Annotated in this window: 52 protein-coding genes, 1 other RNA gene and 1 pseudogene (2 of these 54 cut by a window edge); 39 read left to right on the top strand and 15 right to left on the bottom strand. The window is 40.8% G+C overall.

Annotated elements, in window-relative coordinates; genetic code table 11:
* The 4 genes from HLH18_RS03355 to HLH18_RS03340 form a co-directional block, all read right to left on the bottom strand.
* Positions 1 to 492 carry the beginning of a hypothetical protein gene (locus HLH18_RS03355; RefSeq protein ID WP_171545780.1) on the bottom strand. The gene continues 1557 nt to the left of window position 1, outside the view, so the window shows 492 of its 2049 coding nt (coding positions 1-492); its start codon is at positions 490 to 492; its stop codon lies off the left edge, out of view.
* The gene (locus HLH18_RS03350; protein WP_171545779.1) at positions 492 to 1892 is read right to left on the bottom strand and encodes a tyrosine-type recombinase/integrase; all 1401 of its coding nucleotides are present in this window, start codon (positions 1890 to 1892) and stop codon (positions 492 to 494) included. Before HLH18_RS03350 ends, HLH18_RS03355 begins: the two co-directional genes overlap by 1 nt.
* Before the next feature lie 2 nt (positions 1893 to 1894).
* A complete protein-coding gene (locus HLH18_RS03345; RefSeq protein ID WP_171545778.1) occupies positions 1895 to 3133 on the bottom strand; it encodes a tyrosine-type recombinase/integrase in 1239 nt (412 codons plus the stop codon).
* A 133-nt stretch (positions 3134 to 3266) separates the two neighbouring features.
* Complete coding sequence (locus tag HLH18_RS03340) at positions 3267 to 6101, bottom strand: ribonucleoside-diphosphate reductase subunit alpha (RefSeq protein WP_171545777.1); 2835 nt, start codon at positions 6099 to 6101, stop codon at positions 3267 to 3269.
* Between the two features lie 588 nt (positions 6102 to 6689).
* On the opposite strand from HLH18_RS03340, the gene bfmR reads away from it, so the two are divergent.
* Both bfmR and bfmS read left to right on the top strand, forming a co-directional pair.
* The gene (gene bfmR / locus HLH18_RS03335) at positions 6690 to 7406 is read left to right on the top strand and encodes a response regulator transcription factor BfmR (protein WP_067726452.1); all 717 of its coding nucleotides are present in this window, start codon (positions 6690 to 6692) and stop codon (positions 7404 to 7406) included.
* 31 nt (positions 7407 to 7437) lie between these two features.
* Complete coding sequence (gene bfmS / locus HLH18_RS03330) at positions 7438 to 9096, top strand: sensor histidine kinase BfmS (RefSeq protein ID WP_214647250.1); 1659 nt, start codon at positions 7438 to 7440, stop codon at positions 9094 to 9096.
* Positions 9097 to 9139: 43 nt separating this feature from the next.
* On the opposite strand, the gene HLH18_RS03325 is transcribed toward bfmS, so the two are convergent.
* Positions 9140 to 9496: a hypothetical protein gene (locus HLH18_RS03325; RefSeq protein ID WP_171545776.1), complete on the bottom strand. Its 357-nt coding sequence runs from the start codon at positions 9494 to 9496 to the stop codon at positions 9140 to 9142.
* A 626-nt stretch (positions 9497 to 10122) separates the two neighbouring features.
* Between HLH18_RS03325 and ndhC the strand changes: the two genes are divergently transcribed.
* The 17 genes from ndhC (at position 10123) to HLH18_RS03240 (ending at position 27880) form a co-directional block, all read left to right on the top strand.
* Positions 10123 to 10671 carry an NADH-quinone oxidoreductase subunit A gene (gene ndhC, locus HLH18_RS03320; RefSeq protein ID WP_214647249.1) on the top strand — a complete coding sequence of 183 codons (549 nt, stop codon included), beginning with the start codon at positions 10123 to 10125 and terminating at the stop codon, positions 10669 to 10671.
* A 6-nt stretch (positions 10672 to 10677) separates the two neighbouring features.
* Positions 10678 to 11355 (top strand): NuoB/complex I 20 kDa subunit family protein, encoded by a 678-nt coding sequence (locus HLH18_RS03315; protein ID WP_086199188.1) that lies wholly within the window; start codon positions 10678 to 10680, stop codon positions 11353 to 11355.
* 88 nt (positions 11356 to 11443) lie between these two features.
* Positions 11444 to 13231: an NADH-quinone oxidoreductase subunit C/D gene (nuoC, locus tag HLH18_RS03310; RefSeq protein WP_131289390.1), complete on the top strand. Its 1788-nt coding sequence runs from the start codon at positions 11444 to 11446 to the stop codon at positions 13229 to 13231.
* A gap of 14 nt (positions 13232 to 13245) precedes the next feature.
* Positions 13246 to 13755, top strand: a complete 510-nt coding sequence (gene nuoE / locus HLH18_RS03305) for an NADH-quinone oxidoreductase subunit NuoE (RefSeq protein ID WP_131289388.1) — start codon at positions 13246 to 13248, stop codon at positions 13753 to 13755.
* A complete protein-coding gene (gene nuoF, locus HLH18_RS03300; protein ID WP_171545774.1) occupies positions 13752 to 15080 on the top strand; it encodes an NADH-quinone oxidoreductase subunit NuoF in 1329 nt (442 codons plus the stop codon). Before nuoE ends, nuoF begins: the two co-directional genes overlap by 4 nt.
* Before the next feature lie 11 nt (positions 15081 to 15091).
* The gene (gene nuoG, locus HLH18_RS03295; RefSeq protein ID WP_171545773.1) at positions 15092 to 17776 is read left to right on the top strand and encodes an NADH-quinone oxidoreductase subunit NuoG; all 2685 of its coding nucleotides are present in this window, start codon (positions 15092 to 15094) and stop codon (positions 17774 to 17776) included.
* A gap of 3 nt (positions 17777 to 17779) precedes the next feature.
* A complete protein-coding gene (gene nuoH, locus HLH18_RS03290) occupies positions 17780 to 18796 on the top strand; it encodes an NADH-quinone oxidoreductase subunit NuoH (protein WP_067726434.1) in 1017 nt (338 codons plus the stop codon).
* Between the two features lie 18 nt (positions 18797 to 18814).
* Positions 18815 to 19357 carry an NADH-quinone oxidoreductase subunit NuoI gene (nuoI, locus tag HLH18_RS03285; protein ID WP_171545772.1) on the top strand — a complete coding sequence of 181 codons (543 nt, stop codon included), beginning with the start codon at positions 18815 to 18817 and terminating at the stop codon, positions 19355 to 19357.
* Positions 19357 to 19875 (top strand): NADH-quinone oxidoreductase subunit J, encoded by a 519-nt coding sequence (gene nuoJ / locus HLH18_RS03280; RefSeq protein ID WP_171255231.1) that lies wholly within the window; start codon positions 19357 to 19359, stop codon positions 19873 to 19875. The genes nuoI and nuoJ overlap by 1 nt, the downstream gene beginning before the upstream one ends.
* Positions 19875 to 20183 carry an NADH-quinone oxidoreductase subunit NuoK gene (gene nuoK, locus HLH18_RS03275; RefSeq protein ID WP_067726428.1) on the top strand — a complete coding sequence of 103 codons (309 nt, stop codon included), beginning with the start codon at positions 19875 to 19877 and terminating at the stop codon, positions 20181 to 20183. Before nuoJ ends, nuoK begins: the two co-directional genes overlap by 1 nt.
* Entirely contained in the window at positions 20180 to 22075 is a 1896-nt protein-coding gene (nuoL, locus tag HLH18_RS03270) for an NADH-quinone oxidoreductase subunit L (protein WP_171545771.1), read from the top strand. Before nuoK ends, nuoL begins: the two co-directional genes overlap by 4 nt.
* Before the next feature lie 7 nt (positions 22076 to 22082).
* On the top strand, positions 22083 to 23687 hold the full coding sequence (nuoM, locus tag HLH18_RS03265) for an NADH-quinone oxidoreductase subunit M (protein ID WP_171545803.1): 1605 nt from the start codon (positions 22083 to 22085) through the stop codon (positions 23685 to 23687).
* A gap of 3 nt (positions 23688 to 23690) precedes the next feature.
* Positions 23691 to 25184, top strand: a complete 1494-nt coding sequence (gene nuoN, locus HLH18_RS03260; protein ID WP_131289373.1) for an NADH-quinone oxidoreductase subunit NuoN — start codon at positions 23691 to 23693, stop codon at positions 25182 to 25184.
* Between the two features lie 122 nt (positions 25185 to 25306).
* Positions 25307 to 25942, top strand: coding sequence for a uracil phosphoribosyltransferase (upp, locus tag HLH18_RS03255; protein WP_131289371.1), 636 nt, complete (start codon positions 25307 to 25309; stop codon positions 25940 to 25942).
* An 88-nt stretch (positions 25943 to 26030) separates the two neighbouring features.
* Complete coding sequence (locus HLH18_RS03250) at positions 26031 to 26324, top strand: cold shock domain-containing protein (RefSeq protein ID WP_131289369.1); 294 nt, start codon at positions 26031 to 26033, stop codon at positions 26322 to 26324.
* Positions 26325 to 26462: 138 nt separating this feature from the next.
* Positions 26463 to 27200: a cold shock domain-containing protein gene (locus HLH18_RS03245; protein WP_171545770.1), complete on the top strand. Its 738-nt coding sequence runs from the start codon at positions 26463 to 26465 to the stop codon at positions 27198 to 27200.
* A 71-nt stretch (positions 27201 to 27271) separates the two neighbouring features.
* Positions 27272 to 27880 (top strand): cold shock domain-containing protein, encoded by a 609-nt coding sequence (locus HLH18_RS03240; protein ID WP_171545769.1) that lies wholly within the window; start codon positions 27272 to 27274, stop codon positions 27878 to 27880.
* Between the two features lie 52 nt (positions 27881 to 27932).
* On the opposite strand, the gene gigC is transcribed toward HLH18_RS03240, so the two are convergent.
* Positions 27933 to 28817, bottom strand: coding sequence for a LysR family transcriptional regulator GigC (gene gigC, locus HLH18_RS03235; protein WP_131289365.1), 885 nt, complete (start codon positions 28815 to 28817; stop codon positions 27933 to 27935).
* An 85-nt stretch (positions 28818 to 28902) separates the two neighbouring features.
* On the opposite strand from gigC, the gene HLH18_RS03230 reads away from it, so the two are divergent.
* The gene (locus HLH18_RS03230) at positions 28903 to 29664 is read left to right on the top strand and encodes a ferredoxin--NADP reductase (RefSeq protein ID WP_171545768.1); all 762 of its coding nucleotides are present in this window, start codon (positions 28903 to 28905) and stop codon (positions 29662 to 29664) included.
* A gap of 245 nt (positions 29665 to 29909) precedes the next feature.
* Here the strand turns inward: HLH18_RS03230 and HLH18_RS03225 are convergent, their stop codons facing one another.
* Positions 29910 to 30332 carry a hypothetical protein gene (locus HLH18_RS03225; protein ID WP_171528517.1) on the bottom strand — a complete coding sequence of 141 codons (423 nt, stop codon included), beginning with the start codon at positions 30330 to 30332 and terminating at the stop codon, positions 29910 to 29912.
* Positions 30333 to 30548: 216 nt separating this feature from the next.
* On the opposite strand from HLH18_RS03225, the pseudogene eat reads away from it, so the two are divergent.
* From eat to HLH18_RS03190, 7 genes and pseudogenes are all read left to right on the top strand, one after another.
* A pseudogene (gene eat, locus HLH18_RS03220) lies at positions 30549 to 31986 on the top strand (ethanolamine permease).
* Positions 31987 to 32013: 27 nt separating this feature from the next.
* Positions 32014 to 33399, top strand: a complete 1386-nt coding sequence (locus HLH18_RS03215) for an ethanolamine ammonia-lyase subunit EutB (protein WP_171545767.1) — start codon at positions 32014 to 32016, stop codon at positions 33397 to 33399.
* A gap of 15 nt (positions 33400 to 33414) precedes the next feature.
* Positions 33415 to 34233 (top strand): ethanolamine ammonia-lyase subunit EutC, encoded by an 819-nt coding sequence (gene eutC / locus HLH18_RS03210; RefSeq protein WP_171545766.1) that lies wholly within the window; start codon positions 33415 to 33417, stop codon positions 34231 to 34233.
* A 122-nt stretch (positions 34234 to 34355) separates the two neighbouring features.
* Positions 34356 to 34634 (top strand): hypothetical protein, encoded by a 279-nt coding sequence (locus tag HLH18_RS03205; protein WP_131292058.1) that lies wholly within the window; start codon positions 34356 to 34358, stop codon positions 34632 to 34634.
* A 256-nt stretch (positions 34635 to 34890) separates the two neighbouring features.
* Positions 34891 to 36591 carry a mechanosensitive ion channel gene (locus HLH18_RS03200; protein ID WP_171545765.1) on the top strand — a complete coding sequence of 567 codons (1701 nt, stop codon included), beginning with the start codon at positions 34891 to 34893 and terminating at the stop codon, positions 36589 to 36591.
* A 73-nt stretch (positions 36592 to 36664) separates the two neighbouring features.
* Positions 36665 to 36850 (top strand): hypothetical protein, encoded by a 186-nt coding sequence (locus HLH18_RS03195; protein WP_171542470.1) that lies wholly within the window; start codon positions 36665 to 36667, stop codon positions 36848 to 36850.
* 131 nt (positions 36851 to 36981) lie between these two features.
* The gene (locus tag HLH18_RS03190; protein ID WP_171545764.1) at positions 36982 to 37137 is read left to right on the top strand and encodes a hypothetical protein; all 156 of its coding nucleotides are present in this window, start codon (positions 36982 to 36984) and stop codon (positions 37135 to 37137) included.
* Between the two features lie 10 nt (positions 37138 to 37147).
* Here the strand turns inward: HLH18_RS03190 and HLH18_RS03185 are convergent, their stop codons facing one another.
* On the bottom strand, positions 37148 to 38347 hold the full coding sequence (locus HLH18_RS03185) for a BaiN/RdsA family NAD(P)/FAD-dependent oxidoreductase (protein WP_171545763.1): 1200 nt from the start codon (positions 38345 to 38347) through the stop codon (positions 37148 to 37150).
* Between the two features lie 67 nt (positions 38348 to 38414).
* Positions 38415 to 39284: a 1-aminocyclopropane-1-carboxylate deaminase/D-cysteine desulfhydrase gene (locus HLH18_RS03180; RefSeq protein ID WP_171545762.1), complete on the bottom strand. Its 870-nt coding sequence runs from the start codon at positions 39282 to 39284 to the stop codon at positions 38415 to 38417.
* 317 nt (positions 39285 to 39601) lie between these two features.
* Between HLH18_RS03180 and HLH18_RS03175 the strand changes: the two genes are divergently transcribed.
* From HLH18_RS03175 to HLH18_RS03160, 4 genes are all read left to right on the top strand, one after another.
* Positions 39602 to 39793: an NF038215 family lipoprotein gene (locus HLH18_RS03175; RefSeq protein ID WP_171545761.1), complete on the top strand. Its 192-nt coding sequence runs from the start codon at positions 39602 to 39604 to the stop codon at positions 39791 to 39793.
* 365 nt (positions 39794 to 40158) lie between these two features.
* Positions 40159 to 40782, top strand: a complete 624-nt coding sequence (locus tag HLH18_RS03170; protein ID WP_171545760.1) for a LysE family translocator — start codon at positions 40159 to 40161, stop codon at positions 40780 to 40782.
* 392 nt (positions 40783 to 41174) lie between these two features.
* Entirely contained in the window at positions 41175 to 41618 is a 444-nt protein-coding gene (locus HLH18_RS03165) for an ABZJ_00895 family protein (RefSeq protein ID WP_171545759.1), read from the top strand.
* 72 nt (positions 41619 to 41690) lie between these two features.
* Positions 41691 to 42599 carry a TIGR01777 family oxidoreductase gene (locus tag HLH18_RS03160; RefSeq protein WP_171545758.1) on the top strand — a complete coding sequence of 303 codons (909 nt, stop codon included), beginning with the start codon at positions 41691 to 41693 and terminating at the stop codon, positions 42597 to 42599.
* Here the strand turns inward: HLH18_RS03160 and thiO are convergent.
* The gene (gene thiO / locus HLH18_RS03155; protein WP_171545757.1) at positions 42585 to 43706 is read right to left on the bottom strand and encodes a glycine oxidase ThiO; all 1122 of its coding nucleotides are present in this window, start codon (positions 43704 to 43706) and stop codon (positions 42585 to 42587) included. The two genes, HLH18_RS03160 and thiO, sit on opposite strands and share 15 nt — an antisense overlap.
* Before the next feature lie 18 nt (positions 43707 to 43724).
* Entirely contained in the window at positions 43725 to 44738 is a 1014-nt protein-coding gene (hemB, locus tag HLH18_RS03150) for a porphobilinogen synthase (RefSeq protein WP_086194320.1), read from the bottom strand.
* A gap of 106 nt (positions 44739 to 44844) precedes the next feature.
* On the opposite strand from hemB, the gene HLH18_RS03145 reads away from it, so the two are divergent.
* From HLH18_RS03145 to HLH18_RS03135, 3 genes are all read left to right on the top strand, one after another.
* Positions 44845 to 45342 (top strand): thioesterase family protein, encoded by a 498-nt coding sequence (locus tag HLH18_RS03145; RefSeq protein ID WP_171545756.1) that lies wholly within the window; start codon positions 44845 to 44847, stop codon positions 45340 to 45342.
* 287 nt (positions 45343 to 45629) lie between these two features.
* Positions 45630 to 46781, top strand: a complete 1152-nt coding sequence (locus HLH18_RS03140) for an HlyD family secretion protein (RefSeq protein WP_171545755.1) — start codon at positions 45630 to 45632, stop codon at positions 46779 to 46781.
* Between the two features lie 6 nt (positions 46782 to 46787).
* Positions 46788 to 48320, top strand: coding sequence for a DHA2 family efflux MFS transporter permease subunit (locus tag HLH18_RS03135; protein WP_171545754.1), 1533 nt, complete (start codon positions 46788 to 46790; stop codon positions 48318 to 48320).
* A 72-nt stretch (positions 48321 to 48392) separates the two neighbouring features.
* On the opposite strand, the gene glpK is transcribed toward HLH18_RS03135, so the two are convergent.
* On the bottom strand, positions 48393 to 49877 hold the full coding sequence (glpK, locus tag HLH18_RS03130; RefSeq protein ID WP_171545753.1) for a glycerol kinase GlpK: 1485 nt from the start codon (positions 49875 to 49877) through the stop codon (positions 48393 to 48395).
* A gap of 131 nt (positions 49878 to 50008) precedes the next feature.
* On the opposite strand from glpK, the gene ssrA reads away from it, so the two are divergent.
* Positions 50009 to 50367: a transfer-messenger RNA gene (gene ssrA, locus HLH18_RS03125) on the top strand.
* A 183-nt stretch (positions 50368 to 50550) separates the two neighbouring features.
* Positions 50551 to 51687, top strand: coding sequence for a tyrosine-type recombinase/integrase (locus HLH18_RS03120; protein ID WP_171545752.1), 1137 nt, complete (start codon positions 50551 to 50553; stop codon positions 51685 to 51687).
* 48 nt (positions 51688 to 51735) lie between these two features.
* Here HLH18_RS03120 and HLH18_RS03115 read toward each other — a convergent pair whose 3' ends face one another.
* A complete protein-coding gene (locus tag HLH18_RS03115) occupies positions 51736 to 52797 on the bottom strand; it encodes a hypothetical protein (RefSeq protein ID WP_171545751.1) in 1062 nt (353 codons plus the stop codon).
* Between the two features lie 975 nt (positions 52798 to 53772).
* Between HLH18_RS03115 and HLH18_RS03110 the strand changes: the two genes are divergently transcribed.
* Positions 53773 to 54102 (top strand): restriction endonuclease, encoded by a 330-nt coding sequence (locus HLH18_RS03110; protein ID WP_214647247.1) that lies wholly within the window; start codon positions 53773 to 53775, stop codon positions 54100 to 54102.
* Between the two features lie 124 nt (positions 54103 to 54226).
* Here HLH18_RS03110 and HLH18_RS03105 read toward each other — a convergent pair whose 3' ends face one another.
* A complete protein-coding gene (locus HLH18_RS03105; RefSeq protein WP_171545750.1) occupies positions 54227 to 55126 on the bottom strand; it encodes a competence protein CoiA family protein in 900 nt (299 codons plus the stop codon).
* A gap of 105 nt (positions 55127 to 55231) precedes the next feature.
* Between HLH18_RS03105 and HLH18_RS03100 the strand changes: the two genes are divergently transcribed.
* On the top strand, positions 55232 to 56212 hold the full coding sequence (locus HLH18_RS03100; protein ID WP_171545749.1) for a hypothetical protein: 981 nt from the start codon (positions 55232 to 55234) through the stop codon (positions 56210 to 56212).
* 271 nt (positions 56213 to 56483) lie between these two features.
* On the opposite strand, the gene pcaU is transcribed toward HLH18_RS03100, so the two are convergent.
* A complete protein-coding gene (pcaU, locus tag HLH18_RS03095; protein ID WP_171545748.1) occupies positions 56484 to 57308 on the bottom strand; it encodes an IclR family transcriptional regulator PcaU in 825 nt (274 codons plus the stop codon).
* Positions 57309 to 57606: 298 nt separating this feature from the next.
* Between pcaU and HLH18_RS03090 the strand changes: the two genes are divergently transcribed.
* Positions 57607 to 57671, top strand: the 5' portion of a protein-coding gene (locus HLH18_RS03090) for a 3-oxoacid CoA-transferase subunit A (RefSeq protein WP_171545747.1). It continues 622 nt past the right edge of the window; 65 of the gene's 687 nt are visible here — the first part of the coding sequence; its start codon is at positions 57607 to 57609; the stop codon falls past the right edge of the window.

The raw sequence follows: 57671 nt of genomic DNA, 5'->3' as shown, positions 1-57671 counted from the left end.
TATAATAATATTGTTGATGATAGACTCTAAATTTTTTGCAATATTCCATGGATCTTTGTATTTAGAATGTAGATAGGATTCGGCTAGGTTTAAAATATCGATATTTATTTCACTAACACATATTGGTGTCTTTTGGTCTATTAGGGCAAATTCTAAGGCCTGCATAGTATAAATAATCCGTTTGTATTCGGATAATTTTTTTTCGCGCATAATTTCGCAGAATACTGCTTTAGTAAAATCTAGCAGTGGTTCTGATATAGGAATACTAATTTTAGTTTTAGATGTAGAATTTTCAGTTACAGAGCGAAAATAAACTTTCTTTGATTTGGTATTACTAATTTTGCTTTTTAGAAAATTTGTGATATCCCAAATATTATCATCCCAGTTATTATTGGGGAATATAAAGTTGGTTTTATTAAATGAAATGAAGGCCTCTAAATTTTTTTGAGCTTCTAAGTTCTGAGCTAGGCTGAAATCAATAATAGTTGTCATTAGTTTTTCTCTGAATCTATAAGAGTAATAATATCTTTAACGGCTTTGATGGCCTGTAAATTGATTTCTTTAATTCTCAAAGTTTGTTCTTTTGCTTGGTCATCAATCAGGTAATCTAAAAGTTTGTCCCAAGGTGCATCTATTAATGGCTCAAAATAGGGGCATGTTAAACAAGCGATAGGAGCATTTTGATAGCATTTGGCTTGTGTACCACATGAACCAATTGTTTTACCGGCTAATCGGAAAAAATCAGCAATAGCTGAGTCCTGAAATTTTGCATCATTTAGAGATGGGATTAATTTGCCTTTAAATGCGTTTGCAAAAAAACTCATTTCTTCATTTAGGGCATCTTGTATTGGTTTTTGTAGTTCAGGCATTGAGGCGCGATAGTAGCGAATACAGCTTAAAGATCGATGGGTGAGTAATCTTGCTACCTCTTGATCTGAAGCGCCACTTGCTAAAGCTCTTGTTGCAAGCGTGTATCTGAATCTATAAGCATTTACGGGGATTTTTCCTTCTAACCTTGAAGAATAAGTGTTTAGATCTTCAAAAATCTGTTGTGCCTTTCCACTAATTTTAAGTGGATTTAATTCAAAGAATTTTGATGATCCATCAGTGCTAGAGTATTCCTCTACATATTTGATTATGCAGTCTGCTAAAATTGTTGGTGCTTTTCTTAAAAAATAACCTTGCTCGATTATTCCTTCTCCTTTAGCCAAAGGCATTTTAATCATTACGTCTTTATCAATAATTTGTATATTTTCATATCGCAAGCGTGATAATTGGACAGGTCGTGCTCCAGTTGCGATTAAAAACCAAGCAAGTGTATAGTCAAATAAGCTTATAGAGTTGTTACTGAAAGCAAGATTTAAATTTGAATGAATACTTTCTAGCTCTTGTAAAGTAAAAGCTCCTTTTTCTGGGTCATTTGCTATTAGCTTAAAATAAGCAGGGTTGCGCTCTTCCCACTTTTCTACATTTTGTAAAAAATCAATCAACTCTTTTGAAACCAAATCCTTGAAATATATGCTTAGCTTTCTTAATAATGGAGTTAGAAATGGCTGATAGCTAGTATTCACATTGTTTAAAGAGTCTAAGCTTTCAATTCCCAAAATTGTTTCTAAAGAAACCTTAGATTCAAACCATTTTTTTAAAGCTCTTGTAGTTGTAGCAGTATATGTAATGGAATGAACTGAAAGCATATCTATAACTAAATTAGATAATGCTGTATGTAATGGATTGTTATTATTGAAAATGTTTAAATGAAGTATAAATGAAAGATCATCATGATTATCAATTTTAAAATTTTGATAAAGAGGAATAGTTACTCGTCTTCCATCTAGCAAAACTACAGTTCGTTCTGTAATTGGATTTTCTTTTTCAATGAGATTGTTTTGCATATTTAAGACTCTGATTTTTGATTAATACTATTTGCTAATAATTCACCAAGTTCATCTGCTTTTTCTCTTATAGATCGACGTGCATATCGATTACTCATTTCTGATATTGAACTCCAACCCATTAATCTATTGCGAATTTGCTTCTCTATTTCTTTATCTGGTCTCCGATCTTCAGGAAGACTATCTAACATTTCACTAAACACATCATTCCAGGTTCTTCTTATTGTATGGGGGGTGAAGTGTATAGCGATCTTGGCATGCTGCTTTAATGTTCTGAACATTAGATTGATTGCATCATTTGATAAATGTTGACCTGTCTCGGTTGTAAATAGATAGCCATGTTTTCTATTTTTGAAAGGGATCTTATTTAAATATTTTGTAAGATAGTTGTGAAAATATTCACAGGCTTTTGAAGAGCACTTGACTTCGCGTTCAATGGTTTTCGATACTCGAATAGTGATGGTGTGGCTACTGTATTTAACATCGTCTGTTTTTAGATATCTCAATTCACTTCTTCGCATTCCTGTACTTAAGAGAATTTCATAAATCAACTGATTTCTATGTTTGAGAAATTCATTTCGAAATGGATTATCTGGATGTTCGGGCTTTATCAGCTCCAGAAGTATATCTCGTTCATTAACAGGGAGTCCTTCTAGGGCATCTTGATCGCCTTTATTAGAGACTTTTGGTGCGAGTGAATGGAAATAATTTAAACGTTGCTCAATGTCATTATATTTATCTTTATTCAGCCGATGTTTTGATCTTTGAAGTAGAAACTTTAGATAATTAAAGATTGTCTTTATACGAAATGAACCTTCTTCTGCTGAAGTTGAAGTTTTTGGCTCTTGTTTTGATTGAGGCATGTAGATGAGATTTTCAATTTTTTTTACAATATTCCTTGAATTTATTGATCGCTGTTCATTTTTCCGGGCAATCATTTGATCTTGATATTTTCGATTTAATCTAAGAAAAAAAGCTAAATCTTGAAGTTGTTCTATAGTTAAAAAATCTGAAGACAGAATGCTATCTTCTAAAACTATATTATTTAATGATGACCATAAATGAGCAACACCAATACATCTTAGTACTTTATCGGTTGTGCTAGCTGCACGACCTAAAGTCCTAAACTTAATCATGGCATAAATATTTGGGTAGAACAGAGGAATTCTATCTTCATCAATGAGTACTACCATTGGTTGTTTATCACTTGCAATAAACTCTTTAATGCTTCTTTTTATCATATTGTATACGTTTTCTAATCCTCATATCCCATAACTTTATTAAATATAAAAATATACCCTTTGTAAAGAGCTTAAGCTTAAGATTTACAAAGGGTATTATGAAATTATGTATACTTTTTAAAGTATATCAGCCCTATTGACAAGCCTCACAATCAGGATTGTCAATTGAACATGCCAATGGCACTGGAGCTGCTTGAGCAAAATCATCTTCAGCTACTGCTTCAGGTTTTTTCACTTCTTCAACTACAGGTGCGCTAGTTACAACAGCAGCGCCCATGTTTGATTTTACTGCGTTCAATGCACCCGTGTTAATGGTCGATTTCTCAGCAGAAGTCGCACCCAATGCACGAAGGTAATAAGTGGTTTTAAGACCACGTAACCAAGCCATTTTGTAAGTCATGTCCAGTTTCTTACCGTTTGCACCAGAGATGTAAAGGTTAAGAGACTGTGCTTGATCGATCCATTTTTGACGGCGTGATGCAGCATCTACAATCCAGCGTGGTTCAACTTCAAACGCAGTCGCGAAGATGGCTTTAAGCTCTTCAGGAATACGTGAAATCTTCTGAACAGAACCTTCAAAATGTTTAAGGTCGTTCACCATTACTGAATCCCAAAGACCGCGATCCTTTAACGCACGTACTAGGTACGGGTTGATCACTGTGAATTCGCCAGAAAGATTCGATTTCACATAAAGGTTTTGGAAAGTCGGCTCGATTGACTGAGAAACACCACAAATGTTCGAGATGGTTGCAGTCGGAGCAATCGCCATCACGTTCGAGTTACGCATACCGTCTTTTTGAACTTTGCTACGTAAAGTATCCCAATCCAGACGAGTAGTACGATCCACTTCGAACATGCGTTCTGGACGTGATTTCGCAACGATATCTAAAGAGTCGATTGGCAAGATCCCTTGATCCCACAATGAACCTTTAAATGTTTCATACGTACCACGTTCAACAGCCAAATCACTTGAAGTTGAAATCGCGTAGTAGCTGATCACTTCCATAGATTCATCGGCAAAATCAACCGCCGCTTCAGAACCATACGCCAAGTTCATTTCATATAAAGCATCCTGGAAGCCCATGATGCCCATACCCACTGGACGGTGCTTCATGTTTGAAGTACGTGCTTGCGGTACAGCGTAGTAGTTGATGTCAATCACGTTATCAAGCATACGAACAGCAGTTTTTACTGTACGCGCCAATTTTTCGCGATCTAAAACACCGCCTTGAACGTGTTGTACCATGTTGATTGAACCCAGGTTACATACCGCGATTTCATCTTCATTGGTGTTCAAAGTAATTTCTGTACACAAGTTAGATGAATGCACTACGCCCACGTGTTGTTGTGGTGAACGCAAGTTACATACGTCTTTGAATGTGATCCAAGGGTGACCAGTTTCAAACAACATAGACAGCATTTTGCGCCACAAATCTTTTGCACGAATGACTTTGTGCAACATGTTTGTTTCTTTGGCAATGCTTTCGTAGTAAGCATAACGTTCAGCGAATTCTGCACCCATTAAATCATGAAGGTCAGGCGTTTCAGAAGGTGTGAACAGTGTCCAGTCAGCATCTTCAAATACACGTTGCATGAACAAGTCTGGAACCCAGTTTGCAGTATTCATGTCGTGGGTACGGCGACGGTCATCACCGGTATTTTTACGAAGCTCTAGGAATTCTTCGATGTCCAGGTGCCAGGTTTCAAGGTATGCACACACTGCACCTTTACGCTTACCGCCTTGGTTTACCGCGACTGCAGTATCGTTGGCAACTTTAAGGAACGGTACAACACCTTGTGATTTACCATTGGTTCCTTTGATGTATGAGTTCAAGGCACGAACTGGAGTCCAGTCATTGCCTAAACCGCCTGCCCATTTAGACAACATTGCGTTATCACGCATTGCGCCATAAATGTTGTACAGGTCATCACCAATAGTGGTTAAGTAACAGCTAGATAACTGTGGACGTAGCGTACCCGAGTTAAATAGGGTAGGTGTTGAAGCCATGTAATCGAAGCTAGACAACAAGTTGTAGAACTCGATGGCACGATCTTCACGGTTTTCTTCATTTAACGACAGACCCATTGATACGCGCATGAAGAACAATTGCGGTAATTCAAAACGGATGCCATTTGAATGGATGAAGTAACGGTCAAATAAAGTTTGCAGACCTAAGTAGGTGAACTGGTTTGAGCGTTCTGGTTGAATCGCAGCTGCCAATTTCGCAAGGTCGAAGTTAAGCAGTTCTGGAGAGAGAAGATCAAGCTCGATTCCTTTCTTTAAGAAAGTTTCTAAAGCATCACCTTCATTGGTGTCTGTAGACAGACCCAGGAACTCCAAACCTGTAGCAACCAAGTTGTCACGAAGTAAACGTGCAGTCACATAAGTATAGTTCGGTTCTTGTTCGATACGGGTACGGGTCGCCATCATCATTGTTGTTGAGATGTCAGACTCTTTTACGCCGTTATATAAGTTCTTGATGGTTTCATCGACGATCGCTTGAACATCAATACCTTCCAGACCTTCAGCTGCTTTTTCTACATGTGCTTTTAGCGCGCCCAAGTCAAGCGGTTGAAGCTGACCATTTGCAGCCGTGATTTGCAAGGTAGGATGATGATGTGCGCCAGTTTGTTTACGTGCATCAGAGCGTTGTTCGCGGTAGATGACATACGCACGCGCAACTTTCTGTTCACCGGTACGCATAAGCGCAAGTTCAACTTGGTCTTGAATTTCTTCAATGTGAATCGTGCCACCTGACGGTAAACGACGGTTAAAAGTATTCATCACCATTTCAGTAAGTTGTTCTATACGGTCATGAATACGGCTTGAATCAGCGCTTTGTTGACCTTCTACGGCCAGGAAAGCTTTACCTATCGCGACAGAAATTTTCTCTGCATCAAAAGTAGCAACATCACCGGTGCGTTTAATCACCTGAAGTTGACCAGGAATTGAAGTGATTACGCTCATGTGGGCATAGCTCCATTGTCATCTATTGTTATGTGTGTGGACCATTTGAACTGGACGAAATCTCATCTCAGTGTTTGAGGATTAAACACAAGAACTAGTGGTTTAAAATCGAATTGAACACAAGATACGGGAAAAATGAGCTTAGATCAATATTGACATTTTAGTAAAAATTTTTCTATTTCTCCGCAATATCTCATTGCAAAAAAATCTCTATTTTTATGTTTCTTGTATAAGCCTGATTAGACAGGGGTCTAGCATAACAAAGCTCGGATTAAGTACTTATAGATAACATTGTGGATAAGTTAAAAGAGTGCGATTAATTACTCATATTCTGAACAAAATGGCAAAATGTATATAAAATCATCATTTTGTAACAAGATATATCGGCAAAATGGCGGAAATGGGTGTTAAATTTGAAAATATCAATTAATTCAACACTTAATAAAAATATAACAAAAAACTACTTTGATGTATCAGTTTGGTGAATGCTATCTTGTTTACAATGTAAACGTGTGTATATTGCTGAATATATTAAAGCGTATCCGTCGGATTTTTAAGGATACCTTAATCCATATAAAGGGGCATTTTATGAGCCAAGAAGAAAAGTTACCTAAAATTTTAATTGTTGAAGACGATGAACGTCTTGCACGTTTGACTCAAGAATACCTGATTCGTAATGGATTAGAAGTTGGGGTAGAACCTGACGGTAATCGCGCAATCCGTCGTATCATTGCTGAACAACCAGATCTAGTGGTACTGGATGTGATGTTGCCAGGTGCGGATGGTTTAACCATTTGTCGTGAAGTTCGTCCACATTATCATCAACCGATTTTGATGTTGACTGCACGTACCGAAGATATGGACCAGGTTTTAGGTCTGGAAATGGGTGCAGATGACTATGTGGCTAAACCTGTTCAGCCACGTGTTCTTTTAGCGCGTATCCGTGCTTTACTGCGCCGTACCGACAAGGCACCTGAAGATGAAGTTGCACAACGCATCGAATTTGATGACCTTGTGATCGATAATGGTGGCCGTTCGGTGACTTTGAATGGTGAGTTGGTTGACTTCACCAGTGCTGAATATGACCTGTTGTGGTTATTGGCTTCAAACGCGGGTCGCATTCTATCTCGTGAAGATATTTTTGAGCGTCTACGCGGTATTGAATACGATGGTCAAGACCGTTCAATCGACGTGCGTATTTCACGTATTCGTCCAAAAATTGGTGATGATCCAGAAAATCCAAAACGTATTAAAACAGTACGTAGTAAAGGTTATTTATTCGTTAAAGAAACCAACGGTCTTTAATATTTGTACCTAATTTTTATAGGACATCCTCTTGTTTAAACACAGTATATTCTTGCGTATTTATGCGGGGTTAGTAATTTTAGTCGCCTTGGTAGCAGTATTTGGCTACCTGTTGGTACAGATTATTAATTACCAGCGTGCGCAAGAATATCGTGAATCTTTAACCGATGGTGTGTCTTATATTATTAGTGAGGGCATCGCACGGCAGCCGAATGAGCAACAGAAAAAAGACTGGATTTCTGATGCTTCGGATTTGCTGGAACTGCCCATTTATTATGTAGATGCCAATAAAGTTGATTTATCGCGTACCGAGCAAAGACGAATTAACGAGCGTAAAGCTGCGGTTCGTTATGATGCACAAAACTCGATTGCTTACGTGATTATTGGCCTGAAAGATGATCCCAAACATTTACTTTATATAAAAGTAGATAAAATTGGCGAACGCCAAATGAAAGCGTTGCCGATTTTTATTCTGGATTATCTAGTGTATTATCCGGGACAAGAAAAAGAATATCTTGCAAAAATTCAATCGAATTTTGCTTATCCTATTCAAATTGAAAAAATTCAAAACCTTCCACTCGATTCGGAACAGATTGGTCGACTTCGATTAGATCACAGCATTATTTTATACCGTGACAGTGCATCGGTTCGTGGAACCACTATTTCTATTGTTTCCCCTATGCCAAGTTCACCTTCAGAGGTGTTGGTGCTCGGTCCTGTGCCGCTATTTAACTGGATGCCTTTCCAGTTGGCTGCAGGCATTACCTTACTCAGCTTATTTGTGTTGAGTCTAGGGGTGTATGGCTTGCTTGTACCGATGCAACGTCGTTTGCGTGAAGTGAATTATGCACTGCATCGTATGAAGTCAGGAGATATGACTTTGCGTTTGCCTGTCGATGGAACTGATGAAATGGCAAGTCTGGCGACCAATTACAACAGTATGTCGGATCACATTCAGCGCTTGATTGAAGCACAACGCGAATTGATGCGTGCGGTTTCGCATGAATTACGCACGCCTGTGGCGCGTATCCGTTTTGGGATGGAAATGCTCGCAGAAGAAGATGACTATGAGTATCGCTTGCAACAGGTTGAGCAGATTGATAAGGATATTGAAGCGCTGAACACCTTGATTGATGAAATCATGACCTATGCAAAACTCGAGCAGGGTACACCTTCTTTAGACTTTGAAAAAATTGTCTTGTTTGACGTGTTAGATCAAGTTGTTGTTGAAACTGAGGCACTAAAAACACAAAAAGAAATCGAGCTTCAAGCACCGCCTCTTACCATTGTGGTGGATGCTGAACGTCGTTATTTACACCGTGTAGTACAGAATTTAGTGGGTAATGCGGTTCGGTATTGTGATCATAAAGTGATTGTAAGCGGAGGGATCAATGACGAAGGTCTGGCTTATGTGCAGGTTGAAGATGATGGTGCAGGTGTACCCGAAGAAGAGCGGAAGCGCATCTTTGAAGCTTTTGCACGTTTAGATGACAGTCGTACCCGTGCTTCTGGTGGCTATGGTTTAGGTTTGTCTATTGTGAGTCGTATTGCATACTGGTTTGGCGGTAATATTCATGTCGATAAAAGCCCAATTTTGGGTGGAGCGCGTTTTATCATGACATGGCCTGTACAAAGATTTAATAAATCTGGCAAAAAAACCGGTCTGACGAAAGACAGTATAGAGTTTTAAGCAATGTAATAAAAAAGCACCGGATTCGGTGCTTTTTTATGGTTTATTCGTGAAGAGTGGCATCGGGTTCAATAATGGATTTGCCTTGTCTCAGGCTTTTTAGAGCCTCAGTATTGAAATCTAGCAGCAAAGAATTATTTTTAGGATCGATGGCGTAATGACTAATCAGCTTTTGATCGCCGTTCAGTGTTTCAACTTTATATTGATCTGCGATATTTAAAATAGCATCCAGATTTGTGGTTGCAGAAGCAAAGTCTTGGCGAAAAAGTTCATAAATATCACGAAGGTCGAAAATGGCATCCTGGGCATCCGGATGTTTTTCAATATACCCTTGCACATGATGTACTAAGAGCTGTGCAAAGAAAAAATACTCAGATTCGTGTTTGTATGCTAAGCCCATGTGTTTGCTCCTTATTCTTTGTTCTATGAATACAGATAGGAATAGCATAAATAGGGGGGGAGATCATCATGAGATGCATTAGAGTTGCAAAAAAACACACAAAATATGTACTACGAAGTCGGGTTTATTGCTTTATATAGGTGGTAGTGCTTTAAAAAAATTACACACTAAAAAGAGTTCTCATATTTATCATCGCATTGCTAAAAGTGTTGATCTTTATGGGAGAGATAAAACAACAATGATTTAAATTTGAGAATGGGAGCCAGAAAGATATTGGGCCAAAGTTTGATCGTTTTGCGCTGATTGAAGATGTGCTTGAATAAACAGATGACACTATAATTTGGATTTTTCTAGGAAATATAAACCTGGATTTCATAAATTTGAAAAAAATAATCATTTTTCTTTTTTTGATTTAATAAAGCGATTGCTAGATAAACAATAGGGCTTAAGCTTTGAAAAAAAGGCAAAATGATTAAAAAATCATCCTAAAGACTAAGGCTTATAAGCTAGCAAGTGAAATCATAAATCAGGTACAATTGGCGGGATTAATTTTGTGTTTGGTGTATTTGAAGGCCAATACATACATTCTTTGTTAATAAATTAGGCCTGCCAGGAGTTATCCCCGCATGAGTGCCATTACTCCATACGATTGGGCAATTATTGCCTTCGTGATCGGCGTTACATTTCTTTGCGTCTTTATGCTCACAGTTCCTTTACTCCTTGGGGGTAAGTCATGGGGCCGTGCGAAGCAAGAGCAATTTGAGTCAGGTGTGGTAGGTGCTGGTGGAGCACGCATCCGCTTGTCTGCTAAGTTCTACTTGGTGGCGATTTTCTTTGTAGTATTTGACTTAGAAGCACTTTATCTCTACGCATGGGCTACATCAGTTCGTGAGGTAGGTTGGTTCGGGTTTACAACTGTTGTTATTTTTGTGGTCGATTTATTGATTGCTTTGGTTTATGCCATTTCTGTAGGTGCATTAAACTGGGCGCCAACGGACCGCCGCAAATCAGCAGCTATGCAACCGAAAATGGGTTCAGCAAATATGAACCTTGCAGACATTACTCGCTTTAACTCCATCGAAGAGTTGGTCATGGACCCTACAGGTCAAATTCCAGCTCAATCTTCTGGTCGTGTGAAAGCAAAAACACCGGCTACATCATCTATTAAGGAGTAACTCGGGATGAAATATACATTAACCCGTGCGAATCCGGATGCTGATCAATATCCACTTCAGGAGCGTCAGATCGTTACGGATCCGCTTGAAGAAGAAGTGAATAAGAATGTATTCATGACTCGTTTAGAGGACGTGATGCATACAGCTGTAAACTGGGGCCGTAAAAACTCTGTATGGCCTTTTAACTTTGGTACATCATGCTGTTACGTAGAATATGCAACCACCTTAACCGGTGTGCATGATATGTCACGTTTCGGTGCCGAAGTTATTCGTGCTTCACCGCGTCAGGCGGATTTAATGATTGTTGCAGGGACTTGCTTCGTGAAGATGGCCCCTGTAATTCAGCGTTTATACGAGCAAATGTTAGAGCCTAAATGGGTGATTTCAATGGGTGCTTGTGCAAACTCTGGCGGCATGTATGACATTTATTCAGTTGTACAAGGTGTGGATAAAATCATTCCTGTCGATGTGTACATCCCAGGTTGCCCACCACGCCCTGAAGCATTGTTGCAAGCATTAATGTTGTTACAAGACCAAATTCAATTAGAGCGCCGTCCACTTTCAGCGGTAATTGGTGATGATCTTCAGCCAGTATATAAGCCAAAGATGCAGCCAGAACGTGACCGTAAGAATGCTGAACGTATTGCAGTGAAAAACTTACGCTCTATGGATGAAATTAAATAATTTTAACGATGAAATATTGATGCACCCGGTCTGGGTGTAATTGTCGTTAAAGTTGACTTGAATTTGTATTAAATAGGAAGCCAAGCCAATGGCTGAAACTGACATTGCTATGCCAGAATCAACTCCAGTTGATTCACGCCCAGCATTTGCAATTGTAGAAGAGCTCAAAACCAAGTTTGGTGAGAACTTCTACGTGCAAGCGACCTTTGAAGATTTTCCAACGGTCTGGGTTGAGCGCGCACGTGTACAAGACGTTTTAATGTTCTTGCGTACAGTGTCACGTCCATACGTGATGTTGTTCGACTTGTCGGCGGTAGATGAGCGTTTACGTACGCACCGCGACGGTTTACCTGCGTCTGACTTCACCGTGTTCTATCATTTGTTATCGCTAGAGCGTAACAGTGATATTCGTATTAAAGTTGCGTTGAATGAGAATGATGTAAATCTTCCAACAGCAACCAACATTTGGCCAAATGCCAACTGGTACGAACGTGAAGCATACGATATGTTCGGCATTAACTTCGAAGGGCATCCAATGCTCCGTCGTATTTTGTTGCCAACCTATTGGGAAGGTCACCCACTTCGTAAAGAATATTCTGCACGTGCGACTGAATATACCCCGTATATGCAGAACCAGGCGAAACAGGATTTCGAGCAAGAACACTTACGCTTTGTTCCTGAAGACTGGGGTCTAAAACGCGGTAATGCCGACGAAGACTTCATGTTCCTGAACTTGGGTCCGAACCATCCATCTGCTCACGGTGCATTCCGTGTCATCTTGCAGTTAGATGGCGAAGAAGTGAAAGACTGTGTGCCTGACATCGGTTATCACCACCGTGGTGTGGAAAAGATGGCTGAACGTCAAACCTGGCATTCATTCATTCCTTATACCGACCGTGTTGACTACCTGGGTGGTTGTGCGCAAAACATGCCTTATGTGTTAGGTGTGGAACAAATGGCAGGAATCACTGTTCCTGACCGTGCACAATGTATCCGTGTCATGATGTCTGAATTATTCCGTATCAATAACCACTTGTTGTATATCGGTACTGCGATTCAGGATGCCGGTGGTATGACGCCTGTATTCTACATGTTCGCCGATCGTCAAAAAATCTATGACGCAATTGAAGCGATCACGGGTTACCGTATGCATCCGGCATGGTTCCGTATCGGTGGTACAGCGCACGACCTTCCAAACAACTGGCAAAAACTTATTCGTGAAATTCTCGAATGGATGCCAAGCCGTTTGAAAGAGTACTACACTGCTGCGCTGAAAAACTCTGTATTTATTGGTCGTACCCGTAATGTTGCGCAATACGATGCAAAATCTGCATTGGCTTGGGGTGTAACAGGTACCGGTCTTCGTGCTACGGGTATTGATTTCGACGTTCGTAAATACCGTCCTTATAGCGGTTATGAAAACTACGACTTCGACGTGCCTTTAGAGTATGAAGGCGATGCTTATGCGCGTGTTCTTGTTCACTTCCGTGAAATTGAAGAATCGCTCAAAATCATCCAGCAATGTTTAGATAACATGCCTTCTGGTCCATATAAAGCGGATCATCCATTGGCTGTTCCACCACCAAAAGACAAGACATTACAAGATATTGAAACTTTGATTACGCATTTCTTAAGCGTGTCATGGGGTCCTGTAATGCCTGCAGGTGAAGCATCTGTGATGGCAGAAGTGGTGAAAGGTGCATCTAACTACTACTTGACTTCAGACAAGTCGACCATGAGTTACCGTACCCGTATTCGTACACCAACTTTCACCCATTTACAGCAAATGCCTTCTGTGATTAATGGCAGTCTTGTATCTGACTTAATCATTTATTTAGCGACAATTGACGTCGTAATGGCTGACGTGGATCGCTAAGGGGTAAACGCATTATGATGATTTTGACTGATAAAAAGCCACGTGTGAATGTTGAAGGGATTTTAACTTCGGAAGAAATCCACGATATTGAACATCACATTGAACATTATCCGTACCCGCGTGCGGCATGTTTGGATGCATTGAAATGCGTTCAACGCCGTAATGGTTGGGTGGATGATGCGCAAATGAATGCGATTGCACAAATGCTCTCTATGAGCGTTGCGGATTTAGAAGGCGTTGCGACGTTCTATAACCGTATCTATCGCCAACCTGTTGGTCGTCACGTAATTTTGTTATGTGACTCGATTGCTTGCTTCCTGATGGGTGCAGAAACTTTGGCTGAAGCGTTCCAGCGTGAACTCGGTATTCAGTTTGGTCAAACCACCGCTGATGGTCGTTTTACTTTGCTGCCGATTTGCTGCCTAGGTAACTGTGACAAAGGTCCAACCTTAATGATTGATGAAGACACTCACGGATTGGTTGAAGTGACTTCGGTTAAACAGTTATTGGAGAAGTATCTATGAATACTGAACCAAAACCAATTTACGGTGACGGTAACCCGGAAACTCATCCACTCACTTGGCGTTTAAGCAAACAAGCCAATGTTCGTAATGCTGATGATTACGAAGCGCTTGAAGGCTATGCAGGCTTTAAAAAAGCCATTGCCATGAAACCGGCTGAAGTGCTTGATGTTGTTAAAGCTGCAACTGTAAAAGGTCGTGGTGGTGCAGGTTTCCCGGCAGGGATTAAATGGTCATTGATGGCGCCAAATGATGGCGGTCCACGTTACCTGATCTGTAATGCCGATGAAATGGAACCGGGTACCTTTAAAGACCGTTTGTTGATGGAAGATCTTCCACACCAATTGATTGAAGGGATGTTGATTGCTGCTTATACATTAGAAGCAACTCAAGGTTATATCTTCATTCGTGGTGAATACATCGAAGCTGCGAAGTATTTAAACGAAGCACTTGAGCAGGTTCGTGCCAAAGGTTACCTGGGTGATAACATCCTTGGAACAGGCTGGAACTTTGATTTACACGTGCATACCGGTGCGGGTCGTTATATCTGCGGTGAAGAAACTGCATTGATTAACTCGCTTGAAGGTCGCCGTGCTAATCCGCGTACCAAACCGCCATTCCCGCAAGTTGCTGGTGCTTGGGGGCGTCCTACGATTGTTAACAACGTAGAGACCTACAACAACCTACCTGCAATCATGCTGCGTGGTCCTGAATGGTACGTAGGTTTGTCGCAAGGTAAATCAAAAGATCCAGGTACAAAAATTTACGGTGCGTCAGGTAAGGTGAAATTCCCGGGTCTTTGGGAACTTCCATTTGGTACGACTGCGCGTGAAGTGATTGAAGATCATGCCGGTGGTATGCGTGATGGTCTTAAATTAAAAGCATGGTTACCAGGCGGTGCTTCGACTGACTTCTTGGCAGCAGAACATATCGACTTGCCAATGGATGCAGAAAGCATCATGAAAGCAGGTTCACGTTTAGGTACCTGTTTGCTGATGGTGGTTGATGAAACCCAATGTATGGTTTCAGCAACACGTAACCTTGAAGAATTCTTTGCGCGTGAATCATGTGGCTTCTGTACGCCTTGCCGTGATGGTTTACCTTGGGCGGTTAAAGCGCTTAAAGCATTGGAAAATGGTACAGGGAAGAAAGAAGATATCGACCACTTACAAGAACTTACTCGTAAGCTTTGGATTGGTAAGACTTTCTGTGCTCATGCTCCAGGTGCAATGGAACCACTTATGGGTGCACTCAAACATTTCCGTGGCGAATTTGAAGCGAAGGTAGTCAATGCCGCCGCTCAAACTAGCAACGTAGAACAAGCTTAAGGAATTCGACTATGGCTACAATTCATGTCGATGGCAAATCGTATGAAGTCAATGGCTCAGAGAACTTGCTGCAAGCATGTTTGTCTTTGGGTATTGATATCCCGTACTTTTGTTGGCATCCATCCTTAGGTTCTGTCGGTTCTTGCCGTCAATGTGCCGTGACTCAGTACGCGAATCCAGAAGATACGCGTGGCCGTTTGGTCATGTCATGTATGACGCCTGCATCTGACAATACCTACATCTCGATTGAAGACAAAGAAGCCAAAGATTTCCGTGCTTCGATTGTTGAATTCTTGATGACCAACCACCCACACGACTGTCCAGTCTGTGAAGAAGGTGGTCACTGTCATTTACAAGATATGACTGTGATGACACAGCACGATCGTCGTCGTTACCGTTTCACCAAACGTACGCACTACAACCAGGAGCTAGGCTCATTCATTTCTCACGAAATGAACCGTTGTATCGCGTGCTACCGTTGTGTGCGTTACTACAAAGACTACGCAGGTGGTACCGACTTCGGCGTGTATGCAAACGCATCACGTGTTTACTTCGGTCGTCCTGAATCAGGCACTTTAGAGTCTGAATTCTCGGGTAACTTGACTGAAGTCTGTCCAACAGGTGTATTTACCGATAAAACGCACTCAGAACGCTATAACCGTAAATGGGACATGCAGTATGCGCCAAGCGTATGCCAAGGCTGTTCTTCAGGTTGTAACATCTCTCCGGGTGAGCGTTATGGTGAACTTCGCCGTGTAGAAAACCGCTTTAACGGTGACGTTAACCAATACTTCCTTTGCGATAAAGGTCGTTTCGGTACGGGTTATGTAAACCGTGAAGATCGCCCACGTCAACCGCAATTCCGTTCAGGTGAAAACGTGACTACAGTTTCTGTAGATCAGGCGCTTGATACCGTGATTGAAAGTATCCAAGGCAAAAAAGTCTTAGGTATTGGTTCTCCACGTGCATCTCTTGAATCGAACTTCGCGCTTCGCGAGTTAGTCGGTCAAGACAACTTCTCTACAGGTCTGGCTCAAAAAGAGCAAAATCTGGTTGAACTTGCTGCTTCTATCATGCAAACCGAGGGTGTTTATAACCCGACGATGCGTGAAATCGAAAGCTATGATGCTGTGTTGATTCTCGGTGAAGACTTAACTCAAACTGCACCACGTATGGCGTTGTCTGTTCGCCAGGCTGCGAAAAATAAAGCCAAAGAAATGGCTGCAGAACGTCGTACTCAAGAGTGGTTGGCTGAACCGGTACAACGTATTGGTCAAGATGCGAAATCTCCGATTTACATCCTTGCTGCGACACAAACGCGTTTATCTGACGTTGCGACAGGTGAAGTGGTTGCTTCTCCAAACGATATCGCGCGTTTAGGCTTTGCGGTTGCTGCGGCAGTGGCAGGTGAAAATATCACTGGTTTGGATGACGATGCGAAAGCATTTGCTCAAACTATTGCTGACACCTTAAAAGCGGCGAAAAAACCATTGATCATCTCTGGTACAAGCTTGCAAGATCCTGCAATCATGGAAGCGGCTGCACAAGTTGCGCAAAACCTTGGTTCAAATGCGGGTCTTACATTGACTGTTCCTGAAGTGAACTCAATGGGCTTGGCAATCTTCGGTGGTTTAAGCTTGGAACAAGCATTCGCTCAAGATTACGATGCCATCATCGTGGTGGAAAATGACCTTTACCGTCGTTTACCTGCAGCGCAAGTTGATGCTGCACTGGCTAAAGCAAATGACGTGATCGTGCTTGATCATGCAGAAACTGCAACTGTTGCGAAAGCATCGATTGTACTTTCAGCGGCAAGCTTCGCGGAAGGTGATGGTACTGTGGTATCTCAGGAAGGCCGTGCACAACGTTTCTACCAAGTGTATGACCCAAGCTACTACAAACCAGAACTTGCGATCAAAGAATCATGGCGTTGGTTACATGCCCTTGAAACTGGCTTACAAGGTAAGGCAATTTCATGGACATTGCTGGATGACGTGATTGAATCGGTTGCGAAAAATGTTCCTGCACTTGAAGCGATTCAAGATGTAGCACCAGATGCCGGCTTCCGTGTGCATGGCTTGAAAATTGCGCGTGAACCACGTCGTTATTCAGGTCGTACTTCAATGCGTGCGCCTTTATCTGTGCATGAACCAAAACAACCGATCGATATCGATTCTGCATTAACTTTCTCTATGGAAGGTTATGTGGGTAATGAAACACCATCGTCACTGGTACCGTTTGCATGGTCTGCAGGCTGGAACTCTCCACAAGCTTGGAACAAATACCAAGACAACGTGGGTGGTCACTTGAAAGGTGGTGATTCAGGCATTCGTTTATTTGATCGTCTGAAAAAACGTCCTGCACGTACATTCGTTGCACCAACGCCAGTCGTTGCGCATCCAGAAAGCTTCCGTTTAGTGCCGATGCACCACATTTTCGGTTCTGGTGAATTCACTGTAAAAACACCTGCCATGGAATCGCGTATTCCTGAAGCAGTATTTGCAGTGGGTGAACAAGATGCAGCACGCTTAAATGTTCAAGACGGTCAAAAAATTACTGTGAAATCAGGTGAGGCAAGCATTAGCCTTCCAGTTCAAGTGATTGAATATTTACCTACAGGTTATATTGGTTATCCAATTGGTCTTGCACCAACTGTTTCACTTGCAGAGCCTGTATCAGTCGCGGTAGGAGTGTAATTCATGGAACAAGAATTAATACGTCAAACACCGCTTTGGGCTGAGAACTGGCCAATCGCTTACTCTGTGGTTCAAGCGATTGTGATCTTGCTTGTGGTGGTGCTTGTCGCTGCGTTGATGTCATTCATCGAACGTCGTTTACTTGCATTATGGCAAGACCGTTACGGTCCAAACCGTGTTGGTCCTGGGGGGATGTTCCAAATCGTTGCCGACATGCTGAAAATCATGTTTAAGGAAGATTGGACACCAAAGTTTGCTGACAAACTCACTTTCCGTTTAGCACCAGCAGTTGCCATGGCAACTGCGGTACTTTCGTTCATGGTGATTCCTGTAAGTCCAACACTGGGTGTTGCTGACATGAGTATCGGGCTATTGTTCTTTATGGCAATGGCAGGTATTGCAGTGTACGCAGTGCTTTTTGGTGGTTGGGCTTCAAATAACAAATATGCGTTATTGGGTGGTCTTCGTTCTGCAGCTCAAACCATTTCTTATGAAGTGTTCTTGGGTATCTCGCTGATGGGTGTGGTCGCAATTGCGGGTTCATTCAACATGCGTGAGATTGTTGAAGCGCAACGTGATGTCTGGTTTGTTATTCCTCAATTCTTAGGTTTCTTGATCTTTATTGTTGCAGGTGTGGCAGTAACGCATCGTCATCCATTTGACCAACCAGAAGCTGAACAAGAATTGGCGGAAGGTTACCATGTCGAATACGGCGGTATGAAATGGGGTATGTTCTTCGTTGCAGAATATGTCAACGTGGTTCTTATTTCAGCACTGATCGTAACTTTATTCTTTGGTGGTTGGTTAGCGCCATTCAACCTAGAAATTCCATTTATTCCACCAGTATTCTGGTTCATTATCAAAACAGCATTCTTTGTGATGATGTTTGTCTTGGCACGTGGTTCACTCATGCGTCCACGTTATGACCAGGTGATGAACTTTGGTTGGAAGATTTGTTTGCCTTTGGCGTTGGTCAACTTGTTGGTGACTGGTGCTGTGATTCTGATGAATCAGGCCTAGGACAGCAGGGAGTACAAAATGTATAAAATTCTAGCTGGATTCGGGTCAATCGTACGTTCATTGTGGATGGTCTTCAGCCACGTGACACGTAAACGTGACACCATTTTATATCCAGAAGTACCAGGTGAACAAATTGTTCCGCCGCGTTTTCGTGGTCGTATTGTATTGACACGTGACCCAGATGGCGAAGAGCGCTGTGTTGCATGTAACTTATGTGCGGTTGCTTGTCCAGTGGGCTGTATTTCACTACAAAAAGCAGAAAAAGAAGATGGTCGTTGGTATCCGGAATTTTTCCGTATCAACTTCTCTCGTTGTATTTTCTGCGGTATGTGTGAAGAAGCATGTCCAACGACTGCAATTCAGATGACACCAGATTTCGAATTAGGCGAATATGTTCGTCAAGACTTGGTCTATGAGAAAGAAAACTTGCTCATTTCAGGTCCTGGTAAATATCCTGACTACAACTTCTACCGCGTAACCGGTATGGCTGTAGCAGGTAAAGATAAAGGTCAAGCACAACGCGAAAGCGCGCCTGTTGACGTACGGAGCTTACTACCATGATGTGGCCATTTTATTTGATGGCACTCGTGGCCATTGTCTCTACGATTCGCGTTGTCACTAACGCGAATCCTGTACATGCATTGCTTAGCTTGATCGTGTCTCTGCTTGCTGTTGCAGGTATGTTCATGATCGTTGGTGCACCATTCGCTGGTGCGCTGGAAATTATTGTTTATGCCGGCGCGATCATGGTGTTGTTCGTGTTTGTGGTGATGATGCTGAATCTGGGGCAACATACAGTTGATCAGGAACGTAAGTGGCTCACTTCATCTGCATGGGCATATCCTGCAATGGTGAGTTTCCTGATGGGCTTAGTGCTTGTCTGGATGCTCGGTTCAGATTACACCACCGCTGGTCCTGTCATGGGCACAGAAGTGATTGGACCTAAAGCTGTTGGTACAGCGCTCTTTACTCACTACTTACTATTGGTAGAAGTTGCCGCGATGTTATTGCTAGCTGCATTAGTAGCTGCATTCCATTTGGGTAAACGTGAACCAAGTGCAGAAAAGGAAAAAGAATAATGGGCAACATCCCTTTAGAACATGGTTTGATCGTTGCAACCATTCTTTTTGCACTCGGTTTTTACGGTGTAATGGTGCGACGCAACCTATTATTTATGTTAATGAGCCTTGAAGTGATGATGAACGCAGCTGCACTTGCGTTCGTTTTAGCGGGTAGCGCTTGGTTACAACCAGATGGACAAATCATGTTCATCCTGATTTTAACCCTTGCTGCTGCAGAGGCGTGTATTGGTCTTGCGATCGTCCTTCAGTTCTACCATCGCTTCCATCATTTGGATGTGGATGCTGCTAGTGAGATGCGCGGATGAGTTATTTATATTTAACAGTATTATTTCCGCTCATTGGTTTTATCCTTTTAGCGGCGGGGCGTAACAAGCTTCCTGAAAGTGTGGCAGCCATTATTGGGGTAGGTTCAGTCGGTCTTTCGGCTCTATTTGCACTAATTGCTGGTATGGGCTTTGTCGAGAATGGCTCAGTTGCACAAGTTCAACATCTTTGGACTTGGTTCAATGTTGGTGGTTTAGCACCGGGCATGAGCCTGCATTTAGATGGTCTATCATTACTGATGATGGGCATGGTGACGGGTGTGGGTTTCTTAATCCACATCTTTGCATCATGGTACATGCATGGTGATGAAGACTTTGCACGTTTCTTCTCATACTTCAACCTGTTCGTAGCGAGCATGTTGTTACTCGTATTGGGCGATAACCTGGCGTTATTGTTCTTGGGTTGGGAAGGCGTGGGTCTGTGTTCATACTTGCTGATTGGTTACTACTACCAAAAACCTGAAAATGGTTATGCGGCAATTAAAGCATTTACCGTAACCCGTATCGGTGACGTATTCTTGCTGATCGCATTGTTCTTGCTTTACCAACAATTTGGTACGTTGCATATCGGAACAATCGTTGCCAATGCACCTCAAGTATTAGCGGGTGATCATTCACTTGCAATCTGGACATCTTTAATGTTGTTCTTGGGTGCTGCGGGTAAATCTGCACAAATTCCATTACAAACATGGTTAGCTGATGCGATGGCAGGTCCTACACCTGTTTCTGCATTGATCCATGCTGCAACAATGGTAACCGCAGGTATTTACCTGTGCTGCCGTATGTTCTCTGTGTTTGAAATGACACCTGAAGTGATGATGTTCATCTCGATTACGGGTGCGGTAACATTGATTGTTGCTGGTTTTGCTGCATTGGTTCAAACCGACATCAAACGTATTTTGGCTTACTCAACCATGAGTCAGCTCGGTTATATGTTTATGGCTGTAGGTGCTGAAGCATACCAAGCAGGCTTGTTCCACATGCTTTCACACGCATTCTTCAAGGCATTATTGTTCTTGTCATCTGGTGCGGTGATTCTAGCTTACCATCACGAACAAAACATCTTCAAAATGGGTGGCTTGTTCAAACATAACAAATTCCTGTTTGCCTGCTTCGCGATTGGTGGTGGTGCATTGGCAGCCATTCCATTCTTAACCATCGGTTTCTTCTCGAAAGATGCGATCCTTGGTGCAGTTTGGGCACAAAGCCACATTGCAAATCTTCCTGTATATAACTGTTTATACTGGGTGGGTGTTGCTGGTGCGTTCTTAACTTCAATTTATACATTCCGTTTAATCTGGGTTGTATTCTTCGGGAAGGAAAACACACCGTATCACGAAATCAAAGGTGCAACTTATTGGGCGCCGTTGGGTATCTTGGCGGTACTTTCAACTGGTTTGGCTTACTTCTTAAAAGCACCAGTGGAAGCAATTTTAAACTCTGCGAAAATTCCAGCGTTTATTATTCCTGAAGCACTTGAAGCGGGTGTACACGGTGCTGAATATACAGCAGTGGGTATTGCATTGGCTGGTCTTGTGGTTGGCGTGATCCTGTTTGCCTTTGCTTATAAAGCAGTTAAAGCTTTTGCCGAAACTTCATTCGGTGCGGGTCTTGCCAATATTTGCCGTAATGCACTCGGTTTTGATGCGTTGTATAACATCGTATTTGTAAAACCATATTTGCTGATTGCGAAAATTTTAGGTCGTGATCCAATTGATGGTTTGTGGTTAGTGCTTCCTGCCATTGTTAAAGGTGGTCATAGCTTCACAAGCTCACGTCAAACAGGTTCATTGCGTGAATACGCATCAAGTATGTCACTCGGTGTAGTGGTATTGCTGATGATCTTGATCGTGATTCAGGTAGTGGGGAAATAAGATGGAAATCACAAACAACTGGATTTTACCCGCGCTGATCCTCGTACCGTTCATTGCAGGTTTTATTTGTTGGTTAGTCGACAAGTTCAATGACAAATTGCCACGTTATATTGCCTTAATCGGTATGCTCGTAACACTGGGCTTAACTGTTTCGCTTTGGCAATCGGGTACTTATAACTATGAATTAGGCGCTAAAGTTCCGACTTGGTCAGCTGAATTCATGCTGCCTTGGATTCAAACCCTCGGCATTAACATTCACCTGGCGGTGGATGGTCTTTCACTTCTGATGGTGGGATTAACTGCATTACTGGGTGTACTTGCAGTTGGATGTTCATGGGGTGAGATTCAAAAGAACGTTGGCTTCTTCCACTTAAACCTTTTATGGTCTTTGGGTGGGGTGATCGGTGTATTCTTAGCGATTGACTTGTTCCTGTTCTTCTTCTTCTGGGAGATGATGCTTGTACCAATCTACTTCCTGATTGCTTTATGGGGTCATAAGGGTGCGGACAACAAATCACGTGTCTATGCAGCGACCAAGTTCTTCATCTATACTCAGGTAGCAGGTTTAATCATGCTCATCGGTATCCTAGGCCTTGTGGTTTACGGTTACATGATGACAGGCATGATCGGATTTGATTACAACTACTTGTTAGGTGTGGCGAATACGCTTGATGCACAATTACCATCAGTGGCTTATGCCTTGATGATCTGTATGTTCATTGGTTTCGCTGTAAAACTTCCAGTGTTCCCATTGCACGGCTGGTTACCAGATGCGCATGCTCAAGCTCCGACAGCAGGTTCTGTCGACTTGGCAGGTATCTTGATTAAAACAGCTGCATACGGTTTACTGCGTTTCGTTATTCCATTTTTCCCAGCGGCTTCTGCACAGTTTGCAGACATCGCGATCATTTTCGGTTTAATTGGTGTGTTCTACGGCGCTTGGTGTGCTTTCCAACAAACCGATATGAAACGTTTGCTTGCGTATACTTCTATTTCGCACATGGGCTTTGTTTTACTTGCGATCTACGCAGGTAATATCCTGACCTTCCAAGGCTTAATGATCATGATGTTGGCACATGGTATTTCATCTGCTGCATTATTCATTATGTGTGGTCAAGTGTATGAACGTTTACATACCCGTGACTTACGTAAAATGGGCGGTATTCGTGGTCAGTTCCAATACTTGCCATTCTTCTTGATGTTCTTTGTCGCGGCCCTTGTTGGTATTCCTGGTCTGGGTAACTTTATTGGTGAATTCCTGATTTTGATGGGTTCATTCCAAAAATTCCCAACCTTCACCATTGTGGCAGCGATCAGCTTGGTGTTGGCAGGTCTTTATGGCTTGATCCTGATTCACAAAGCAATGTTTGGTACGCCAAACGAAGAGCAAAAACAACATTATACCAACCCGCTAAAAGACTTAAATGCGCGTGAGATTGTTATTTTGTTAGTTTGTGCCGTTGCTCTACTATGGCTTGGTATCTACCCACAAAGCTTCCTTGATATTTCAAATTCAAGCATGGCGTGGTTAGCAAATAGCTATATCCCAGTTCAAGACGTTGTCGATGCGACTCAACAAGTCGTATCGCAACAAAATGTGGAGATCCAATAAGCCATGAACTTCACAATGTCATTTTCTGAGCTTATGCCATTAGCTCCTGTGATGATCGTGGCTTTAACTGCGATCGTTGTGATGCTTCTTATTGCAATTAAACGTAACCATAATTTAATTGCAACAGCATCTGTAGTGGGCTTAAACCTTGCTTTGGTATATATCCTATTCGCTATGTTTGGTGGGGCATTTGCACCATCGAACGTGATGGGCATGTTTATGGTTGATCCATTTAGCATGCTTTATCAACTGGTGATCATTGTTGCTGCACTTGCTTGCTGTACCTTGTCACACGCTTATATTGAAACCTACAAAGATAACCGTGAAGAACTGTATATCTTGATGTTGTGTTCGGTTGCGGGTGCGATGTTGATGGTTGCAAGTTCGCATTATGCATCTTTCTTCATTAGCCTTGAGTTGATGTCGATTCCTGTATACGGTCTGTTGGCATATACGCATCAACGCTCACGCTCTTTAGAAGCAGGTATTAAATACCTGGTTCTTTCAGCAACTGCTTCTGCAATGTTGTTGATGGGTATGGCTTATATCTATGCGTATACTGGTTCATTGTCTTTCTATGACAATGTTCAGGCGTTAATGCAAGCAATCCAGCAACCAATGGTGATTTTAGGTTTAGGCTTAATCATCTGTGCTGTTGCATTTAAATTGTCTCTTGCGCCGTTCCACAAATGGACACCAGACGTTTATGCAGGTGCACCAGCGCCAATCGCAACATTCCTTGCGACTGTTGCGAAAGTTGCAACCATTGGTTTGTTTGTACGTTATTTACTGGCTTCAGGTGCAATCCTGGTTGATTCAATCGTAACCATCATCACGATTATTGCGGTGCTTTCAATCTTGGTGGGTAACTTCTTGGCGGTACGTCAAGTGAACTTGAAACGTATCCTGGGTTACTCTTCAATTGCACACTTTGGTTATTTGTTGATTGGTTTAATCAGCATGACTTACGCAAGCCTTGGCAACGTAACGGTTTATGTGATCACTTATGTGTTAACAACGATTGGTGCGTTCGGTGTGGTCGCGTTAATGTCGAGCCCGTACAACAATGACAGTGAAGCAGAAAGTCTGGCGGATTACCGTGGTTTGTTCTGGCGTCGTCCAATCCTGACAGCAACTTTGACTGTCATGATGTTGTCTCTTGCCGGTATTCCACTGACTGCGGGCTTCATTGGTAAGTTCTTGGTAGTGATGGCGGCGGTAACCACGCAACACTGGTTCCTTGCTGCAATGATCATCGTTGGTTCTGGTATTGGTTTGTACTACTACCTCCGTGTAATGGTGGTTATGTACATGACTCCGCCAGATACACCACGTATTGATGCTGATAAACATTGGGGTCAAAAAGTGGGTGGTATTATGGTGCTTGCTGCTGCATTGGCTGTATTGGTTATCGGTATTTACCCAGACCCAATCATCAAGTTAGCGCTTCAAGCAGAGATTTTATCTCCACTGCATTTCATGCTTTCTCAGCAGTAATCTAAAAAAACGATTAGTTTTAACCAAAAAGCCTCCTAACTTAGGGGGCTTTTTGGTTTATAAGAGATATAAAAAACATTTATAATAGAAGGAATTTTATCTCATCTTTTAGGTGTTCTCCCGTGGCTATTCATGAAATCCGTCATCCGCTCATTCGACATAAACTTGGTTTGCTACGCCGTGCAGACATTAGTACAAAAAATTTCCGCGAATTAGCACAAGAAGTCACCATGCTTCTGACTTATGAAGCAACCAAAGATTTGCCGGTATGTGACCATGAAATTGATGGTTGGAACGGTAAAGTAACGGTAGATCGTATTGTCGGTAAAAAAATTACCGTTGTGCCAATTTTACGTGCCGGTATTGGCATGTTGGATGGTTTCTTAAATCTTATTCCAAGTGCCAAAGTATCGGTTCTGGGTTTAGAACGTGATGAAAAAACTTTAGAAGCACGTACTTACTACAAAAAATTGGTACCTGACGTTCAAAACCGTCTTGCGATGATTATCGACCCAATGTTAGCGACAGGTTCATCACTGGTTGCGGCTATTGATGTATTGAAAGCAAGTGGCTGTAAAGATATCCGTGTAATGGTCTTGGTTGCTGCACCTGAAGGGATCAAACGTGTTGAAGCGGCTCATCCTGATGTCATCATCTTTACTGCTGCCATCGATGATGGTTTGAATGAAAATGGTTATATCGTTCCGGGTCTTGGCGATGCTGGCGATAAAATTTTTGGTTCTGTACAAAAAGATTAATTCGTCTTTTTTAAAGATCGAAAAAAGAGGCTTAAAGCCTCTTTTTTTATATAATGTACACATGGCATTTTTAGAATAGGGCAGCAGCATGAAAGATGAATTACAACAGGGCAAAATCAAACAGTATGACCCTGAAAAAGGCTTTGGTTTTATTGGTACAATTGAAGGGGATATATTCTTCCATATTTCAGATTTCCCGGCGGCAGAAGGTGAACCGAAACGTAATGAACGGGTGAAATTCGTAGCTGTTGAAAATGGAGAAAAGTTTAAAGCAGTTCGTATAGAACGCGTGGAAGACAAATCTGCAAAAGCAAAGAAATCAAAAGTGTCTACCCATAATAAGTCGATCACATCAGCTTTGTTATCAAACTTGCGCAAATAAAACTTTTATCTTTATAGATGAAAAGAGCAATGTCATTCAACTGAAGAATGAATTAAATGTAATGCATAAAAAAAGCGCCACAATAGCGCTTTTTTTATTACAATTGCCTGCATAAGATTTAAACAATAAGAGTGACTTATGTTTGTTGAGGGGAAAGTTAAAAGCTATATCGTAGAGCGTGGCTTTGGATTTATTAGCATGGATGGGGAGTCGAAAGACTTATTTTTTCATATCAAGGATTTTCCCAATAAAAGTGTCGAGCCTAAAATAGGGGAAAAGCTAAAGTTTCGTATTGTCGAAGATAACGGTAAATTAAAAGCCGATCAGATTGTTCGTTTAGATTTAAAGCAGAACACAGCAGCTTTAGAAGCTCAGCCGCAACAACGTTCTTATAGAAATCAAGGTGCTTCGCCACGGTTTAATGAGCGTAGTCGCAAAGGGCGTATTTTCACCATTATTGGACTGATTATTATCGCTGTGCTGGCCGTGTTGGTTTATAACAAATATCAAGATTATAAACAGCTCCAACAATTGAAAGCCCAACAGTTGATGCAAGAACAGGCACAAATTGTGGAACAGCAGCGAGAAGCTTTGGGGGATTTACCAGAAAATGTACTGTCTGAACAGGGGCAGCGTAATCTAGAAGATCATACCTATTTAACCAATAAACCACGTTCAGAAAAAGTCAGTGCCAGTATTGAAAAACAAAATGCTGTGCAACATCAGCAGTCTTCGCAATTTAAATGTGATGGGCGTACGCATTGCTCACAAATGCGCTCTTATGAAGAAGCAGTCTTCTTTTTAAGGAACTGTCCGGGAACTCAAATGGACGGTAATAATGATGGTGAACCTTGCGAGCGACAATTCAGACGCTAAAAAAAAGCGCCATTGAGGCGCTTTTTTTTATTACAATTCTCGGTATAAGATTTAAACAATAAGAGTGACTTATGTTTGTTGAGGGGAAAGTTAAAAGCTATATCACTGAGCGTGGCTTTGGATTTATTACAATTGATGGGGAGTCGAAAGACTTATTTTTTCATATCAAGGATTTTCCCAATAAAAGTGTCGAGCCTAAAATAGGGGAAAAGTTAAAGTTTTGTATTGTCGAAGATAACGGCAAATTAAAAGCCGATAATATCGTCCGTTTAGATGTCAAAATTGAATCGGTTACGCATACGCCACAAAGTCGAGCTAGAGTCAATCAGCAGCACAAGCGGAAATCGAGTCGACAAGAAAACAAGGGTGGATTTAATTTTATAAATCTTATCGTAGGATTTGTAATCGTTGGAATATTTAGTGCTATTTTTATTCCTTTAATTTCAGGAATATATCAAAGGGAAACTCTACGAAGACAATCTGCTCAAGCTACGAATACAGTACAAGTAGTAGATAATACCAAAATAAGTAACACTCAAATATTTACTTGCGATGGTCGAAAGCATTGTTCAGAAATGCATTCATATGATGAAGCTGTTTTTTTTATAAATAATTGTCCTGGTACATTAATGGATGGCGATGGAGATGGCGAACCTTGTGAAAATGATTCACGCTGGTAAAACGAGTAGACAATAAAAAAGCGCCATTGAGGCGCTTTTTTATGACTTTAAATTATTCTTCGCAGAATTTCATAAAGGCTTTTAACCCCGGACCTTGGTACTTTTGACGATGTACCAACATGAACAATGGACGGGTGAGTTGCCAGAACGGGGTTTCTAAAATGACCAACTGACCTTTTTCAAGCAAAGGTTCAATGGCGAGTTTAGAAATACAGGACATCCCAATGCCGCCTGCCACAATTTTCAGAATTGCTTCATTATGACCCAAGGTTAAACGGATATTGGCATCGGGTAAATCTTTGAGAATCGCATTATCAAAGACTTCACGAGTACCTGAGCCTTCTTCACGTAAAATCCATTCTACCCCTGCAGCCTCAAAGTCAGCCGGGGTTAATGCACGTTCAAGCTGTGCAAGCGGATGATTTGGTGAACAGCACACTGCCAGTTCATCATCACGCCAATGAATACATTGCAACTGCGGTAAATGACATGAACCTTCAATTAAAGCTAAATCCAGCTGGAACTGATTCACAGCTTCAATCATCTGGCGGGTATTGCCGACTTGAAGTTGTAAATGCGCTTGTGGCTGAATTTGAAGGAAATCTGCCATTAAATCGGGCATTAAGTAATCTGAAATTGTGAGCGTTGCACCTAAGCGTAAGTCGATACTTTGTAGCTCGCCTTTGGCTGCCTGCTCGAAGGCATCGCAACGACCTAAAATTTCTAAAGCTTGTGGCAATAGATAACGTCCTAAATCATTCAATTGTAGACGTTTACCTAAGCGATCGAACAGCGGAGCACCTAAGCCATCTTCCAAATCGGCTAAAGCCATACTTGCAGCACTTTGGGTGAGTTTTACGGCATCACTGGCTTTGGTTACTGTGCCTTCTTGGGCGACTGCTACAAAAACAGCCAACTGGCGTAAAGTCATGCGCATGAATAGAGCCTTAACATTTAAAAAATATTAATAAATTATGTGGTCATGCTACCATGAGCATAGTCTTTCATGCCACGTTGAAATCATGTCAATTGAAAAATTTAGCTTAGAAAAAGTCTTATCTGTACACCGTTGGATCAATACCTTATTCAGTTTTACCATGACACGACCTGCACATTTTAAATTTACTGCAGGGCAGTTTGCACGTATTGGCCTAAAAGTGGGTGATGAACTGGTGGTTCGAGCTTATTCCGTGGTGTCATCACCTTTTGATGAAACCTTGGAATTCTTTTCAATTGTAGTTCCAGAGGGTGCCTTCACTTCGAATTTACAACATTTGCAAGTCGGCGATGAACTGTACTTGGAAAAAATACCCTATGGTTTCCTAACGCTTGCACGTTATCAGCTTCCATTACCGAATGACTTGTGGCTGCTCGCTACTGGCACAGGCTTGGCACCGTTTATTTCCATGCTGCAAGATTTTGACACATGGTCTAAATATCAAAAGATTAATCTGGTTTATAGTGTGCGAACCGAAGCTGAACTCGCTTATGTAGAGCGCATTCAGGAAATTGCTGAAACTTTTGGCGAAGGGCATAGCGGCTTTAAATTTATCCCGATTATCACCCGTGATCCAAACGCAGCATTACATGATCGCTTGCCTGTACTGATCGAAAATGGCGAATTAGAAAAAGCGGCAGGTTTGCAATTTAATGTTGAAACCAGTCACGTCATGCTCTGCGGTAACCCACAAATGGTCGAAGACACCAAGGAAGCCTTAAAGGCACGTGGTTTGATCATGAACCGCCGTGGTGAAGGGAATATTGCAGTTGAGAATTATTGGTAATAGCATATTTTCACCCTCTCCCTATGGGAGAGGGATGGGGTGAGGGTAAAAAGCGGTAAGAAGCCAATAAATGAAATGTTTTTTCTTCTTTTGAATGTTCAATACTATGATGTTGTTAGGAATATGATTAAAAAGACCTCTCCCTTGCGCAGCAGTGCTGCTCATCTCCTAAAAGGAGAGGGAATACAAGGCACAAAAAATCCCTCATTAAAGAGGGATATATAAATTAAATCTAATAATTATAATTAATGTACAAACATATCGATATATTCACGAATTTCTTGAATCGCGGTTTCAACATCCGCAGTCAACCATGTCGGTTCAAACAGACCTGAATAATGTTCAAGACGGTCTTGCGGAACCACCAAGCGAATTGGGCATTCCTCTTCCAATAAACGCCAAGGAATGATCGGTACTTCATTGTCTAAAAAGGGTGCGATATTACGAATATCAATCACCATCGCATTGATACATTCAGGGAAAGGCATCACTGAAAATTCTTCGGTACGACGACGAAAATATTCTAAGTCACCCCATTTAAGCATGTAACTGGGTTTATTAAATTCAATAATCCCAATGAGATGTTCATCACGAGTGTAATGCAAGCAACATTGATGAGTGACATCAGTGTCCAGATCAAGCGTTACAGATTGCTGTCGATACGCCATAAAGTTAAGCAGCATGAAAAACAAGGTGCATAATTATAGCTCATTTTAGCTGTTTCAGCACCTAAAGCCAGATTCATCTTCATGCAAGATTAAAGATAAAAATCCTCTTCATTTATTTTCATACTACAGTCGCTTCATGCATTTTTTTACCAAATTTTAAAATTGGTATGGCTTATGCATAACTCTCTTATTGATTAGATAAAATAAGAGGTGCGTATGTCAGATGTTAAAGATGTCATCGAGAATACCCCAATAGCGGGAAATACAGCAGAAGAATACTTTGCCCAAAGACAATTAAAAAAAGGTGCAGTCGGTTGGTTGTTGTTGGTCGGTCTGGGTGTGGCTTATGTGATTTCGGGTGACTTTGCCGGTTGGAATTTCGGTCTGGCTCAAGGTGGTTGGGGCGGCATGTTTATTGCCACAGTGATCGTGGCTGTCATGTACCTTTGCATGTGTCTGGCGATGTCGGAAATGTCGACTATGTTGCCAACAGCGGGTGGTGGTTACAGTTTTGCGCGTACTGCATTTGGTCCTTTAGGCGGCTATCTCACAGGAACGGCTATTCTCATTGAATATGCCATTGCCCCTGCAGCAATTGCCTGTTTCATTGGGGCTTATTGCGAGTCGTTATTTGGGATCGGTGGCTGGATGATTTATCTGGTCTGTTATCTGGTGTTTATGGGCATGCATCTAAAAGGTGCAGGCGAAGCCTTAAAAATCATCTTTTTGATTACCGCCGTTGCCGCTGTCGCCTTATTGGTGTTTATTTTCGCCATGGCGCCGCATTTTAAGAGTGAAAATTTATTCAACATTGCAGTCAATACTGACGCTGTGGGTTCGAGTGCATTATTGCCTTTAGGATATTTAGGCATTTGGGCCGCAGTACCTTATGCAATCTGGTTTTTTCTGGCAGTGGAAGGCGTGCCTTTAGCGGCTGAAGAAGCCAAAGAGCCACATCAATCCTTACCGCGTGGTTTAATTGGTTCTATGGTCATCCTTGCCATTTTTGCATTAAGCATTTTGGTTTTAGGGACTGGTGCAGCGGGTGCAGATAAAAAATTCAGGTGCACCACTGGTTGATGCTTTAAAAGCGGTCTATGGTGAAAATACTTGGCTTGCAGGCTTTGTAAACTTTGTCGGTTTGGCAGGGTTAATTGCCAGTTTCTTCTCGATTATTTATGCCTATTCACGCCAAGTCTTTGCGCTGTCACGTGCCGGCTATTTACCGAAAAAACTCTCTTTAACAAATAACAACCATGCTCCGCATTGGGCGATTATTATTCCGGGTATTATTGGTTTTATGCTGTCTTTAACAGGAGAAGGTGATCTACTTATTTTGATGGCTGTTTTTGGTGCAACCATTTCTTATGTGCTGATGATGATGGCCTACATCAAACTGAAAATTTCAAAACCTGATATGCCACGTCCCTATAAAGCACCGGGTGGAATCATTACTGCATCGGTTGCCTTAATTCTTGCCGCAATTGCAGTAGTAGCAGGCTTTGTGGTTGACCCTAAAGTCTGGCTGATGGCGGCAGCAATTTATGCAGCATTTATTGTTTATTTCTTGTTATATAGCAGAAATCAATTGGTTGCCGGAACGCCAGAAGAAGAGTTTGCCAATATTCAGGCTGCGGAACAGGAACTGAAATAATAATTATACAATCAGGAGCAATGCATCATGTTGTATCAAATCAATGTAGCTCATCATCATTATGTTTTTGCAGACTTGAAAACTTTAATGGCAAAAGCTACACCGGAACGCTCGGGCGATCAGCTGGCAGGAATTGCAGCACAAGATGCAACGGAACGGGTTGCAGCACAGATGTGTCTGGCAGATGTTCCACTCAAGCAATTTTTGCAAGAAACTTTGATTGATTATGATCAGGATGAAGTGACCCGTTTAATTATTGATGAGCATGATGCACTGGCTTTTTATCCCATTTCACATTTTAGCGTAGGAGACTTTCGCAACTGGCTGTTGAGTGAGGATGCAACAACAGAAAAATTACAGCATTTACAAGCCGGTCTGACACCAGAAATGGTGGCTGCAGTGAGCAAGATTATGCGCAATCAAGACTTGATTCTGGTCGCAAAGAAATGCCGGGTGATCACCCAATTTCGTAACACCATTGGATTAGAAGGACGGCTTTCGACCCGATTACAGCCGAACCATCCCACTGACGATTTACTCGGGATTTCCGCCAGTATTTTAGATGGTTTGATGTATGGCAATGGTGACGCCGTGATAGGCATTAATCCGGCTACGGATAATCTGCAGAATCTTTCTGAATTACTAAAACTGCTGGATCATATTATTCATGAATATGAGATACCGACCCAGTCTTGTGTTTTGACGCATATCAGTTCTGGCATAGAGCTGGTCAATAAAAATGTGCCAGTCGATTTAATGTTTCAGTCGATAGCCGGTTCACAAGCCGCCAATAGCACTTTCGGGATTGATTTAGCCATGTTGCAGGAGGGCTATGAAGCTACTTTAAGTTTAAAACGGGGGACGGTGGGACAGAACGTGATGTATTTTGAAACCGGACAGGGCAGTGCCTTATCCAGTAATGCACATCATGGCGTAGATCAACAAACCATGGAAGCCAGAGCCTATGCCGTAGCTCGGAAATATCATCCTTTTCTGGTCAATACCGTAGTGGGCTTTATCGGGCCTGAATATTTATATAACGGCAAACAGATTATCCGTGCAGGACTAGAAGATCACTTCTGTGGCAAATTACTGGGTCTGCCGATGGGCTGTGATATTTGCTATACCAATCATGCCGATGCCGATCAGGATGATATGGATGTACTGTTAACTTTGCTGGCCAATGCCGGAATTAATTTCATTATGGGCATTCCGGGTTCGGATGATGTGATGCTGAATTATCAAACCACCTCTTTTCATGATGCTTTATATATTCGCCAATTATTAGGTTTGCAGCCTGCACCCGAGTTTGCAGCCTGGCTGGAACAACAAGGAATTTTAAAACAGCATTACACACAACTGGAATGGCCGAACCAGCTGCCTGAAAAGTTCTCCCGTTTAATCATGTCATGAGTCGAGGATTTGATGATGACAGTTCAATACGATATTCAATTTCAACCAGAGCTGAAGCAAAATTCCTGGGAACAACTGAAACAGTTTACCGATGCCCGTATTGCATTAGGGCGAGTCGGTGGCAGTTTTCCGACTAAACCATCGCTGGAATTCCAGCTTGCACACGCGCAGGCCAAAGATGCAGTTTTAAAAGTACTCGATGTTCAAGCCTTAGAAGAGCAATTGACAAAGCTAGATACTGATATTTTGCATATTTCTAGTTGCACAGAAGATAAAGATACTTACCTAAAACGCCCGGATTTAGGTCGGGAACTGTCGGAAGCATCCAGACAGTTAGTAAAGCAATATCAGCAGCAACATCAAACTGAATATGATGTGGTGATTGTGGCGGGTGATGGTTTATCCGCACGTGCCATTGAAGATAATGCAGCGCATTTTATTGCAGAATTACACCAGTATTGTATCAATGAAGCTTGGTCTGTTGCGCCTTTAGTGATTGCAACGGGAAGTCGCGTAGCTTTGGGTGATGAAGTTGCCCAGATTCTAAATGCCAAAATGCTGGTGATGTTGATAGGTGAGCGTCCGGGTTTGAGTTCACCCGACAGTATGGGAATTTACTACACTTGGAATGCCTATAAAGGTTGCCATGATGCGATGCGGAACTGCATTTCCAATGTACGTCCTGCTGGGTTATCTGAACAAATTGCCATTCAGCGTTTAATGGCACTGATGAGAAAGTCACGACAGTTGCAACTCTCTGGTGTCAAACTGAAAGATGAACATGAAATGGTTGTAGAATCAGCCGCCCAAGCTAATCCAAAACGGATTTTTTAAGCTTAAGCCGTTTAAAGGAAATTTACATGTATTCACCATGTCACTATGCTTTTACACATAACAGAATAAGAAGTATTGCTAATATAAAAATACGGACATGACAAAAAAGAGGGGATAGGAATATGACACATGATTTCAATAAACCACCTCATGTAATTACCCCAGAAGAAAGATCGCAAAAGAAACGTTTGCCTGTTTATATTCTAATTCTTGTGGGTGTTTTCTTTATTGCATTACTGGCTTATATGTTTGCGGATAAGGAACCAACCCCTAAAGATGCCCCTCCTGGACATCCTAATCCTTCAGCCCAACCCGCGACACCGAATAATACGACAACTGGTACATCGGGTGATGAAGCAGTTGCTACCGATAAAGATACGGCCACTGCAAAAGACTATTAACTGGAAACTTAAATTATCTTTTTATTAAAGCTCTAGTCTGAAAAGACTAGGGCTTTTGTGCAATCTAATGTGCGCTTTTGTTGTATTTGTGATGGTTTGTATTGAATAAAAAATAAGCAAATTCTAATGTGTTTTTAACCTCGTGATTTTTGGTTCGGCTCACGCTCAATAGGCTTGGTCAAGATAACTTAGTCAAGATAATAAAGCGATTCATCGCCGTAAGACTTCAATAAGTAATAACAAGAGGAAATACAACATGAATGAATATTTTTCTGGAGGCCCTAGAGGGGGAGAATTTGATGCCATGTATTACTGGAATCAATTCCATCCCATTCTAGCCGCTGTTGCTATTTTATTGGTTGGTTGGATTCTTGCTCTTATTATTGCAGCAGGAGTTAAAAAAGTTTTAGAAAAAATAGGGACAAATCAAAGACTTTCAAGTGCAACCGGACATCGCTCAAATATTGAAAGTATTGTATCGCGTGTCGTGTTCTGGATCGTGATGATCATTGCGGTCATAGGCGCATTAAATGTACTTAATCTTACTGGTGTGAGTGGACCATTTAGTAATATGGTTCAGCAATTCCTGTTGTTTATTCCACAACTCTTAGCTGCAGTGGCAGTTGGTTTTATTGGCTGGATTGTGGCCAATCTGGTTAAAGTCGGCATGCAAAAACTACTTGACCGTACCAAGCTAGATGAAAAACTGAGTGCAGATGTCGGTGTCAGTCCAATCAGCAAAAATATTAGCGATATTGTCTATTGGCTGATTTTATTGTTATTCCTACCGATTGTATTGTCTATTTTAGGTCTCAACGGTCTGTTATTCCCTATACAAAATATGGTGAATGAAGTCGTTTCATTCTTACCCAATATTTTTATTGCTGCTGTTATTGTTTTTGTTGGTTATATCTTGGCAAAAATTGTACGCGGTATTGTAGAAGGTCTGGTGGGCGGTTTGAATTTGCAGCATGAGGCACAAAAAATTGGTTTCTTAAAAAATTCTAATTTGCCAAAAATGTTAGGTTCATTTGTCTTCGCCATCATTATTATTACTTCCCTCATCATTGCATTTGAAGCCTTAGGTATTCAGGCCATTTCACAACCCGCGACTGCGATGTTGTATGAGATTATGAATGCCATTCCGCATATTATTGCGGCTGGTCTAATTCTAATTCTGGCTTATGTGGTTTCACGTTTCGTGGCCAATTTGGTGGTTGACGTATTGGCTGGAACAGGCGTTGATGAATTACCTGCCAAAATGGATGCACAACGCTTTTTAGGCACCACTAAAGTGTCTTGCATTGTGGGTTACATGATTGTTTTCTTTACCATGCTTTTTGCAGTATCGGAAGCAGCAAACCGACTTGGTTTTGAACAGGTGAGTGTGCTTATTTCGATGTTTATCCAGTTCGGTGCCAATATTTTACTGGGTGCTGTTATCTTGATGATCGGCTTCTGGCTAGCAAATCTGGTCGCGAAAGTCATTGGACGTGGTGAATATAACAGTTCACGATGGTTAGCAAACCTGGTTCGTATCCTGATTATGGGCTTAGTGATTGCTATGGGTTTACGCGCAATGGGTATTGCCGATTCTATCGTGAATCTTGCCTTCGGTTTAACGTTGGGTGCAGTGGCAGTGGCATTTGCTTTGGCCTTTGGTTTAGGCGGTCGTCAGCCTGCTGAGCGTGTATTGACTGACTTGATTAATCAAGCCAAAGAGAAAGCAAAATATCCTAATCCAGATTATCAACCGGATGTTCCGAAAACATCTCCAAGCGCACCACCTCCATCGACAATCGTAGAGAGTTCAACATCAACCAATGATGTACGTCTTACTCCATCAGATAATGGTCTACAGGTCGATCCCGAAAATAAGCCGTTAAATAATCCGTATGGTTCAACAGGTGAACCTGAACAAGATGTTGATATTCATCCTAAAGATGACCCTAAATAACCTATAAGTTTTGTAGCAGACCGACCACATCAATGTGGTCGGTCTTTTATTTAATATTCAAAAGGAGATCATGATGTCAAAAAAAGAACCGAATAAATTTATTGCACCGATTGTGATTGCAGGAATTACTGCAGGTTTCTTTATCAGTGCCTATAAATTTGTATTTGCTAGAGCGAAGCAAGCACATAAACAGGTAAAGCGTGATTATTCAGTAGATAAGTCACAAGAAAACCAAAATGAAAAAATAGCTAAAAAATGATCGTTTTTCTTGGCTTTTTATGCTATTTATAAATTAACTATTTCATAGAATATAAGCATTTAGATTAATGTGAATGAAATGTTATAGATCATACTTGGATGTATGAATGGTAATAATAAAAGGAGATCATGATGTTATTAAATAATTTTTTTAAGTCACTTGCGACGATGTTGAACGTTGCTGAAGCTTCATCTGAAGCACAAGCAATTGCGAAAATGGAGATCACAATTGCTCGTTTACAGCAGGCTAAACCTGTTCGTTTATTACATACTGATTATTTAGAATAATTAGTATTTATTAAACATATTGCGATGCGGCATGTGCAGACGCCCATGCCCATTGAAAATTAAAACCGCCTAAATGACCAGAGACATCAAGAACTTCCCCAACAAAATATAAACCTTTTTGCTTTTTACTTTCCATGGTCTTGGATGAAACTTCTGTGGTATCCACACCGCCTAAAGTCACTTCTGCAGTACGATAACCTTCCGTTCCGGATGGTTTAACTTCAAAAGCATGCAAGCGCTGAGCAATCTGTTCAAGTTTTTCATCACTCAAATTACCAATTGGCATATCTGCCGATTCAGCCCAGATCAAATTTTGTAATTCCAGTACCACACTTTTAGGCAGATGCTCATTTAACAAAGTCCGCAGCAAGACTTTCGGTTGACTGCTTTTTTTCGATTTAAAGAAATCAACCAGGTCGATATAAGGCAGGAAGTTAATATTAAAGCGCTGACCGACATCCCAATAATTGGAAAGTTGCAGTGAGCTTGGCCCACTTAAACCACGATGGGTAAACAGCAGGGCTTCGGTAAAACTGTTTAAATCATTGGAGAGTGTCGCATCTACTGCATTTCCACTTAAACGGGTAGTAACTTCTTTGAATTGATCGGAAAAAGTAAAAGGTACTAGACCTGCACGGGTGGGATGGACATGATGCCCAAACTGTTTGGCAATCTCATAACCAATCCCTGACCCCCCTAGGGTCGGCACCGATAAACCACCAGTTGCCACCACGACTGATTCAGCTTGAAAATAACCCATAGAAGTTGCTACTTGAAAACCTTGACCCTCAACAGGAGTCACAGTTTTTACTTCACAGTTGGTTTTAATATCCACCAAACCGGTTTTATCGCATTCAGCCAATAACATGGCTAAAATTTCTTTGGCACCGTTTAAGGTAAAAAGTTGTCCATGTTTACGCTCTTCATATTCAATACCATGTTCGCATACCAAGCCAATAAAGTCCCAGTTGGTATAACGAGTCAGCGCTGAAATCACGAAGTGTGGATTATGTGAAATGTAGTTTTCAGGTTCGACATATAGATTGGTGAAGTTACATTTACCGCCACCAGACATCAGAATTTTTTTACCCACTTTGTTGGCTTTTTCCACCACCAAGACTTTACGACCACGTTGTGCCGCCATATATGCCAACATCAGACCTGATGCACCTGCACCTAAAACAATGACATCGTACTGATTTGTAGACATGGGACAACTCACGGGAGATAAAAGCAGGGCATTATAGACAATTTTACTGCTAATTTCAGGCTTGATCTTAGCACGTGTGCCGACCTTGTAAGCCACCACTATGAATCACCAAAATACGGGAGCTACGTGGAAAATAATTTTGTTCAATTAAATCAAACAAACCGACCATCATTTTGGCGGTATAGACCTGCTCTAAAGGAATCTTGTGCTTGACTTCAAAAGACTGCATGAATTGAAAAAGCTCCGGCGTAGTTTTGGCATAACCTCCACAGCAATAGGCATCGGTAATTTTCCAGTTTTTCTTTGTTGTCCACTGTTTTACCTCATGCTGCAGAAAATCACCTTTTAAGGCTGAAAAACCGAGAATAGTTTGATGCTCTGCACTCGCTTCAATGATTCCTGAAATAGTTCCACCTGTACCCACGGCACAGCAAATCAGATCATAATTTTGCACGTCTTCGGTATTTAGAATTTCCTTGCAGCCTTGAATGGCAAGCGGATTGGTTCCACCTTCAGGAATAATAAAATGTTCAGGAAATTGTTGGTTCAATGCTGCAAGATATTCAGGCTGATCTTTTAAACGATACTGTTCACGCGAAACAAAATGCAGTTGCATGCCAAACTGTTGCGCCGTGGTTAAAGTAGAGTTTAATGGTTTGGCTGCCAGTTCTTCACCACGAATGATCCCCACGCTTTTGAAGCCAAATAAATGTGCTGCATATGCTGTTGCAGCAATATGATTGGAATAAGCCCCGCCAAAGGTCAGGACTTTATTTAAACCTTGTTCTTGAGCCTCAAGAAAGTTGTATTTCAGTTTAAAAAATTTATTGCCGGAAATTTGCGGATGGATTTGATCTAATCGCTTAACCGTGACTGAGACAGCAGCATCAAGATTAAGTTTTTGGTAGGCTACTGACTGTGCAATCTGATCAAACATTTCATCACGATCCCTGAATATTCAATCGTATTGTACGCAAAATATTTTTATCTACAGTTATATTATTTGCTTGAGACTGCATATCTATGGAGATCATTACAGACACGCGACTGTAATGTGTAATGGCATTCAATTTTTATAACTCAGTTGATTGAAATAAATTTTGAACGGACATTTTTGTATATTGTAGATTTACGATCGATGCTTATTTGTAAAATATCTTAAATAGTTGAATTAGAAGCATAAAAAAATGATTAAAAAATACACATTGGTGCTAAGCTAGAAAATATAACAATGATGAAAAAAGAGGATATGTGATGAAAAAACTATCCGTGGGTTTATCCATTTGCTTGCTATTGTTGCTGACAGCATGTGATGCAAAAGATGACTATAACAAGCCGAAAACTGAAGTTCGTACCATGATTATTGGTGGCGTACCCGTTCATGACAGTGATTATCGTCTCTCACAGCTCAGTGCAAGTGAAAATACTCAGAGACTTCAAAAGTAAGGATTGCCAGTACGCAATATTATAAAATTCTTTTTAAGAGGGACGGGATATGGTCGGTTTGATTTTCAGTTTTACGATTCATCTTTAGTTTTTTGCTTGTACCTTTGTTTACCTGTAGCTTGTTATGGATTTAGTCGTGCTAAAAGTCGATTTTGTGGACGATTTTCAGCAGGAGTGCTTGTCCCTGGTTCATCTGCTTTTAAATAAATGATTGTATTTCGCCTATGAAATACTTTTATGGGTGATTAAAGAAAATTTTAGTGAATTATTCGGTGAAATTTCGAAAAACCTGAGAAAAATAGCGAGATATTCAAATTTTAAAATTGTAAAATTGTCACGAAATTAATTCATACAAGGCTTTTCACGTGGAATCATTTTGGATTTTGGGCTCAATAGCCTTTGCTCTTATGCTAGGCGCAATGAGTCCTGGGCCGACATCGATTTATGTCGCCAAAAATTCAATCGCTATTTCACGTAAACATGGTCTGTTTACCGCTTTAGGTACAGGTACTGGAGCGGCTGTTTTTGGTTTATTGGCGGTGCTGGGTTTACAGGCATTTTTGTTAGCGGTGCCATCAGCATATCTGGTTTTAAAAATCTGTGGCGGTTTATATTTGCTATGGTTGGCTGCCAAAATTATTAAACATGCCAAAGACCCCATTGAAGCCAATAATAATACAAGCTCTCAAATGTCATTGCGCCGGGCTTTTAGTACCGGACTCATCACCCAACTTTCAAATCCAAAAATTGCGATTGTGCTGGCCAGTATTTTTACTGCACTATTACCTAAAGAAATTCCCGCTTATTATTATTTTGTATTGCCCATTCTATGTTTTTTTATTGATGCTGGTTGGTGTTCATTGGTCGCAGTTGCCTTATCAGCAGAAAAACCACGCCATGTATATTTAAAGTTTAAAGCTATTTTTGACCGTATTGCCGGTGGCGTGATGACTTTATTAGGCTTGAAGTTAATCTTTGGAATGAAATAGTTTTAGCTAATAGATCAATAATTAGAATTATTTTTATAGCTAACTGAACCATCGCGGTATTCAGCTAAATTAGTGCATTGAATGTAAATCTAAGAAAAAATAGACTCTGGAAAATAAAAGACCGACGATTCGAGTGATGATGAAATCGTCGGTCAAAAAAAATCTGTTGCAAGTTTTAGCTTGGGCTGCTGTTCCGTACTAAAACTTGAAACCAAGTTTATTGCTTTAGGAAAAGTTCACCGAAAATATTGTGGATGCCGGTACAAATTAACGGGTTTATGAACTTCTTACCCTATATAACGCAGCGGTTTACAGATTGGTTGACAATAAACTGAAAAAAACTCAATTTTTTTTTATACTGGTCTTCTAAAAGTTGCTTAAGCAGGTATAGAGTGTCACTAAGTCGATATTTTTTATGGTTTTTCTTTTTCTGTTTTATTTTTACCTGTATCTGCGGAATATTGGCAGCTTTACTGCCTACAGGCATGGGCGGCATTCTCACCATTATTCCTTATCTAACTGCAATGATTTTAGTACTTTATAAATTTTTAAAACAGCAACAACGTGCACCGAGCGAACAAGAACAGAAAAAAATTACCTTAGGATTTAGTCTGATTTTCTGGGGCTATAACCTTGCATTTTTATTGCTTGGAATTTTCATATTTTCCAAAGGCGATCCCGAGGTTTGGCAGAATTTCCTTCTGTATTTGAAAAATCCTCAATTTATGAGCATCGTATTGATTATGTTTTTACTCATTGCCATTCCGCTTTATATTTTGACCTATTGGTTTTATGGCAAACAAGCCCAGCGTATGGCGAAAAAAATGTTTGGCTAAGATAAATTGCTATACGCTTGAATTAAAAATGATTCTATTTTATAGATAGAAATAATCAGGTGAGGTGGTCGAATGCTAAAAGAAAACGTACTGGTGACAGGTGCAAGTGGTTTTATTGGTTCGCATCTACTGCCTTATTTATTATCGCGTGATTATGCAGTGATTGGGTTGACCCGCCAGAAAAATAAGATATCTAATCATCCCGATCTCACCTGGGTTCAGAGTCTTGATGAGCTTAAAACTGATCGAATTGATTATGTGATTAATCTTGCCGGTGAAAATATTGGTCAGGCACGTTGGACAGCAACACGAAAGCAGCAACTGATTGAGAGTCGAGTTGATACCACTCATCAGCTGTATCGATATTTAGAAAAAAGACAGATTTTTCCGAAACGTATTATCTCAGGTTCTGCGGTCGGTTATTACGGGATTGATCCGAACGAACAATGGTCAACCATTTGTACCGAACAGTCTGCGCCACAATCTATTTTTATGTCGGAACTGTGTCAGCTATGGGAACAGGCGGCATTAAGTTTTCAGCAACAAAACACCAAAATCGTGCGCTTCGGTATTGTATTTGCCAAGAATGGAGGCATTCTGCCACGCATGCTGTTGCCCATTAAGCTGAATATGGTGGGGCGAATTGGACATGGACGGCAACCCGTGGTTTGGGTGCATATTCAGGATGTGCTGCGTGCGATTGAATTTCTGATGTTAAATGAAACCGGCACACAAATTTTTAATGTGGTCTGTCCAGAAAAAATGACCCAAGGGCAATTTGCTCAAACAGCTGCACAGCAACTGCATCGTAAACCTTTATTCTGTTTGCCGGCTTTTGTTTTGAAGGGAATGTTGGGCGAGCAAGCGCAACTGGTTTTGAACGGTCAATATGTACAACCGAAAGCATTGCAAGAGCTAGGATTTGAGTTTAAATATCCCACGTTAAAACTGGCTCTGGCTGATATTTTAGCGGGTAGTTAGAACTTCAGATTTTAATCTCTGAGTGCTAAAAGCGGCAGGATCTACACCTGTGGGTTGCTCAAGCATCAGTTGTCGTAATAAACGTGCCGAGGCAGGACCCATGCATAAGCCATTACGGAAATGTCCGAAGTTGGCCCATAGATTGTCAAGCTCTGGCATTTTCCCGATATAGGGCACACCAGTAGGCGAGCTGGGTCTTAAACCTGCCCATTGTTTCACAATCGGAAACTGTTCAAGCTCCGGCACCATCTCCAGACAGGCTTTGTAAATATTCTGTTGGGTTTGCATATTGGGCCGATGTTCAAAACCCAGTTCATCCATACTGGAACCACAGACTATATGCCCATCCTGACGCGGAATCAGGTACATCACTTTGTTCATGCAAATGGTCGGCAACCATTTTTCAGGTGTTTTAAACAGCAGCATTTGTCCCTGAACGGGGTTGACCGGAATGGTTAGGTTCAATTGTTGCGACCAGTGCGCGGACCATGCACCCGTCGCAATGACAATCTGGTCGGCCTGAATCTGTTGGCCAGATTGGGTCTGAAGAGAGGTCACACGCTGTTGTTGAATATGAAAATGATCTACCCAGGTATTTTCATAAAACTGTACCCGAGGGTGTTGTTTTAAATAGCCGATAATGGATTTGAGCAGGCGTGGATTACGTACATTAGACAACTGTGAAAAATACAACGCTTGACTAAATTGCGCGGAAATATGCGGATTGATCTGCTGCAGTTGCGGCTGTTGTAGTAGTTGGCATTGCTGCATCGGTTCATCAAACTGTTGGGCGTAGCGCTGTCCGATATCAAAATCGCTTTCATCCAGAATTAGCATGCCGGTATCATGAATTTCAAAATCAATGCCCGTGACAGGTTTTAATTTTTCATTCCATTTTAAATATAGCGATTTGCCATATTGTGCCAGTTGATTCACCGCGCGTGGATAGCGCCATGGATACATGGGAGAAAGGATGCCACCACCCGCCCAGGAGGCGGCTTTTCCCGCTTGCTGCTGATCGAAAATAATCACGGAACATCCCTGTTCCACAAGCTCTAAAGCAGACAATAGACCGCTAATGCCTGCTCCAATGATGGCAATTTTCATCGCTTGCGCCACTAACCCTTATTTCATGTCTTTGAGTTTAAGCGCAGCTTCTTCAGCGAAGTAAGTCCAGATACCATCGGCACCGGCACGGCGACAACTCATCAGCGATTCAATAATCACATCATCTGATAACCAGCCATTTTGAATCGCACCGGCCAGCATTGCGTATTCACCACTGACTTGATAAACGAAAGTCGGTACGCCAAAAGTATCTTTCACTTCACGCACGATATCGAGATAAGGCATACCCGGTTTCACGATCACCATGTCTGCACCTTCTTGAATATCCAGTGCAATTTCATGCAATGCTTCAGCGCGGTTGCCGATATCCATCTGGTAATTGTATTTGTTGCCACCTTTCAGGTTGCTGGATGAACCGACCGCATCACGGAAAGGACCGTAGAAGCTAGATGCGTATTTAGCCGAGTAGGCCATGATATTGGTATAGATATGACCATTCGCCTCAAGCGCAGTACGAATCGCGCCAATACGACCATCCATCATGTCACTGGGTGCAACCACATCTGCACCGGCCTCGGCATGACTTAAAGCCTGTTTAATCAGGCATTCAACAGTTTCATCATTCAGCACATAACCCGTGTCATCAATAATGCCATCTTGACCGTGCGTGGTATAAGGATCCAGTGCGCCGTCAGTGATCAGCACCATTTCCGGCAATTCTTTTTTTAACAGGCGAATGGTATTTTGAACCAGACCATCTTCATCCCAAGCGGCTTCAGCAGTTAGGCTTTTATCTTCTTGTGGTGTTACAGGGAATAAAGCGAGTTTAGAAACCCCCAATTCAAGCAAGCGTTCTGATTTTTTTAACAGCAGATCAGCAGAAAGTCGCTGAACATTGGGCATGCTTGGAATATCTTGGGTTTGGTTTTGCCCAGGAAGTACGAATACTGGGTAAATGAGATGATCTGTCGTCAACTGGGTTTCACGTACCATAGAACGCAATTTGTCATTTTTTCGAATTCGGCGCATGCGAGTCGCAGGAAATGCAGGGCGATTGAACGTATAAGTCATAACAAACTCAATGATCAGTATTAAACTATGGCTATTGTAGCCCCAGAATAAAATTTTGGGGCAAAAGTTAATAGCTATTTCTCAAATTAAGGTATTCGAGCAGATTATGAGTAATTCAGATAAACATTGGACAGGAAATATTCATTTGGGCTCGAAAGTGGATATCGATGTTGTCCTGAAGCAGTTGTGTCATGCATTCAATAGTTCTCCTTACTTCAAACACAACGAGATGGTCATGCGTGTCGTTGATGGACAAATTGAAGCCTATATTGAAATGCAGCCTTTTATGATTGGCAATGTTGCCTTTCAAATTCTACATGGCGGTGTAGCTGCGACGATTTTGGACAGTATCGGCGGTATTGTTGCAATGGGCGAGTTATATAAAAAGGCTGAACCTGATCAATTGCCCGACACCATTAAAAAAGTCACTCGCTTGGCAACAGTAGATATGCGGGTCGATTATTTGGCCCCAGGTCGTGGCAAATGTTTTATAGCACGCGCTGAACCCTTACGTTTAGGACGTAAGGGTTGCACCATGCGCATGACCTTGGTCAATGATGAAGATAAGCCGATTGCCACTGCAATTGCCTCTTATGCCTATTAAGTTTGCTTTAAGGGCATTGGACTAACAAGAAGTAGAATTGACCTGTTGATTCGGCATTGAATGAAAATTCAGTGCCTAATTCGTTTTAAAGACTGATGAGTTACATTTTTATTATCACATCATGATTTTTTGTCATTAAAATGCGCAGCAATATTAAAGAAAAAATGACTTTCTCATCGACACCATTTCATGACATTGATTTGTCTTGCATAACTGTTCGTTTAAAATCAATAAAAACGACAAATATGATGTGTAGTGACCAAGTCTGTTGGATTTAGGAATAATCGATGACAGATGCGCAAAACACCCTGCCAGAAACAGAACAAGATCAAGCCATTTCACATGCTGCCTTAAAAAGTAAACGCAAGAAAGCTTTAACTATTGTAGCCTTGATTTTCATCATTGCGGCTATGCTATATACCATCTGGGCATTATTTTTAAATCATTCAGTCACTACCGATAATGCCTATGTCGGTGCAGAAACCGCATCTATTACTTCCATGGTGAATGGGCAAGTTGCACAGGTTATGGTGAGTGATACTCAAGCGGTAAAACAGGGCGATGTCTTGGTTCGGGTGGACAATCGTGATGCAGAAATTGCGGTTGCACAGGCGCAAGCGGAATTGCTGAAAGCAAAACGTCAATACAAACAGACGCAAGCCAACAGCAGTGCCTTAAATTCACAAGTCTATGTCAGCGATGATGGCATTCACAGCGCAGAAGCTCAGGTCGCTAAAGCCCAAGCTGAACTGAATAAAGCGCAGGATGATTTGGCACGACGTACCCAACTCAGTGCATCCGGTGCAATTTCTACAGAAGAACTCAGTACTGCACAGAGTGCGGTGAATAATGCTCAAGCAGGGCTGGATCTGGCAAAAGCCGGTTTGGCTCAGGCACAATCCAGTCAAAAAGCAGCGCAAAGTACCTTGGCAGCCAATGAAGCCTTGATTCGCGGTAGTAATGAAACATCGACGCCTGATGTTCAGATTGCGCAGGCACATTTAAAACAGGCTTTGCTTGATCTGGAACGCACAGAAATTAAGGCACCGTTTGATGGCGTAATTACCCGCCGTAATATTCAGGTGGGGCAGCGTGTTGCCGCAGGCAGCGTTTTAATGATGCTGGTACCGATTAATAAACTGTATGTCGATGCCAACTTTAAAGAAAGCCAACTGGCAAAGGTACAAGCCGGGCAGAAAGCCACACTCACGTCTGATTTATATGGCGATGATGTTGAGTTTCACGGCACAGTGGTGGGCTTTTCAGGTGGGACAGGTTCAGCCTTTGCCTTAATTCCTGCACAAAATGCGACGGGTAACTGGATTAAAGTGGTTCAGCGTTTACCGGTACGTATTGCACTTGATCCGAAAGAACTGGCTGAACATCCATTACGGGTAGGCTTGTCGATGGAAGCGAAAATCAACCTCGCTTCGAAGTAGTGACCTATGAATAATAACTACGTACCATTTGGTGATTTAAAAGGAGGTCGCCTGATCCTTGCTGCCTTTGTGTTGGCTTTGGCCAACTTCATGGTGGTTTTGGATATGACCATTGCCAATGTTTCAGTGCCGCATATCACCGGCAGTTTGGCGGTTTCCAGTTCCCAAGGGACTTGGGTCATTACTTCCTATGCCGTTGCTGAAGCGATTTGTGTGCCGTTGACGGGATGGTTAGCCGGACGTTTTGGTGCAGTACGGTTGTTTGTCATCAGTCTGACTGGCTTTACGGTTTTTTCCATTCTCTGTGGTTTATCTACCAGTTTGGAAATGTTGGTGATGTGCCGAATTGGACAGGGCTTGTTTGGTGGCCCGATCATGCCGCTCAGTCAGACTTTGTTGATGCGTATTTTTCCACCAGAAAAGCAATCGCAAGCCATGGGCATGTGGGCAATGACCACTGTAGTCGGACCAATTCTTGGCCCAATTTTAGGCGGTTCGATTAGTGATAACCTGTCTTGGCACTGGATTTTCTTTATTAATATTCCAGTCGGAATTTTCTGTGCGATTGCTGCACTGCGCTTGTTGAAACCTGCGGAAACGTTAATTTCTAAAATTAGAATTGACACTATTGGATTATTTTTACTGATTTTATGGATTGGCGCACTACAGTTAATGCTTGATCTTGGCCATGAAAATGACTGGTTTAACAGCACCTTTATTTGTGTCTTGGCCGTGATTACCGTAGTCGGATTAATTCTGTTTATTATCTGGGAACTCACTGAACGGCATCCGGTGGTCAATATTCAGATCTTTCGTTATCGTGGCTTTACCTTCTCGGTGTTATCTTTAGCCTTTGCTTTCGGTGCATTTTTTTCCAGTATCGTGCTGATTCCGCAGTGGGTACAAATCAACTTGGGTTATACCGCCACCTGGGCCGGTTATTTAACCGCGACCATGGGCTTGGGTAGCTTGCTCATGTCACCGATTGTGGCAAAAATGGCAACCAAATATGATCAACGGATTTTGGCCAGTTTCGGTTTGAGCCTTTTGGCGATAGTGACCTTAATGCGGGCTTTCTGGACTACCGATGCAGATTTTATGGCCTTGGCCTGGCCACAAATTTTACAGGGCTTTGCAGTACCGTTTTTCTTTATTCCGTTGTCGAATATGGCATTGGCTTCGGTACAACCGCATGAAATGGCATCTGCCGCAGGATTGATGAATTTCCTGCGGACCATGGCAGGAGCAATCGGCGCTTCAATTGCGGTGACGCTTTGGGATGATCATAGCAAAGTTGCACGGAGTGAAATGGTTTCCAATTTACATGTGGCTGAAGTGCAAAATACCTTGATGCAAAGGGGGATGAGTTCAGAAGGAGCGCTGGATTATATATCCAGTCTGGTGGATAAGGAAGCTTTAACTTTATCAGCCAACCATGTGTTTTTAATTTTAACCCTGGTCTTTATTTTTGCAGCACTGATTGTTTGGCTCGCGCCAAGGCCCAAATTGGGCGTGGATAGCGGTGGTCACGCACATTAATGCTGATCCTCTAAAACATAAAAAACCGCTGAATTCAGCGGTTTTTTGTCATCAAGACTATATTTCACAATGTTAGAGATCTGACTTGGCACGTTTCAGCGCAGTTTGCCACTGGCTTAAACGACTTTGGCGCTGATCTGCATTCATATTCGGTTCAAAGGCACGCTCTAATTTCCAAGACGCCGAAATATCGTTCATGCTGGAAAATACGCCAGCTTTTAATCCGGCCATGGCGGCTGCACCCCATGCAGTCGATTCCAGCATTTTCGGACGCAGTACCGGTACATTCAGAATATCCGCTTGAAATTGCATCAGCATATCATTTTGGCTGGCGCCACCATCTACGCGTAATTCTTTCAAGGGATGATGAATGTCTGCCTGCATCGCCGTGAGTACGTCAGACACTTGGAAAGCAATTGATTCTAAGGCTGCACGGGCTATATGGGCTTTATTGGTTCCGCGCGACATCCCGCACAGTAACGCGCGAGCATCACTGTCCCAATGCGGTGCGCCCAGTCCGGTAAAAGCCGGCACCAGAACGACACCGTCTGTATCACTGACTTGGCAAGCCAGTTTTTCCACTTCGCTACTCTTTTGGATAATCCCTAAACCATCGCGTAACCATTGCACAATCGCACCTGCCATAAATACGCTGCCTTCGAGCGCATAGGTGGTTTGCTCCTGGCATTGCCATGCAAGTGTGCTGAGTAATTTATTTTGACTGAATTGCACCTGATGGCCAGTATTAAACAGCATAAAGCAGCCAGTGCCATAAGTGTTTTTCGCAGTACCGACTTCAAAGCAAGATTGACCAAACAAGGCAGATTGCTGATCGCCCAAAATACCGGTAATCGGGATATTGGCACCAAGTAAACCGGTTGCAGTATCGGCAATGTAGCTATCAGATGAAATGATTTTAGGTAAAACTAAATGAGGAATATTAAACAGCTCAAGCAGTTCTTCATCCCAAGTTTGAGTTTGCAGATTCATCAGCATGGTGCGAGAAGCATTACTGACTTCAATCACATGTTCAGCACCTTGGGTCAGATTCCACATCAGCCAGCTATCGACCGTACCAAAAGCCACATGACCCTGTTCGGCAAGTTCGCGTAAGCCAGCTACATTTTCCAATAACCAAACCAATTTTCCGGCACTAAAATAGGGGTCTATGCGTAAACCTGTTTTATGCTGAACTTTATCCTGCAAATTTTGTTGTGTGAGCTGGTTACACCATTCGGTTGCACGGCGATCTTGCCAGATAATAGCAGGGGCGAGTGGCTTACTATTTCTTTTATCCCAAACGACCGTGGTTTCTCGTTGGTTTGTCAGCCCAATGGCTTTAATGTCTTTGGCAAGAATGTGAGCAGAAGCCAGTGCTTGTTGCACCACAGCAATTTGCGTCGTCCATATTTCTTGTGCATCTTGCTCCACCCAACCCGAATGTGGTGTCTTGATATGGATCTCACGTTGAGCGGTTGCCTGAACTTCTCCATGTTCGTTGAAAATAATCGCACGACTGGATGTCGTCCCTTGATCAAGGGCAAGTAAATAGCTCATAAATTTTTCTTTTAATCGACTTGAAAAGTAAAATATTAGCGCAATAATGTAATTAAGCGCATCTAGTTGTGTAAATGTTCAGAAAAGAGGTCGTAATTTTTGACATTTATGCTATGATCGCTTTGTACTTTGGGGGTGTTTCTGGCTTCGACGCTGGTGATGAAACTCATAGATGCATGCCGAGAGCGCATTTTCTCTCGTAAATCAAATTTGCATTTTTTAGTCGCAAACGACGAATCATACGCTCTAGCTGCCTAAGGGCAGCTTGTCCGCCTCTCCGAATACTTGTGGTTAGAGAGACCGACTGAAGCGCACGCACACAAGGCCGTATAAAGTCAAGCCTCGGGGCTTTGTACTAAATTAAGAGGATCGCGATTTGTACCCTGTTCGTCGGGTCACAAAGAGTTAAAACAGTAGACGATATCTAAGCATGTAGTATTCTCGAGCGTAATGCTGGCGGACGCGGGTTCAACTCCCGCCACCTCCACCAAAATTCTTTCCGAAGTAATCCATCGGAATCTAAAAAAGCCTTTAAACTCAATGTTTAAAGGCTTTTTTTTATGCCTGTTTGTCCGAGTTTATCCGATATGATTTGACCCTATATTTGCTGTTTGTGGGTCAATATTGGGACAATTTGACCCACTAAATAAGTTTAATTACGTGGGACAAAGATATGTCACTTACTGATGTGATGTGTAAAAAAGCACTGCCGCAGGAAAAACAGTACCGCCTTTCTGATATTAATGGTCTGTCTTTACGAATCGATCCGAATGGGAAAAAATATTGGTCTATCCGATATACAGAAAATGGACAAAGGAAGTCAAAAGCATTAGGCATCTATCCTGAGCTGAGTCTAAAGCGTGCTAGAGAGATAGCGCTTGATCTTAGGTATAAACTCAAAAATACGACTGAGGTCGAGCAGGAGCAGCCTTATTTTAAGGAAGTCGCAGAGGATTGGTTCAATAATCAAAAAGAAACCTGGTCATCCAAACATATCAGTAATGTTCGAGCTTCATTGGATGAGCTTTATATTGCTCTTGCTAATAAGCGTATTAACCAAATTCAAGCACCTGAGATTTTGCAAATCATTAAGAAAATTGAGGCCAGAGGCTCGCTTGAAATTGCAAAACGTACCTTGTCTCGTTGTGGCATGGTCATGAAGTACGCAATTGCGCATGGCTATCTTTATGATAATCCGGCAGGTGATCTGGTTTATGCTCTCAAGAACAAAAGAGTCAAAAACTTAGCTTCGCTTACTGCTGCTGAGATGCCTGAGTTTTTAAGGAAGGTTAGAGCATACCCAAGTGATGCTCAAACACATCATGCCATTATTCTGATTATGCTGACAGGCGTTCGGGTTAGTGAGTTGCTGCAAGCACGCTGGGAGGAATTTGATCTAGAAGGACGTAAGTGGGATATCCCTGAAGAGCGTATGAAGAATCGACTTCCACATCGTGTGCCGTTGACGGACATGATGATTACTGAGCTTCAGGCTTTGAGACTTACTCATAATCAGGAACTCCTCTTTCCACATCGTTTAAATAACAAAGAACCTATGCGTAGCGAGTCTATTTTGGCCGTGATCAAACGTTCGGGCTATGCAGGTCGGATGACCACACATGGTTTTAGATCACTGTTCAGTACGGTGGTTAATGAGTCGAACTTGTTTAACCCAGATGCCATTGAACGTCAGCTTGCTCATGTGCCTCAAAACAGAATTCGCTCAGCATATAACCGAGCACATTACTGGGATGAGAGGGTAAGGCTAATGGAGTGGTATGGAGAAATGGTCAGGGTTTGGTTTAATTAAAATGAGTAAATCTACCAAGGATTGAGCTCCTTGGTATGAGAATTATGCTTAATATTTTGGTCTTCCATTTTCATCTAAAATGGTTATTCGATATTTTTCTTCAATCAGATTTTCCAAAATCTGGCTTTCTGTCTTGTTCAGTACTTCACTAAGAGTCTTGAGTTTTTTGTTTGTCTCTTTTGTCAAAGGGAGGTGATAAGCTTTCTTAGCTTTTCCACTCATCCTAAATTTCTGTTGAGACCATGCTTTTTTTAATTTTAGAATCGTTAGTTCTTTATTAAAATTTGGTAGTTCAGCTAGTAGTAAAAAAACAATTTCATAATGATTACATTTCCTATTAATAGTTTTTATATAATCTATTGGGTATAAATAAATTTGGAATTTCAAGATGTTCTGGAAGTAATGTAGTATCCATTGAATTTGTTCAGGGTTATTTTGATCTATCCATTTGTAAATTTTTTTATTATTCTTAATTGTTTCATAATGGTTTAATAAATTAGATAAGTACTCTTTTTTGTATTTTAAGGTGATTTCATATTTATCTAACAAGAATATAAAAATATCAAAAAGATCATCAGATTGTTTTATTTTATTTAGATGATTGATTATAGGGATTTGAATATTTTTTTGATCTGGTGATTTAATTAATTTAGTTTTTTTATTTAAGCTTTCATATTTGTTTGATTCTGGAATTAAAATTGTTTGAGTATTTGAACTTAAAGATGGTTTAATAACATGATTTTCTGGAGATGTTTGATAATTACTAGTTAATATTGGTGATTTTAAAATATTTATAATTAAATATGAAATAAGAATATTATCTTTCTTATCTATAGACTTCAGGAAATCATCTTTAATAATCATATTTTTAATAAATAGGTGAGTAAGCTCAAGCGTCTCTTTGGGATTATTTTGCTTTTTGATTTGCTCAATAACATCATTTTTAATCATATCATTGTTAGGGAGACTGACAGGTAGATTTTCCTGAGATACATCTTGTTGTAGGTTAGTTGGATTGCAAGCAAAATAGACCCAAGCAAGTGTAAAGCCTCTTTCTCCAAAATCATTAAAATATTCTTTGTACTGTTTTTCAAAATCTTCATTAAGCATTCTTAAGTACCGTTGTTAAAATTTTAACAAATTATACAGATATTTTAATGTAATTTCATAAAGATTATTTATTTAATAAAGTAGAATTTATGAATAATTTATGTAGATATTTTGTAGAGTTTATAATTATTGATTTATAAAAAAATTATTATAAATCAATATCATTATCCTTTTATTATTGGTGATTTATAGGTGTTTCTTAAAGATTATGATTCCCTATAGCTTCGTGGAAATTTTTATAGAAAATTACCCGCGATTTTGTGTTTATGGATATGCTATATCAGTACTAGTTCTGAAAATTTTCCCAATGTTGCTGCTGTTTCTGGGTATAAGTAATGCATGATTTTTACCTAGTACTTTGAGTGATAATTTTTCAGAATAATTCTTGTTGAGATTGGGATGCATAAACGTAATTTTTGTAATACATGCAAAATAGAACTAGAGAAGGGAGCGGGAGACAAGACTTGTATTTTTAGAGTAATCTTCAGGTAAGATTGCTTTGGTATTTCTGATGATAAATTTTAACGCTTATATTTATATTTATAAGATATTCAAATTATTTTAAAAAGATCACTGTTTGGGTTAATAAGTGGATATATTGAATTTGAATAGATAAGCTAATTGGGTGTGAAAATTATTTTTAATGATGGCGATCATGGGTTATTATGTGCAAGAGATTTTTTTAATTTATTTCCTGGTTTTATCTAAAAATCACAGCTAAAAAAATTAAGGTGTTATTCTGATTTATATATAAATATGGTAGGAGAACCTATCTAAAATTGTTTTTTTGGGTTATATGTGTGGTGCATATATTTATGATATATAAACAATAAGATATATAGACTACTCTATGAAGAAAAGTATTACTACTAATGACTTGGTATCTATTATTCATATCTTTATGTATACAAAGCATAGTACAGCATTAGGCTAAATCTAAGTACTAACATAAAAAAATATACAAAACAGCTTCCTATGATTTTAGTAGTCGATATAGAGCTGGAATTTGCGAATGCATTTGAGGGAAGTGATGATATTACGCTTTATGCAAAGCTTCCTGCTTGGTTCAAAATTGATACTCCACTAGGAACTTATAATCCGGACTGGGCCGTTTTGATTGAAGTGGATGGAAAAGAAAAGCTTTATTTTGTTGTTGAAACTAAAAGTACGCTATTCACAGATGCTCTCCGTCCAACTGAAAAAGCCAAAATTGCATGTGGTAAAGAACACTTCAAAGCGCTCGGTAATGATGTTGAGTTTGCTGTTACGAATGCATTTAAAGAGTTTTCTGGGCAATATGTATGAGTTAATTATTTAACAATATTAGATATATAAATTTTATTAAATCATGTTACCCAGCTAAAACTAGTAGGCCTTTAACTCATGATTAGAAAATTTATATGAGTTACGAATAAAAAAATAAAGCACCTTAGTGGTGCTTTATTTTTTTGGGTATGTGCATTTGCTCTAACCTTTCTAACACGGTAGCAGAGAACGGTTGCCAATAGTTCCATGAACGATATCTTTGATCAAAACGGCCGCCACCTTCATTGCGCCACTGCTTTAGTATCACAATGATTTCAGGGTTGTAAGTACAGCTCACAGATAGCATCCCACTCGAAAATTTGCGAGCACGTACCCATATTCCATTGATGGTAAATTGATAGTCTTCCCAAGATGAAACATTGGTAATCGTGTTTTTTGCCAGTTGTGCAGTTGCTTCAAGAAGATTTGCAGAAACTTTGTCTTTAGCTTCGTCTTTAATCATTTTTGGGGCTTGAGGATAAAGCCAACTTTTATTATCCAAACTTTCAAGAATCATTTTTTTCGCTTGTTCACTTGGTATAACAAGTTCAGTCAGCAGCAAGTTCGATAAATCAATTTCTAAGGTCTTAACGTTCATTGATTCAATGATCTTAAGTTTATTCTCATCAATAAAATGTGTGACAGCAATTTCAATGAATACGGGTTCATTATTGTGATAACAGGCTAAATCAGGACGAATTAAACCTAAGTGGAATTCAGGAATGATTTTTTCAAATGTCCACCATGCAGCTTCATTGTCTTCAGTATTTGGGACGGCAGGAAGTATTAAGCCCATAGATTCTAAGATGACTTCTTTGGCGTATTTGTGAAGTACAGATTCTGGATTAATGTTGCAGCTTTCCTTATTACTGGCATGTGCAAAGTGATGTTCTTTGATATCACCTTTGCGTGCGATGACAATTTCACCACATTCAAAACAAGTACATTTACAGGCTAAGCCACGTTCAACATTTTCTATTTGGACCAGATTATTATTTTCATTGAGAGCAACATACATAGTCATGAGTACAAATCCTTTAGGAAGTTAATTTACTCCTTCACTATGACTGTGATTTAATCGCTGAAACACCGTATTAACAGGGGTAATACGGGTAAGCGGGGTATATAAGTGACTGAAATAGAAATAAAAATACTAAAATCATTTTATGGCTTACTAGTGAGCCAGCCTACGATCAACAGGGCGTATGATTGTTTAAAGGTGTTATTTGAAAAAACAATTGAGAGTTATAAGAGTGGTTTTGACGAAAGAGTTACTTACTCCAGGCATCAATTGAAAGTTGCTGTTGATGGAAAATTGTCAGCGGAAAGGATGGACTCTAAAGAACTTGGAAAATGGATCAATGACTCACGATTAAATGATTTTCTAAAGTGTGTTATTCAGCGGCACAGTGCAGTGTTTGATGAGCTTGGATACATCCCATTTGTAAATACAAATGATACTAAGGGTGGGAAGGGGAATGAGCGAATATATTGGTTGGAAATAAAAAAATTTACAGCTGAAGTTGATGAAGATAATCAGAGTCCTGAAGATAATATTGTTCATTATGAGCGAAATAATCCTGTCGACATTCAACTGTCGTGGTTTTATAAATTAATTTTTAAAAATGGTGAGTTAAAAAATAAGAGCTTGAGAGGGCTGTTAATGATTACCGTACTCTTTGGCACTGTGATTGGCTGGGCTATTTATGTTTTTATTTTTTCATTGGTATTGGTTAGTGATGAACAATCTTTCACATCGTTGGACTTATTCTGGATTAGTTGTCTGATTTTCTTTTCATTCATTATGTTTAAGTACTGGGCAATTCCATTATGGAATTTACCAGAGCATCGTGTAATTAAAGCCCCTATGAGTTTTATTTCATTCGCTGAAGATCATGCTGATCTTGAAATGTATCGGGATAAAGATAGAAATCAAATTACTCGGGTCACAAAGTTTAAAGGTACATGTACGATATGTGCTTCTGATGTGGTTTTAAAGGATGGTAAACCAGATCAAAAAATACCTTTAGTGGGGCGGTGCGTTGAGAGCCCTTTTGCCCATGTATTTAGTTTTGATCGTATGACGCTGAAAGGTGAACGACTGAAATAGATCAACAAGGGGTAAACAAGGGGAATCACTATATCAAATTTAGAAGAATTTTTAGTAGGTTAAGTGGTGAATTGTGCTGACACCATCTCAATAAGTTCATACTTGCATTTTAATTTTTTAATTCAGTGATCTTATATAATTAAAATTTATTAAACTTTAATTATTAATTTTCGGAAAAAGTAAAAATGAATTTAAAATATTTGATCTAACTTTTTTATATGAATAATCGTATTGTTCAAAGCCAGCATACTTTCGAAACCCTACTGAATTTTTAAATAACATTCCTTAATTCTCGCGCTGTTTCCTGTAATAAAGGTAAAATTTGCTGAATCAAATATTCTTTGGTGGTGCGCATAGTAGGTGACACAATATTTAATGCAGCAATGACCTTACCTTTGGGATTGTAAATCGGTACTGCTAGTGCATGTACGCCCAGTTCATGTTCTTCAGAAGAATAGCACCAGTCTTGTTCCTTGATTTCCTCTAGAAGTTTTAGGAAATCTTCATTATTAATGCAACTGTATTTAGTTAAGCGTTTTAGAGGATATTTTTCCAACCACAGTTTTTGTTCATCACGTTCTAGATGCGCCAATAAAATTTTGCCTGCGGAAGTCGCATGTGCAGGTAATCGATTGCCTAAATGTAATCCATAAGGATTGACCCGGTCGGTCTGTTGATGAGCTGCACTTCGGGCAATGGTAATGGCTTCAAAACCATCTAAAACCATAACCGAATAAATAAGAGAAGTTTGATTGGTCAATAAATTAAGTAAAGGCTGACAAATTTTAGGAAGCTGAGATCCACTTAGATAAGCACCTGAAAATTTTAAAATTTTAGGAGATAAATAAAAATAGTGGCCATCAAAATCCAGATATCCCAAATATTCTAGGGTGAGCAAATGGCGACGTGCCGCGGCTCGGGTCATGCCAGTTCTTTCAGCTGCAACACTAATGTTTAAACGCTGACGTTCAGGTCCAAAGCAATCTAAAATTGCCATGCCTTTGCTAATACCTGCAATAAAATCTTCGTGTCGAATAATTTTTTGATTATCAGGGTTTTGAAAGTTTTTGATTACTTTGGGTTGAGCATCATCCATGGCTGACCTTTTCATATTTATAAGTTACTAACTATCAATAAGGTTAATCGTATTTAAGGATAATATAATTCATATTTTGAATTAATGTTCGATCACCGAACAATAAAAACAACTATCGAACTTAATTACTCTTTAACGGTAGATCATTTCTAAAAAAGAATTAAAAATGATTTTAAGGAATTCAAATGAAAATACTCAGGATTGAGTTGTTCAAATTTATGGCTAAATGATCTGAGTTTTCACCGTGAGTTTTGGTTTTTCCATCTTAAGTTATGCATCGTACAGACGGAGTTGTCGAATGATCGATAAAAGCACTGCCTCATTAATGGAAGCACTTTTACACATCACAGATGGTGCCACCAT

The sequence above is a fragment of the Acinetobacter sp. ANC 5414 genome (genome assembly GCF_013004295.1).
GTDB lineage: Bacteria > Pseudomonadota > Gammaproteobacteria > Pseudomonadales > Moraxellaceae > Acinetobacter.
The sequence above is the reverse complement of the archived record's forward strand: the minus strand, read 5'-3'. Positions and strand labels throughout refer to the sequence as shown.

Coding starts and splice junctions, on each gene's coding strand:
- HLH18_RS03325 (WP_171545776.1), bottom strand. CDS start 9,496: ATGGGCTTAGCATACAAACACGAATCTGAGTATTTTTTCTTTGCACAG.
- HLH18_RS03180 (WP_171545762.1), bottom strand. CDS start 39,284: ATGTTTGATCAGATTGCACAGTCAGTAGCCTACCAAAAACTTAATCTT.
- nuoI (WP_171545772.1), top strand. CDS start 18,815: ATGTATAAAATTCTAGCTGGATTCGGGTCAATCGTACGTTCATTGTGG.
- HLH18_RS03115 (WP_171545751.1), bottom strand. CDS start 52,797: ATGCTTAATGAAGATTTTGAAAAACAGTACAAAGAATATTTTAATGAT.
- HLH18_RS03200 (WP_171545765.1), top strand. CDS start 34,891: ATGAATGAATATTTTTCTGGAGGCCCTAGAGGGGGAGAATTTGATGCC.
- eutC (WP_171545766.1), top strand. CDS start 33,415: ATGACAGTTCAATACGATATTCAATTTCAACCAGAGCTGAAGCAAAAT.
- HLH18_RS03160 (WP_171545758.1), top strand. CDS start 41,691: ATGCTAAAAGAAAACGTACTGGTGACAGGTGCAAGTGGTTTTATTGGT.
- HLH18_RS03185 (WP_171545763.1), bottom strand. CDS start 38,347: ATGTCTACAAATCAGTACGATGTCATTGTTTTAGGTGCAGGTGCATCA.
- nuoH (WP_067726434.1), top strand. CDS start 17,780: ATGGAACAAGAATTAATACGTCAAACACCGCTTTGGGCTGAGAACTGG.
- pcaU (WP_171545748.1), bottom strand. CDS start 57,308: ATGGATGATGCTCAACCCAAAGTAATCAAAAACTTTCAAAACCCTGAT.
- HLH18_RS03240 (WP_171545769.1), top strand. CDS start 27,272: ATGTTTGTTGAGGGGAAAGTTAAAAGCTATATCACTGAGCGTGGCTTT.
- HLH18_RS03190 (WP_171545764.1), top strand. CDS start 36,982: ATGTTATTAAATAATTTTTTTAAGTCACTTGCGACGATGTTGAACGTT.
- HLH18_RS03215 (WP_171545767.1), top strand. CDS start 32,014: ATGTTGTATCAAATCAATGTAGCTCATCATCATTATGTTTTTGCAGAC.
- nuoK (WP_067726428.1), top strand. CDS start 19,875: ATGGGCAACATCCCTTTAGAACATGGTTTGATCGTTGCAACCATTCTT.
- HLH18_RS03195 (WP_171542470.1), top strand. CDS start 36,665: ATGTCAAAAAAAGAACCGAATAAATTTATTGCACCGATTGTGATTGCA.
- HLH18_RS03315 (WP_086199188.1), top strand. CDS start 10,678: ATGAAATATACATTAACCCGTGCGAATCCGGATGCTGATCAATATCCA.
- HLH18_RS03105 (WP_171545750.1), bottom strand. CDS start 55,126: ATGACTATGTATGTTGCTCTCAATGAAAATAATAATCTGGTCCAAATA.
- HLH18_RS03230 (WP_171545768.1), top strand. CDS start 28,903: ATGTCAATTGAAAAATTTAGCTTAGAAAAAGTCTTATCTGTACACCGT.
- hemB (WP_086194320.1), bottom strand. CDS start 44,738: ATGACTTATACGTTCAATCGCCCTGCATTTCCTGCGACTCGCATGCGC.
- HLH18_RS03340 (WP_171545777.1), bottom strand. CDS start 6,101: ATGAGCGTAATCACTTCAATTCCTGGTCAACTTCAGGTGATTAAACGC.
- HLH18_RS03175 (WP_171545761.1), top strand. CDS start 39,602: ATGAAAAAACTATCCGTGGGTTTATCCATTTGCTTGCTATTGTTGCTG.
- nuoL (WP_171545771.1), top strand. CDS start 20,180: ATGAGTTATTTATATTTAACAGTATTATTTCCGCTCATTGGTTTTATC.
- nuoC (WP_131289390.1), top strand. CDS start 11,444: ATGGCTGAAACTGACATTGCTATGCCAGAATCAACTCCAGTTGATTCA.
- HLH18_RS03245 (WP_171545770.1), top strand. CDS start 26,463: ATGTTTGTTGAGGGGAAAGTTAAAAGCTATATCGTAGAGCGTGGCTTT.
- HLH18_RS03135 (WP_171545754.1), top strand. CDS start 46,788: ATGAATAATAACTACGTACCATTTGGTGATTTAAAAGGAGGTCGCCTG.
- HLH18_RS03350 (WP_171545779.1), bottom strand. CDS start 1,892: ATGCAAAACAATCTCATTGAAAAAGAAAATCCAATTACAGAACGAACT.
- ndhC (WP_214647249.1), top strand. CDS start 10,123: ATGAGTGCCATTACTCCATACGATTGGGCAATTATTGCCTTCGTGATC.
- HLH18_RS03250 (WP_131289369.1), top strand. CDS start 26,031: ATGAAAGATGAATTACAACAGGGCAAAATCAAACAGTATGACCCTGAA.
- HLH18_RS03145 (WP_171545756.1), top strand. CDS start 44,845: ATGAGTAATTCAGATAAACATTGGACAGGAAATATTCATTTGGGCTCG.
- HLH18_RS03205 (WP_131292058.1), top strand. CDS start 34,356: ATGACACATGATTTCAATAAACCACCTCATGTAATTACCCCAGAAGAA.
- nuoG (WP_171545773.1), top strand. CDS start 15,092: ATGGCTACAATTCATGTCGATGGCAAATCGTATGAAGTCAATGGCTCA.
- HLH18_RS03225 (WP_171528517.1), bottom strand. CDS start 30,332: ATGGCGTATCGACAGCAATCTGTAACGCTTGATCTGGACACTGATGTC.
- nuoN (WP_131289373.1), top strand. CDS start 23,691: ATGAACTTCACAATGTCATTTTCTGAGCTTATGCCATTAGCTCCTGTG.
- HLH18_RS03120 (WP_171545752.1), top strand. CDS start 50,551: ATGTCACTTACTGATGTGATGTGTAAAAAAGCACTGCCGCAGGAAAAA.
- bfmR (WP_067726452.1), top strand. CDS start 6,690: ATGAGCCAAGAAGAAAAGTTACCTAAAATTTTAATTGTTGAAGACGAT.
- HLH18_RS03140 (WP_171545755.1), top strand. CDS start 45,630: ATGACAGATGCGCAAAACACCCTGCCAGAAACAGAACAAGATCAAGCC.
- thiO (WP_171545757.1), bottom strand. CDS start 43,706: ATGAAAATTGCCATCATTGGAGCAGGCATTAGCGGTCTATTGTCTGCT.
- HLH18_RS03345 (WP_171545778.1), bottom strand. CDS start 3,133: ATGATAAAAAGAAGCATTAAAGAGTTTATTGCAAGTGATAAACAACCA.
- nuoE (WP_131289388.1), top strand. CDS start 13,246: ATGATGATTTTGACTGATAAAAAGCCACGTGTGAATGTTGAAGGGATT.
- glpK (WP_171545753.1), bottom strand. CDS start 49,877: ATGAGCTATTTACTTGCCCTTGATCAAGGGACGACATCCAGTCGTGCG.
- nuoJ (WP_171255231.1), top strand. CDS start 19,357: ATGTGGCCATTTTATTTGATGGCACTCGTGGCCATTGTCTCTACGATT.
- nuoF (WP_171545774.1), top strand. CDS start 13,752: ATGAATACTGAACCAAAACCAATTTACGGTGACGGTAACCCGGAAACT.
- gigC (WP_131289365.1), bottom strand. CDS start 28,817: ATGCGCATGACTTTACGCCAGTTGGCTGTTTTTGTAGCAGTCGCCCAA.
- HLH18_RS03110 (WP_214647247.1), top strand. CDS start 53,773: ATGATTTTAGTAGTCGATATAGAGCTGGAATTTGCGAATGCATTTGAG.